Genomic DNA, 57,671 nt, shown 5'->3' with positions numbered 1-57,671 from the left:
TTTTGCCAATTCCCCGCCGGGGAGTATTAATAACTCGTAATAAACTGACTGTATCGGCTGGATTATTTATCGCTCTTAAATAAGCAACTACATCTTTAATTTCTTTGCGATCGTAAAACCTCATTCCTCCCACAACTGTGTAAGGAATTTGATATTTCACCAACAATTCTTCAAAGGGTCGAGATTGGGCATTCGTCCGATAAAGTATGGCAAAACTACCCCAGTTCAACTCTGGATTTTGATTTTCTAAAGTGCTAATTTGATTAATTACAAATGCCGCTTCTGCAAGTTCTTCATCGGCTTTGTGACAAGTAATCTGCTCACCCGTCCCCCGCGTTGCTTTCAGAACTTTATCAATCCGTTGGGTGTTATTTTCAATCAGTTCATTAGCCGCTTGCAGAATGTTTTCACAAGAACGATAGTTTTCTTCTAGCTTAACCATTGTCCGGGTGTCATCATCTACCAAACCATCGCCAAAGTCTTCTTGAAATCCTAACAAGATAGTGAAATCTGCCATCCGAAAGCTGTAAATTGATTGGTCTGCATCACCGACAACAAAAACTGAGCGATTTTCCCATTGCCATTCGCTCTTTTTGGTTTCGCCATTAGTAACTAATAAATTAATCAGTTGATACTGAGTGCGGTTAGTATCCTGATATTCATCTACGAGAATATGACGAAACTTGCGATGCCAGTAACCCAATACCTGCTCGTTTTGTTGAAATAATCTAGTCGGTACAAGAATAAGATCGTCAAAGTCAAGAGCGTTGTTTTGTGCTAACTTATCTTGATATAAATTGTAAACTTGGGCAATTACCCGTCCGCGATAATTTGGTTGGTCTTGCTCAAATTCTTGGGGCGATAACCCTTGGTTCTTAGCGTTACTAATAGCGTAGCGAACAGAGCGGGCGTCAAACTTCTTATCGTCTAAATTTAGCTCTTTATTAACCATTTCTTTAATCAGAGTCATCACATCTGATTCATCAAAAATAGAGAAATTACGATTCCAACGCCGTCCTTTTTCGTCTACATATTTTTCAATATCAAAACGGAGAATACGAGAAAATAGACTGTGGAAAGTGCCACACCATAAGTCTTTGATAGTTTCTTTGTAAACTTGCGATCGCAGTAGCGTTTGTTGGTATTCTGTCAACAAATCAAAACGTTGACCGTGTTGTTTCATCGCTAGCTGTTCAGCAAACAGCCGTTGAATCCGTTCTTTCATTTCCCGTGCGGCTTTGTTGGTGAAAGTAACCGCCAAAATATTCTCTGGATCGACACGGTGTTTCAGAATTAGATTTGCAATGCGATAAGTCAGCGCTCGTGTTTTACCGGAACCTGCGCCAGCAACAACTAGCAAAGGGCCGCAGTAATGTTCGACAGCTTGACGTTGGCTAGGGTTAAGGTGACTGAGAAAGTCGATGGTTGTTGTCATGGATGTGAAAAAGCGATTGCCTGGCGTCACATCAATAGAGAGTTGCTATTGCCCAGGTTACAATATCTTAACGAAACTTGGTTAATAAAGATTGTGTGGCACAGTAGTTTGCTTACCTGTCACCGATACTCTTCATTAGACGTTCTCCCTATACCCTTTCGCCCACCAGGTTGTACAAGTTTTCCGCCACTTTTGGTTATTACATTAACTTTTCTACATAGATAGGTTAGCGACCAATTATTCCTGCGCGTTCTGTCGTAAAATCAGCGACGGGGAATCAAAAATCATAAAAATACTGGGCAAGCTCTCACTTATTTCTGTTGTCAACAGTAGGGGCAATTCATGAATTGCCCCTACAGATTTGCTTGAAAAACGCTGTAATACCTAGCCAAGAGTATTGTCACCAATAGGACTATTCACTCCTTGAGTACCCAATTGACTTAGGGTAGCAATACACGATACATCATGATTCAACCGTTAAATTTTTAAAGATGAAAAATTTCTTTAATTTCAGGTTTAACCAATATAAGGAGGAGTGGATATGGATATCAGCTTAATTGTATCCAATATTTTGAATCCGCCAATCCTGTTTTTCTTTTTAGGCATGACTGCTGTTTTTGTCAAGTCTGATTTAGAAATTCCCGCACCAATGCCCAAACTCTTTTCGTTGTATCTGCTGTTTGCCATTGGTTTTAAAGGAGGGGTAGAACTAATCAAAAGCGGCATCACTCAGGAAGTGGTTCTAACACTCGCAGCAGCAATGATGATGGCTTGTGTTGTTCCAATTTACACCTTTTTTATCTTGAAGTGGAAATTGGATACTTACGATGCGGCTGCGATCGCAGCAACTTATGGTTCTATCAGTGCCGTTACTTTCATCACAGCTAGCGCTTTTTTAACTGAGCTTGGCATTGCTTTTGATGGTTACATGGTGGCAGCCCTTGCCCTGATGGAATCTCCAGCAATTATAGTTGGTCTAATTTTGGTGAATATATTCACCGCCGATGGAAAGCGAGAGTTTTCATGGCCGGAAGTTTTGCAAGAAGCATTTCTTAATAGTTCAGTTTTTCTATTAGTAGGTAGTCTATTAATAGGTGTCTTGACAGGTGAACGCGGTTGGCATGTCTTAGAACCCTTTACTCAAGGGTTGTTTTATGGTGTTCTCACCTTCTTTTTACTTGACATGGGACTAGTCGCTGCCAGAAGAATTAAAGACTTGCAAAAAACCGGAGTTTTCCTAATTTTATTTGCCATACTAATTCCAATACTCAATGCAGGCATTGGATTAGCGATCGCCAAATTGATCGGTATGCCTCGCGGAGATTCGCTTTTGTTCGCTGTATTGTGTGCCAGTGCTTCTTACATCGCTGTCCCTGCGGCTATGCGGATGACTGTTCCCGAAGCAAATCCCAGCCTGTATGTTTCAACCGCTTTAGCAGTAACATTCCCGTTCAATATTATTGTGGGAATTCCGTTATATCTATACGGAATTAACCTATTCTGGAGGTAATAATATGCACGTAGTTAAAAAGATAGAAATTATCGCCAACTCCTTTGAGCTTGCCAAAATTTTAGATAGTTTAGACAAGTCGGGTGTACATAACCATGCAGTAATCCGAAATGTTGCTGGTAAAGGATTACAAGGAACGACAGAAGATTTAGACATGACCATGCTTGATAATGTTTACATCCTCGCGTTTTGTATGCCAGAACAACTCAAGCGGGTTGTAGAAAATATCAAACCACTCCTTAATAAGTTTGGGGGTACTTGTTACGTTTCCGATGTGATGGAAATTCGCTCTGTCAGATGTGTAGCGTCGATGTAAGAGAGTTATAAATTCAATGAAGCATTTCATGGAACGTCGTGACTTTTTGAAGTTAGGAATGACCGGTGCGTTTGGTATGATGCTATCTGCCAGCGATTTACTCTGGCGGGTTGAACAGGCTCAAGCTGCCGATATACCCTCAACTTCCCCGCAATCCCTCAGTCCCGATGCAGCATTGCAAAAGCTGATAGAGGGAAATCAGCGATTTATTAATCATCAACCCCAATACCCCGATCAATCTGCACTAAGGTTGCAGGAAGTTGCTCAAGCTCAACATCCATTTGCAACTATTCTTAGTTGTGCGGATTCACGAGTCCCCGCAGAAATTGTTTTCGATCAAGGCATTGGAGACATTTTTGATGTTCGGATTGCCGGAAATATCGCTACACATGAAGCGATAGGTAGTATTGAATATGCGGTTGTCTTGTTAGGTTCTCCACTGCTGATGGTGATGGGGCATGAGCGTTGTGGGGCTGTAACCGCCGCCGTCCAAAACGAATCGTTACTCGGTGATATTAGTACTTTTGTGAAGGCAATTAAGCCAGCAGTGGAAAAGGTCAAGAGTCAGTCGGGTGATGCGGTTGAGAATGCTGTGGTGGCAAATGTGCAATATCAAATTGAACGGTTGGAGCGATCGCAGCTTTTAACTGAGCAAGTGCGATCGGGCAAATTAAAAATTGTCGGGGGTCGTTACGATTTGGATACAGGGAAGGTAACTATTATTACTTAGATCGGGAGATGAGGGAGCAGGGGGAAAATTCCTCTCCTCTGCACCCTTCCCCCGGACTGATTCAATCCTGTATAGTCATTGGCAAACGAATGGTAAAAGTAGAACCAACTCCCGGCTGACTTTTGACAATAATCTCACCACCCATCATCTGGCAAAAGTGGCGGCTAATTGCCAACCCCAGTCCCGTACCTCCATACTTTTTCGTAGTCGAGGTATCTCCTTGTGTAAAAGGTTTAAATAACTGCTGCTGTTGACCTTGAGACATACCTATGCCTGTGTCAGTAACAGTGAAAGTAATCATGCCCAAAGGAGCCTCCGATCGGAATTCATCCTTTTCTCTGTTGACTATCAGCGTCACTTTGCCGTTTGTAGTAAATTTACTGGCGTTGCTGAGTAAGTTTAACAAAACCTGCCGCATCCTAGTTTGATCGGCGTACATCATGCCAAGTTGCTCATCAAAATGCACTTCTAAAACATTGGCATTTTTTTCTATAGCTGGTTTGACTGTGAGAACAACGTTATGAATCAGCGTCGCAATCTCAAATGTCTCTGGATAAAGAGTCATTTTCCCCGCTTCAATTTTTGACAAGTCGAGGATTTCGTTAATCAAGTGCAGCAGATGTTTACCAGCAGCGTTAATTGTTTCTAAGTCTGTGATAAAGTCTGCCGATAAACCAAGATCCGTAGCGTCGTCTTCTAGAAGTTGACTTAAGCCAATGACAGCATTTAATGGTGTGCGTAATTCGTGGCTGACATTGGCCAAAAATACGCTTTTTGCTTTGCTAGCAGCTTCGGCTAATTCTTTAGCTTGTTGTAGTTCTTTTGTTCGCTCAGATACTCGCTCAATTAGACGATTTAGAGATTTGGCGAGTAAGCCAATTTCATCTTCAGTGGTGACAGGCGCTCGCAAATCGAAATTAGATTTTCTTGCAACTTGCTCCGCTACTTGGGTGACAGTGATAACTGGTTCAGCGATCGCTCGACTGGTACGCCAAGCTACAATGGCTGCGATCGCCACCGAAACCAGCATACTGATAATCACGATCAATCGCTCAACTATTTTTGCCTGCTCAACGGCTTTTTGCCTTTCTTGCTCTTGATCTTGGGCAGTTTGCAGGATGTTAGTCAAGCTTTGAGAAAGCTGCTCTAGCCGAATGGCTGTTTCACCACGCATTATTGCCAATAACTGCGATCGGGCAGAAGAAATCTGCCCAGGCTGCACTTTTTGGGAGTTAATTTTCTGTAAGACGACCTCGATTTGGTCAACGTAAGCTTTTAAATTTGTTTTGTAATCCTGCAATAACGTCTGTAAAGTCGAACTTGTTGCGGCTAGTCTTTTAGGTTTGCTGTCGATAAATCCGCCAATTTTTGACTCTAGTTGCTTGGCTTTTTCAACATTATTCAGAAAATCGGCTTTTTTGGTTTGTAGCTCTTGTGAATTTTCCAATACAGCAACTAGGTTAGAGCTATGTAATTGCGCCCCGACTACTGCATCTTTATAATGACTCAGTAGTTGCCCTTGTTCGTATGCTTGATTGAATTGCCTAACTTCCCTTCCCCGGTAGTAATTGGCGATCACTAACCCAGTCAGTGAGCCAAAAAAGCCAATTCCGATAGCTACAAAGTACCCATAGCCAATTTTTTGATGGATGCGCCAGGAACTGGCTTTGAGTTTCCCTCGTGAGGGAAATTCTATGGTTGGGAGTTCGTCTGTCGATGGCTCTTCGGCTGACACTTTTTTGCTTTCTGAACTGCTGTCGATAGGGGTTGGCTTTTGAGGAAGGTATTTCTCAAACCTCTTTGCCTTCCCACAAAAATCACCAAATCAGTTTAACTTGTGCAAACACTTTAATTGGTGACTAACATTTACATTACCTTCTTTTATAGCAATAGCAAATCATTACTTACTATATAATTTACATATCCTTATATAGTAGGGGTAAATTTGACAGCACTACTGCTAAGTACACTTACTGAGAGCGAAATAGAATTCACTTTTTTCAGCAAGCACAAATGATTCCTTCCACTAAAGACCTATCTGAGACTGTCTTCTCCTTATCACAACGCTTTCCTCAATATGCGGTTGATAACAATGAGTTATTGCCATCAGGTATGCCACTACTCTACCTTAACTGCTTCCTTATAAAATTAATACAATCAGGAAAAAAACAAAAGCTTTGACATTCGTTGAGCATGGGGCATTGGGCATAGGACATGGGTAAGAGGCAGAGGGCTAGGGGGACTCGGTGTCCCCACGGAGTGGGGATTGGGGGAGAGGGTGCAGAGGAGAGGAATTTTCCCCTCGCTCGCTGCTCCCTCATCTCCAAGGTAGAATTATCATAAAATAGCTTAAAAGTCTAGTCTATGTGAACACCAAAAAATTTTTATTACGTATTAATATCAACACGAATGCGTTAATTGACGAATGCGGTTTAAGATAGCTTTAATATCGGCTAAAATCGGGTTTTAGGCTTATATAAATGAAGGGTGGGCTGATTTTTGCCAGATTTGTACTTAAATTTAGTACGATTATGAGCGAATGACATGGAATGGGATAATCACAACCTGAGGATTCCAGTTGATTTAACAAAAGAACTCAGAAAGCTAATCAGAATATATCCTGCTGCCTTCTTAGTTCTATCCTCATCCTGAGTGTCTACCCTGTAGTTGATGCAGTAGATATTACGGGACAATTATAGTTATAGGACACTAAAACCCTTTTGTGCCCTTTACGCAATTGTACTAATGCACAAGTGCATTACCTAATCAACAGCCTTGTGGTTGTAATTATCCCGATTAGAAAAACTCAACTGTCAAATTTATAGGAGCGAAAATGCCAGAACAAGAATTTACCGAAACCGCATCCAAAGAGACTACAGTGGCAGAGATCAACAGCCAAACAGGAACCATCACCAAACTCCAGCCTTCCGCACAGTCTCAAGATGAATGGCAAAAATATGGTGAGCAAATTTCTACCTTTTTAGCAACATTGCCAGAATATCTGGGAGGCTTCTTTAATCAATATAAGCAACCCCTGATTACTGTTGGTTTAATTGTGGGATCAATTGTTGGGGTTAAAGTACTCTTGGCAATATTAGATGCTTTGAATGATATCCCCTTAGTAGCACCTACTTTTGAGTTAATCGGTATTGGTTACTCTGCTTGGTTTGTTTACCGCTATTTACTCAAAGCCTCAACCAGAAAAGAGTTGACTACTGAAATCACCACTCTTAAATCACAAGTGGTTGGTCAACAAATCCCAGAAGCTTAATAGTGATTATCGCTTCTCTATGAGACGCAATATGTAGCTTAAGTAAGCTCTAATTGCAAATCACTGAAGTCTGATCGTCGACTTCTGGCGATCAGACTTCTAGAGGTAGCTTCCTCTCACCTTCGGTTTAACGTAAGTTCGATGATCTTATCCCTGACTTGAACTTTTTAGGTTCTGCCTTGGAGTAGGCAAGAATTTTGGAGACACGCTACTCGATGCCTGCGGCAGCCTACGCCTACGTACTATGTTTTGAGATGAAATTCCCTCCAACTTGCCCCGTTTTACTAAAGCTTGATGAATCATCGCCGCCACTTCAGCCCTAGTAGCTACTTTGTTGGGAGCAAGAATTTGTGGATTTGGATAGTTAACTACTAGACCATTGGCTGTAGCAGCAGCTATTTTGCTAATAGCATAGGTTGGAATATTTTTAGCATCTTTATAGACAGTTAAAATCTGATTTTGGGAAGCGGGTGCTTTCAAATTCAATCCACTAACAAGGGCAACTAAAACTTGCACTCGCGTAATATTTTGTTGTGGTTTGAAGGTTTTTTTCGGGTAGCCTTTGAGAAATCCGGTACTGATGGCTTGGTCAATTGCTGAATTAGCCCAAAATTTTGCAGGTACATCTTGAAATGCGATCGCAGTCTTAGAGGGTTCTTGCTCAAAGGCTTTTTGCAGGATAGTAGCAAATTCAGCACGGTTTACAGGCTGATTTGGTCTAAAAGAATAATCAGGAAACCCCTTGAGAATACCACGGGAAGAAAGAACATCTATAAAACGCCGACCCCAAAAGTTATTGGGCACATCGTTAAATGCAATTGGTGGCGGAATAATAGATTTTTGTTTTGCCGGAGTTACTAAAGGCAAGGCTGATGATGTAATTATTGATGACTCCAGCCCTGCTGAAGAGGATACAGGTGTCTGTGGTTGTGGGGATTGAGTTGGGATTACCTGAGCGGATGGTAACACTGCGCCAGAAGAAGTTGGGAATGCAGGTGTCTTGGGTTCAACAACAGCTTCAGGTAGAGATGACGGCAAAACGTTGTTGGGGGCTGCATTTGGTTCTACCTTGGGAGTAGGGAAGGGCAATACTTGATTTGGTTGAACACTTCTAGACGGAGTAGGGGAAGGCGACAGCAACCCGTTTAAGTTCCAGCTAGAATCCCTGCGGGACAATGACCAAAAAAGAATCGCTCCGATAGTGGCGAAGGCAACCAGTATGGCTATAAATTCATCAAAGCCAAGGGCAGTTTTTTGGGATGACTCCGGTTCGGAAGGAGGTCTATTTGTCATCGTGATTACCCTGGTAGCAGTAAAATTTGTGTCTAAACAAATTAAGCCACAGATGACTCTTTTAAACCACCCCTTTTTAATTCGTAATGACGCTTCTACGTCGCTACCGCTACGCTAACGTAATTCGGAGCAAAATATTACAGTTATGGTTCAACGGCGAGCGATGTCTAACGACAAGCCGTCATTACAGTCATAAAACCCAAAATTAAAATATGCGTCACTTTTGACTTCCGCCTTGCGGTAGATATCTGAACCGAAATCGGATTTAGAGGGTGACAGAATGTAAAATGTTGACTTATCGTTTACCTAATATTATTTGTAAAAATCAGGGTGTATAGTGCCAGAAGAATTCAGTTGCCAAATCTCACCGCCATTTGTGTCTCTTGGTAGCGATCGCGATCTCGATTTAAATTCAACCCTCCAAGAACTACCAATGTACAACTTCCCAGTGGAAATCAATCACACTGCTATGGAAGTGGCTAGTTTTTTGGAAAAATACCCCCTGCTACCAGGAGTAATTTTGGTAGAACAGGGAAAGTTCGTTGGGATGATTTCGCGGCGGCGCCTGCTGGAATTTTTGATTCGCCCATTCGGACAAGAGTTATTTGTTCAGCAACCATTAGGTGTTCTCTACAGCTATGCGCGAATACCGATATTGCTGCTTGCTGATACAACATCGATTTTAACTGCGATGCAACTTAGCTTAAAGCGATCGCCAGAATTATTAGCAGAACCAATTGTAGTAGAAACAGAATCTGGTGCTTATAGATTGTTAGATGTCCAAGAATTGAGCATTATTTCTTGGCAAATTCGAGGAATTGACAATCTGGTACGATATGAACGCAGCCAAGCCCAAATGATTCAAAATGATAAAATGGCAAATTTGGGACGTTTGGTAGACGGTGTAGCGCACGAAATTTTAGATCCAGTGGGTTTTATTTGGGGTAATATAACTTACGTTTCAAGCTACAGTCAAGATTTGCTCAAGCTGATAGCGGCTTATGAAAAAGAGTTACCATCAGCTTCCCAGGCAATTAATGATATTAAAGAAGAGATTGAATTTGATTTTTTAGAACAAGATTTGTCGCGATCGCTTGCTAGTATCCGCACTGGAGCGGAAAGATTAAAAAAACTTGTCACCAGTTTACAAAACTTCTGTCATATCGATGAACTTTATCCCAAGCCAGTTGATTTACACGCTTGTATTGATAGTATTATTTTATTAATTAATAGCCGTCTTCAAGGAGAAATTGAAATTGTAAAATATTACGGGCAATTACCTCCAGTATATTGCTTTATGGGGCAGTTAAACCAGGTTTTGATGAATATTTTCAGCGAAGTTGTGGATACTTTACTCAATGAAGCAGTGCGACAGCAGTTAAATCGAGAAAATACAAAAACTCTTCAAAAACCCCGAATTGAGATTACTACAGAAGTAATTTCCCAAGAAGCAAGCAAGCTAAATGCACCAGATTCTCGCTGGATATTAATTCGTATTTCTGACAATGGCCCTGGAATGTCTCAAGAATTGCAACAGCAAATTGTGGAATCGTTTTCTCTTGAAACGAAGAATACTAAGAATACCAGTTTAGCAGTAAGTTATCGAATTATAACAGTGAGACATGGTGGAAAATTAAGTTTCCATTCACAGGCTGGTATAGGTACAAAATTTGAAATATTATTACCTTTAGTTTGATTAGACTCTTGCAATCAGCCCCAACTCTTGGAGACGCTGTGCGCGTTCGGGAAAGTCAAAAGTATTATGGAATAAGCTCTTAGGACTTACGCATTGACAGAAAAGCCTAAATGACAGCTATGCTTTTCAAGGCTTTTAGCTAGATTTTTCAATTACCTTTTTGCGATCGCAATTAACGAAGGATGGTTTGTAAAAGCCTGAAACAACGTATTTACGTTAATACACAAGATGATTTATTTGTACAGTGCGTAAGTCCTAGCTCTTTAGGAATTTTCAATGGTTGCTCTATTTACGCCGTGGCGTACTAGTTCTTTTGAAAATCGCAATATTTGACTGGTAAAATCTATCGGTGCAGTTAACTAACGTTTTGTTGTTTTACCATAAGTGCTATATTGGCTCTTGACCCGACCGAGTACAAACTATGTATAAGCCCACAGAACAGCAAAGTCGAGGTGTTGTACTTAGTACTACAGGACAGGCAGGGGGAGTGGGCAGATGAACAAAAATACTGGGCAAAGTAGTGTTTTTTCTCTGTTTAAAGGCATACCCTTACGTCCCATTTTGGTAGCGTTGTTTCTGCTGCAAATCTTGCTAGCTGTGGGATTAACTGGATATTTATCGATTTACAATGGGCAAAAGGCAGTCAATGAGGTAGCTAGCGAATTGCGTTATCAAGTCGCTAATCGAGTAGAGCAGAAGTTACAGACTTATTTCTCAACTTTGCGTCAAGGACTGCGCGGTAATCAAAATATCATAGACATCGGGTTGCTGAAGATGGAAAATTTGGCAACCTGGGAGTCATACTTAATAAAGCAGTTAGAGATTTTTCCTGATGCGTTGGCGCAGCCCGCCGCAGGCATCGCTTTAACGGCAAGCAATGAACAGCAAGAACACTTAGCGGTGGAAAAGCTCAACGATCGCCAATTTTTACTCAGAAAAGCCGACAAGTCAACTGGGTACGACCTATACACTTACAAAATTGACTCTCTTGGTCAACGTACCCAACTTCCAGAGGCGATCAAAAATTATGATGTGCGATCGCGTCCTGATTATCAAGCAGCAGTTACCGCCAAAAAATTCACCTTTAGTCAGATTTTTACACCCCTCACCGAACCAACACTTCTGATTAGTGCTTCTCTTCCTATATATAACTCCCAAGGTCAGTTACTCGGTGTCAACAGCGCTCTAACTCATATATCACAAATTGGGGATTTGTTGCAAAATATTAAAGTTGGCAAGTCTGGGCAAGTTTTTATTATCGAGCGATCGGGGCTATTAGTCGCAAGTTCCACAACCGAAAAACCATTCCGCTTGCAAAATGGTAAACCCATTAGGTTGGTAGCTTCCCAAAGTGGCAATTCTTTGACTCAAGCAAGCGCTAAATATTTAGCAACTAAATTTAGTAACTTTGACCAGATTCAAAGTTTACAGCAACTAGATTTTTCCTTTGACGGCAAACGACAATTTTTAGAAATTAGACCCTTAGAGGGTGAACTAAATGTCAATTGGTTAATAGTAGTGGCTGTTCCAGAAGCAGACTTTATGGGACAAATTGATCGCAACACTCAAACCACAATTTTTGTCTGTCTGGGAGCATTAGGATTAGCTACTTTACTGGGAATTATCACCGCCCGTTGGATAACTCAGCCAATTTTGTACTTCAGCACGGCGACAAAAGATTTAGCTGATTTCACTAATGGCAAAGACTCAATGGTGATAGTACACGGCATTAAAGAACTAGAGGTGCTGGGTGCATCTTTTAATGAGATGATGCAGGAGTTACGGAAAACATTTACTGCACAGATAACCAAAAATGAAGAGTTAGAATTGCAAGTTAAACAGCGAACTCAAGAATTACAGCAAGAGATTCAAGTACGAATTAACAGTGAGCAAAAACTAGAAAAGCATCATCAGGTGTTGGCAGAACTGGCAAATCATAAGGCGATTTCAGAAGGAAACCTGGAAACGGCATTCAAAGTTATTACCGAGAAAGCAGCAAATGCTTTAGAAATAGAAAGAGTTAGTGTGTGGTTATTGAATGGCGATGCCGAAGGCGGGCTACGCCAACGCACCAAACTACAATGTATTAGTCTCTATGAACGTAGCAATCAGAGACATTCGGCTGGTTTAGAACGCAACCTTGCAGATTATCCAATCTATTTTAAATCCCTGACATCTGCCAGGATTATTGCCGTCACCGACACTCGCACCGATCTACGAATACAAGAATTATGGGATGAACTGCTAGAAGCAAAGAATATTGTATCTCTAATTAATACCTCGATCTGGGTTGGGGGCAAAGTTGTCGGAACAGTATTGTATGAACAGATTGATATTCCCCGGACATGGGAACTGAGCGAGCAAAACTTTGTTAGCTCAATAGCAGAATTTGTCGCCCTAACTTTAGAAGTATGCAATCACAAACGGGCAGAATCCTCTCTACGTGAAGCTAAAGAAGCTGCCGAAATCGCAAATCGTGCCAAAATCACTTTTTTAGGAAACATTAGCCATCAAGTAAGGACTCCCTTAATCTCCATTCTTGGAATCACAGAAGCACTCCAAGAGCAAGTGTACGGGCCTGTGAATGAAGAACAGCGCCAGTTCCTAAATAACCTCGAATCCAATGGTAAGAATTTACTAGAATTGATTAATCAGATCCTTGAGCTTACCGACATCGAATCCAGCAAAATAGAACTGCAACTAGCTCCCACTTCGATCCAAGGATTATGTGATTCTAGTCTTAGTTTTGTTAAATATTTAGCGTTCCAGAAAAATATCCACCTGAGTGTACAAATACCTGAAGAACTCGAACCCATCCAAGTCGATGAAAGCCGTATCCGCCAAGTATTTATCAACCTGTTAACTAACGCTATCAAGTTTACTAAAGAAGGAGGCAAAGTTTGGATTGAAGTCCAGCCAAGTTCGACAAATGAATATATCTTTTTCAGTGTGGTAGATACAGGTATTGGTATGCTTTCCGATGACCTTTTCCAATTATTTCAACCTTTTGTACAAGTTGAAAATTCCTCTAACCGTGATGCTAAAGGTACTGGTTTAGGATTAGTAATGGTGCAAAGAATTGTCGAGTTGCATGGTGGTACTGTCCATGCTGAAAGTCAGTTAGGTAAAGGTAGTCGCTTTACAGTCAAACTTCCGTGGAAAAAAGCGGGGTAAGGTTTTGGGGATAGAATATTGCAAAGTTACAAAGGCGATCGCTTTTCTGGGGTTGTAGATGAGAAAGTGCGTTCGTCGAAGATGTTGCCGAAGGCATCGCTAATCCCAAAACCGAAGAGGTACAGAAGTAGCTTTTCCCACAGTAAGATAAAAAAACAGCTCAAAAACTAAATTACTATTTTAATACTAGAATTACTAGATTAAACCTTGAAACTATTGGTACATGGTATGTCGCTCAATCCCAATCTGGATGAAATCCAGTTGACCAAAGACGATTACGAACGCTACTCCCGACATCTGATTTTGCCGGAAGTAGGACTAGAAGGGCAAAAGCGCCTGAAAGCTGCCAGTGTCCAGTGTATCGGTACAGGTGGACTAGGTTCACCACTACTTTTATATCTGGCGGCGGCGGGTATTGGACGTATCGGGATTGTCGATTTTGATGTTGTCGATACTTCCAACTTACAACGCCAAGTCATCCACGGTACATCCTGGGTAGGTAAACCTAAGATTGAATCGGCAAAAAACCGCATTCACGAGATTAATCCCTATTGCCAGGTTGATTTATACGAAACTCGCCTAACTTCCGAAAACGCTCTAGAAATCCTTCAACCTTACGATATCGTCGTGGATGGTACTGATAACTTCCCCACTAGATATCTAGTTAATGACGCTTGCGTATTGCTGAATAAGCCCAACGTCTACGGTTCAATTTTACGCTTTGAAGGCCAAGCTACTGTATTTAACTACCAAGGTGGGCCAAATTATCGTGACCTTTTCCCAGAACCACCACCACCAGGAATGGTTCCCTCTTGTGCAGAAGGTGGCGTATTGGGAATTTTGCCAGGAATTATTGGTTTAATTCAAGCAACGGAAACTGTCAAAATCATTTTGGGACAAGGTAATACCCTAAGTGGACGATTGCTGCTATACAACGCCTTAGATATGAAATTCCGCGAGTTGAAGCTGCGTCCTAACCCAATTCGCCCAGTCATTGAAAAACTGATAGACTACGAACAATTCTGCGGAATTCCACAAGCTAAGGCAGAGGAGGCTAAACAGCAGATGGAAATGGAAGAAATGACCGTTAAGGATTTGAAGGAGTTGCTTGATAGTGGTGCAAAGGATTTTGTACTGCTAGATGTCCGCAACCCCAATGAGTACGACATTGCTAAAATTCCTGGTTCAGTGTTGGTGCCCTTACCAGACATTGAAAATGGCAATGGCGTTGCCAAGGTGAAGGAAATATTGAACGGTCACCGCTTAATTGCTCATTGTAAACTGGGCGGGCGATCGGCAAAAGCCCTCGGCATTCTCAAAGAAGCTGGGATTGTTGGGACAAATGTCAAAGGCGGAATTACCGCTTGGAGTCGAGAAATTGATCCTTCTGTTCCAGAGTATTAAAAACGCAAAGTAACGCAGAGGTTTAACGCAGAGGTACGCAAAGATTATTCTCTGCGTACCTCTAAGTTTAAAACCTGAATTTCTTAATTACAAATTACGAATTACGAATTAGTTACAGGTTTAATTTGACCCAGTAAACTGTGCAGTTTTTCGCCTTCAATGACTTCTGTTTCTAAGAGTTGAGTAGCGATCGCTTCTAGCAAGTCTCGATTCTGTCTGAGAATCTCTAGGGCTTGTTCGTGGGCTGTTTCTACGATTTCCTTGACTTCGATATCAATGGCTTTCGATGTGTCTTCACTTACCGCCCGCCGAGGATTAGCCCCACCATTACCCAAAAACATTGATTGTTGTCCTTGTTGGTAAGCCAGTGGCCCTAAGACTTTGCTCATACCATAAGTTGTCACCATCCGTTCTGCCAAATCAGTTGCTCGTTGCAAATCGTTGGAAGCACCGGTGGTAATACTGTTAAACACAACCTCTTCAGCGGAACGTCCACCTAACAAAGTCGCAATCTGACCCCGCAGTTCCTCTTCATTCATCAAAAAGCGGTCTTCAGTTGGTAATTGCAGAGTGTAACCCAAAGCTGCCATTCCACGGGGAATAATGGAAATCTTTTCTACGCGACCGTTTCCTGTTGTTAGCGCCCCGACCATTGCGTGACCGACTTCATGGTAAGCAACAATTTTTTTCTCAGTCTCATTCATCACCCGACTCTTTTTCTCTAAACCGGCGACTACCCGCTCAATTGCTTCGGCAAAATCTTCTTGAGCAACACTTTGACGCATATTACGGGCTGCTAATAATGCCGCTTCATTCACTAAGTTTGCCAAATCTGCACCAGCAAAACCAGGAGTACGAGTAGCGATCGCTTTTAAATCTACATCATCCCCTAATTTTACCTTTTGAGCGTGAATTTTGAGAATTGCTTCCCGACCAGATAAATCGGGACGGTCTACCAACACCTGGCGGTCAAACCGGCCTGGACGCAGCAATGCAGAGTCAAGGCTTTCGGGGCGGTTGGTAGCTGCTAGTACAATCACCGTTGCATCCCCTGCTGCAAACCCATCCATCTCAGTTAGTAACTGGTTGAGGGTCTGTTCTCGCTCATCGTTACCACCGTAGAAGCCGTTACTGCTACGAGATTTACCAATCGCATCCAATTCATCGATGAATATAATACAGGGAGCCTGTTTCTTTGCTTGCTCAAACAAATCCCGCACTCGAGAAGATCCTACACCGACAAACAATTCTACAAACTCCGAACCAGAGATACTGAAGAATGGAACTCCTGCTTCACCTGCTACGGCTTTCGCTAAAAGAGTCTTACCAGTACCTGGAGGCCCAACCAACAACACACCTTTGGGAATCCTAGCGCCAATTTGCGTAAATCGTGCCGGAGTCTTAAGGAAATCCACAATTTCCACTAACTCAGTTTTCGCTTCTTCTACCCCAGCCACGTCTGCAAAGGTGATTTTAGCTGATTCGCCTTCAACGTAAACCTTAGCTTTGCTCTTACCAATAGAAAGCGCACCTTGGGGGCCACCGCCACCACCACGGGCGAGAAAGAACTGCCAAATACCAATAAAAATCAGTGGTGGAATCACCCAACTTAAGAGGGTTGTAAACCAAGTATTCTTCGGTGGAGGTGTAGCAGCGAATTCAACTCCTTTTTGTTCTAGCAGTTTGGGTAACTCTAAATCAAAGATTGGTGTAGTTGCAAACACCTGGGGCGGCTCGGCATTTTCTGCTTTTAGTTGGTAAATAATCTGGTTTTGACCAACAGAAACGCGGCTGACTTCCCCTTCTTGTACTTGATGAATAAACAAGCTATAGGGAACACCAGTAGGGCCAGAGGCAAATAAACCAGGCAAAAATAAATTTAAGAGCAAAAATAGCCCTGATACTGCCAGTAATATATTAGCAATGATCCGAAAACGAGGTGACTTAGGCTGTTCTTTAATTGGCATCGATGTTACTAATCCTTAAAATGAAACCCGTTGAAAATGTGACTTTCACAGAAAGTCCGTTATTTACCATCCAAATAGTTGAAGCAGCAGTTTATACTGTTTCCAACCAATCAAAAATTTGGGCTAACTGATCCAGTGTTACCAGTCCATACTGCCAGAGGGTCATAGCCAGAAAGTTGGGGGTCTGCTCACAATGTCGCAAAGCAAGGGAAATTGCTCCACCAGGAATACCCAACTCTTCCTTTAAAAAATGCACCAATTGATCTGTAGCTTTCATAGGAATCTTAAATAAGCCTTATTTCTGAGAGAGCTTAACTTGTGTGATGTAATGTCCAGGCTTGTTCAGTTCGTTTTTATCGTTAATAATACTACCGCTTCTCATAATTTCTCTCCTCTAGCAATGGTTGCAGAATTTTTTATTTATGTAACTAAACTTAACAATTAAATTAATCTTTGGGAACTAACGAGCAAATACGGTTTACCGTACTCAAACAGTTAACATCACTTGAAATGAGAAAATTTGAGGAAAGCGGATTTAATTAAGTACAAAACCTCACCATTAACCTTTCTCCTGAGCAACTATCCATTAGTCACATCTTTCTTAACATGGGTGTAAGGCAGATTCAGAGGGAGTGACAGCAGTAAACAATGGCAACATGATTGACAAAATCAACATGAAGTGTAAGAGATAGACAAGGTTGAGAAGGAAGCGATAATTGTACCAATTCACTAAAAATTATGAAACAGATGTAAACCCTGAAAGGCAAGTATCTCTAAGTTTTTTATTGCGTTAGCGTAGCGGGGCGTTCGCTTTTAGCGTCTCTAAGAGTTGCGAAGTAATCGCAAAGGCTTAGTTTTTCGTCACGAGTGCATAAGTCCTGTACTTTTCTTGAAATCTCGGAAGCTGAAATGATAAAGACTATAGCGGATTTCTCCATCAATTTCCTGGAGTGTTAAAAACTCACGCCAATCTTCCAAAACTTCTTCGACATCGTATTCATCAGCATCAATTGTGTTAGTAATGCTTTCTGCTGATAAGGTTGATGAATCCTCAGTAAACCAAAAAGTTTTTCTTCAAAGAGCGATCGCTAAAATATTTATATGTTTTGATACTTATAGCTGAGAAACCTACGGTAGTTGCTACTGTAAGCTATTCCCCAGTCCTCATTATAGCGATGTGCAGTTCAGTGAGATACAAAAACTTTGCTGAAATGATTTGACAGCAAGGACTTTGGTGTTCTCATCCAATCGATAACCGCTATATTTACTTTCCAGGCGGACAAAGTTGCTGTATTCTTTGGGGAAGTTGCCGACACATCTGCTGGAATCCTTGAGGATTAATTTGCCACCAAGCAAATAATCCCAGACTTGTACCCCCCACAAGCAACGCTAACACTCCCCCCAGCATTACCAAACGTTTACCCCGCTTAGGTTTTGTAATTAAAGTTGGTGGTATTTCAGTGCTTAAAACTGGTTCCTCTGAAAGATCCAAATCTAGATCCAAATCTAAATCCAAATCTAGATCCAAATCTAGCAAAGCTTGCGAACTTTCTGTAAAAGAAATTGGTTCTTCTAGTTCCTTTAGTTCCTCTAGTTCTTCTAATTTTTCTTGTTCCTCTAGTTCCTCTGGTTCTTCTTGTATCGCTGCTTCTATAATTTCTTCTGGCAACACCGGAGTCACAGGTACTAAGTATTCTGGGGAGACACGGCAATAAGTGAGAACAAGCGACGTATTATCATGCCCATTTTTTTCGTTTGCTAAGTTAATCCAGTTGCAGACACCATCTTCAACTGTCATTTCACCTGTTAACACGGGTATTGCATAATCTTGCCAAGATTGTTCCACCAAGTTTTTATCACTTAAACCATCAGAACAAAGTAGCAATATGCCATCTTCTTCCACAATGAATCGCTGAACCTTGAAACGCAAAGATTCTGCATCTCTTGTCCCCAATGCTTGAGTTAAAGCGCTAGCATCTGCTCTCAAGAGTGCTTTTCGATACAAGGATTTAGCAAAACGCACTTCTCGCGTTGCCACATCATCATCTACTGTCATTAGCTGACAATAATTGCGAGTAATCCAATAGGCACGGCTATCGCCAACATTAGCCAAGTAAAGTTCATGGGTATTATTTGATTGCCAGCCAGTACTCGTCTGCACTCGTTGTGGAACTTGCAGCGCCATGACAATGGTTGTAGCCATGCGTTCTTTGCCTTGGCGTTTTTGTTCATTATTGCGGGCACTAATCAGATTATTTACCACCCGTAAGCTTGCTTCTAATTGTTCCTGCAATAACTCTGGTGGTACAAGTACAGTTTGTTCTCTAACCTCCTTGAGTAAAGCGCGAATTTGCAACTTTACAGACTGCACCGCCAACTTACTAGCAACCTCTCCGCCTTCATGTCCGCCAATGCCATCGCAAACAATCGACAAGTGAGGCAATAAAGGTTCATCTAAGTCACTTAAAGCATTTGGGTAGTAAGCGTCTTCATTTTGCGCCATAATTGGGCCAATATCTGTAGAGCCTGCCACCTTCAAAACTAATGGCAATTCTGCCGCAGATGCTAGTAGTAAATTATTGAGTTGAATATTAATAGTCTCTAACTCAATCTCAGTTTCACACATCTGCCGGACTATGTTCTGTAACCCTTTGGCTACTGATGCCTTTGCAGACGCTACCCAAAACTGCCAACACTCCCCCAGATTTCGTAAACTCAGTTTCTCATCTGCTGGTGTTTGGTAAAGTTCCAACAATCGCACACACCAACCTTGAACTCTCAAGTTGTCTACTACTAGTAAACTGCGGCTAAGTCCCAATTCAGATAAAGGTGTCCAAAGTTGGAGAATTTGCCAGAGCCAATAAACTTGTCGTACCGCCGTTGCTTGCTCCCATGCCTCAACAATAGTTGGATAGATATTTCCTCTCTCATCTATCGGCACATTTTCTAATAAGAGGATATCAGTTGTATTTCCTTCAAGGTTACTAGCAAACCCATAAGCCTGGGGGAGATGTAATCGCTCTTGATATAATCGTAGGTAAGGAATTACTTCTGTTGGCAATTCTTCAGGTACATCTGGCAGTTGTCCCGGTTGAGTATCCAGCCAAATCTGGGGACTAATTACCTCATACCTCTGTGCTACCCTCGTACCTGGTGAGATTTTGGCAGACAATGAGCCAGTAGCCCAAAGATAGCGGTGAACTAAAGGAGTTTGACAAGTGGCACAAACACTATCTCCAATAGGATTAATGGGGCTATTACAGCGTGGATTTATACAATAAATTATCAGTTGAGTAGAAATCATAAAGGTATAAATTTAACAAACGAATCAACTAATGAACTTCGATTAAGTTTAGCTGGCAAAGATTTGAAGGCTAGAATAGACTGGATTTGTGTACCGCTAGCTACATCTTGTTACTGAAATTAATCAAAATTATTGGTAAAAATACCAAGTTTGGTTTTCTGTAAATAACTTACGTCTGGCTGTATCTAATCGTAGAAATGCATTTACGTCAATGTAAAGTTTAGGATGGCGCTATGCCAAGTTTTACCTTAATCTGGCTTCTGGCAGGAGCAGTCCTGTGTTTAATGGAACTGTTCTTACCATCGGCGTTTGTCGCCTTCATGATGGGAATTAGCGCTTTTGTGGTGGCGCTGCTGTCTGGAGTGGGTTTGGGAAGTGTATGGTTGCAAGTTGTAATTTGGCTATTACTTTCCACATTACTAATCGTGCTTTTTCGTCGGTTTTTGCAACCGCGACAACGCAAATCAAAAATTCAAGATGCAGTCATAGCTGAAACTTTAACAGAAATTCCGCCTGGGAAAACAGGGCGGGTGCTGTATGAAGGAAATTCTTGGCAAGCACGATGTGACGATGACAAATTTACCGTACCACCCCATCAAAGAGTTTATGTGGTTAGGAGAGAAGGTACTACTTTGATTGTGATACCAGAAAATTTGTTGAATTCTTAGTTAATGGAGAGAGGGAGAGACGAGATTAATCGCGTCTGTACAAGAGTTTGGAGCTATCATATCTCCTTCATCCCCCACTCCCCAGTCTTTACTGTCTCTTTCATATTTAAAATTAGGAGATTTAAAATGGAACAGTTTTTTTTACTAATATTTTTAGCCCTTGGTGGTTCTGCCGTAGCGGGATCTGTAAAAGTCGTCAATCAAGGCAATCAAGCTTTGGTGGAAAGATTGGGTAGTTATAACAAAAAGCTGGAACCAGGACTAAACTTTGTCATACCTTTCCTAGATAGAGTTGTCTATCGAGAAACTATCCGAGAAAAAGTTTTAGATATTCCTCCCCAACAGTGCATCACCCGTGATAACGTTGGCATTGAGGTGGATGCAGTGTTTTACTGGCGCATTGTCGATATGGAAAAAGCCTGGTACAAGGTAGAAAATCTCCAGTCGGCAATGGTAAATATGGTGCTGACTCAAATTCGCGCCGAAATGGGCCAACTGGAGTTAGATCAAACCTTTACTGCTCGTTCCCACATCAGTGAACTTTTATTACAGGATTTGGATGTTGCTACCGATCCTTGGGGTGTAAAAGTGACACGGGTAGAACTGCGAGATATTATTCCGTCTCAGGCAGTGCGTGAATCGATGGAATTGCAAATGTCGGCAGAACGACGCAAACGGGCAGCAATTTTAACTTCTGAAGGTGAACGCGAAGCTGCTGTCAATAGTGCTAGAGGTAAAGCGGAGGCGCAAATATTGGATGCCGAAGCTCGTCAAAAATCGACAATTTTGCAAGCGGAAGCTGAACAAAAGGCGATCGTTTTGAAGGCTCAAGCTGAACGTCAGCAGCAGGTTTTGAAAGCCCAAGCGATCGCAGAATCAGCAGAAATTATTGCCCAAAAGCTCCAGACGAATCCCAATGCCAATAAAGCAGTTGAAGTTCTGTTTGCCTTGGGCTATTTGGATATGGGCGCGACAATTGGTAAAAGCGATAGCAGCAAGGTCTTATTTATAGATCCGCGCACTATTCCTGCTGCTTTCGAGGGTATGCGTTCCGTTATTTCAAATGGCCAGGTTGACTCTAACGAGTTGTTTTCTAAACAAATATCAGGATTAGAAAACAACCGTCCTGGTTAGGAGTGAGGAGTGGCATTGGTGTCAACTTCAGTTTAAAACCCTTTTCAAACTTCGTTTCCAGTCTCAGACTGGGAACAAGATAATCACAATTAGCTACTGAACCACTGAAATCGGTTTCTTGCCAATGACAGTCGCCCCAGATTTCTTTATAGAAATTCACATTATTAGCCTGCATAAGCAGGCTTTTTTCTGCTAGCCACGGGCTTGAGGTTGTGGAAAAATGAAGTGCAACATCACATAGAGTTGGTATGATTATTGACTAATTTCACTAAGTTGATTTACCTGGCATTGACTGCACAACCCAAAAAACTCTAGGGTGTGGTAAAAAACTTTAAACTTATGGCTGGATTCTAACTGGTTTTCTAGGTCATGAACGGGGCATTGATTAATGGGAATTGAGACACCGCATTGCAAGCAAGTAAGGTGGTGTTTGTCTTGCTGCGCTAAACTATAGAGGGCTTCACCATTAGCCAAATTCCGCACTTGTACCATGCCTTCAAGTTTTAAGGCTTCTAGGGAACGGTAAACTGTTGCTAAACCCATGCTCTGATTTGTGTTACGTAGTTCTACGTAAATATCTTGAGCGGAAATGCCTTTTTTGATGGTTTTCAGTAGGTTGAAAATACGCTCTTGACTGCGGGTGCGTATGGCTCTCATAGACAATTATTTAAATATGCCACTGTATTTGAAGCTATTAGATGCGCTAATTGATCAATTAACTTTAACGGCTTCGTAATCTTATTTTCACTCAGTTGGAACAGAAAGTTATAGTATAGCGATCGCAGCATTCAGCAAAAGCCCGTGCAAACCAAGTATCTAGCCAAAATTTTCGTGACGCTTCGTCCTTCAGTCTTAGACCCTGCTGGCGTAGCTGTACAATCCGGTCTTAAGCAAATGGGATACGAGAACGTTGACCAGGTGCGGATTGGTAAGTACATTGAACTCACCATCACTTCGTCTGATGAAAAAAAAGCTCGTCAAGACCTCGATCGCATTTGTGACCAAATGCTAGCAAATCCCGTGATTGAAAATTATCGCTTTGATTTGATTGAGGTCGAAACCCAAACGGGAGTATTTTAGGGATTAGGGATTGGGAATTGGGGATTGGATTATTAGTTCTTCTCCCTCATCTTTCTCATCCTCCCTTGCCTCCCCTGCCTCCCCTGCCTCCCCTGCCTCCCCTGCCCCACTCCCTTTGATTAATCATGAAATTCGGTGTTATTGTTTTTCCCGGTTCTAATTGCGATCGCGATGTTGCTTATGTAACCAGAGACTTGCTCTTACAGCCGACTCGCATGGTTTGGCATCAAGAAACAGATATTGCTGATTTGGATGTCGTTATTATCCCTGGTGGCTTTAGTTACGGGGATTATCTGCGTTGCGGTGCGATCGCGCGTTTTTCACCCGTGATGCAGCAGGTTATCGAACATGCCCAAAAGGGTAAGTTTGTAATCGGTATTTGCAATGGTTTTCAGGTATTAACTGAAGCTGGACTTTTGCCAGGGGTGTTGACTAGAAATCGGGATTTGCATTTTATCTGCGATCGCGTCTCCTTGAAAATTGAGCGGACTAATCTCCCTTGGACACAAGCTTATACGACTGGTGAAATTATCACTTTGCCCATTGCCCACGGGGAGGGACAATTCTACGCTGACGCAGCCACTCTGGCAGAAATTGAAGATAACGGACAAGTTGTGTTTCGTTATGAAGGAGAAAATCCCAATGGTTCACTGAACAATATTGCCGGAATTTGCGATCGCCAAGGCAATGTGTTGGGGATGATGCCGCACCCAGAAAGAGCATCTGACGCGATGCTGGGGAATAGCGATGGCTTAAGGCTATTTCAAGGATTGTTAGAGAAGGTAGCGGCATTAGCCTAGCACCGCAGGGCGGAAGTCAAAAGTCAAAAGTTTTGTATATCAAGGCTTTTGTAAGTTTTAAAATGCTAGTTTGATTTTTGCCGCGCTGTTAGTAGTCTGTCAATAAAGAATTGATGGATAGATTCCTTGTAGAGACGGCGATTTATCGCGTCTCTCCCGAACCGTCAAAATGAAAATGAATAATTAGCAACTTGGGCTATTTGGGCAAAATCTCAAATTGGCTCACCACCCCCAAGTACCAGAAACGCCTTTGAAAGGCCCAACAATATCACTGGTGACCCAACCGCCGTAGAAGTTACCTGTTGACTGTTCACTGATTTAACGTACCTCTTTAAGAGTATCAATTTGCTTGGTAAACAACTCAGTGAATAAACTCAGCACAGTCCGTTCTTCGCGTACTTTTATATTGGCACTAATTGACATACCTGATTGTAAACTGACGTTTTTACCCTTAATCACTAAGGATTGTTTATCTAAATGGAGCTTTGCTGGAAATCTATAAAACTGATGTGTTTGATCTGGCGGTAATGCGTCTGACCCTATCCCATCCACTTCCCCTTTGATATCGCCAAATTCGCTGTAAGGAAAAGAGTCAATTCTGACATCTACCTTCATACCTTTTCGGACAAAACCAATATCTTTGTTAGTGATGAAAACTTCAGCTAAATAGTTTTCATTTGGGACTATTTGCATCAGTTTTGTGGTTGGAGTTGCTACGAATCCAGGGTTTTTTGCTTGTAAATCGAAAACTGTTCCGGCTACAGGCGCACGCAGTTCTTGATATTTAACATTTAACTGTGCTTGAGAGATTTTACTATTGACATCTGCCAAACGTTGCTCATTATCTAAAATAACTTTCATGAATTGGCTATCGATTTCGGCAATGCGCTGTTTGTTATCAGCTATCTTATCCAAAATGTTTTTATCAGAAAGAGCCACCGTATTGCTTAACTCTTGTTGCCCTTTTTGTATATCAAACTGGAGACGTTTTTCTTCCTCGCCTAGTTGCGCTACTTCTGCTGTGCGATTTTGTACTTCTTGTTGTTGGTTGAGATATTGAAGCTGAGAAATACCACCTTGTTCTGCTAATATCTTAAGTTTAGCTAAAATCCCCTCTTGAATAGCTAAACTTGCTTTACTATCTTCTAGCTTATATTTATTTTGAGCTAGTTGTTTTTTGGTTTTTTCTACTTCTAACCGCGCTGCTGAAGAGCGAGAGTCTAATTCTTTTTTGGCAACTTGTAGAAGTTGTTGCTCATCAATACCTAGTGCAGAACCTACACCAGAATTTTTTAATTGAGTCCGTAATAATTCATTTTCTGCTACTAACGTTGCCCGACTTTTCAGGAGAAAAGCAGTTTCTTGTGGCAAATTACCGCGCAAATACAATAGTTCAGAACCAGTAGTGTTAGTTGCCGTCATCAATCGGCGATAAATCTGGTTTTCTTGAGTTAATGCAACGCGAATTTTCTTCAAAGAATCTAATTCAGCAACAGAAGCGATGGAATCGAAAGTCAGCAACAAATCTCCTGGCTTTACTGCTTGCCCATCTTTAACATTAACTGTTTTCACGACTCCACTAACAGGAGCCTGAACTTCTTTGACTGTTCCTTCTGGCTTTAATTGCCCTGTTGCTGGCACTACTTGCTCAATTTTGGCAAAGTAAGCCCAAGCAATCCCAAAACAGGCTAGGGCCATTAGGGTGATCATGATTGTACGCGACCAAATTGGAGATTGGCGCAAGACAATAGATTGCTCAAATTCCTGACTACTTGAGTTGATTAAAGACTGTTGAGCAGCTTTCTGTTGTTTTGTAAGTACTAATGAATCTTGCTTGACTCCATTTTTGTGATTGCCGTTTTTCTGATTGCCGTTGACATGATTCCCATTAAGTTGAGTCATAACGATTTTAGATTTTGGACTTGTCGTGAGCGTTGAGTCGAACGATTTTAGATTTTGGATTTTTTGTAGGGTGGGCACTCTTTACCAATGCGAAAACCTTGATTTTGATATTTTGTGATAGTACCTACCCTATAGTTATTGCTATATCTATAAGAATGTTAGTCAAACTGAAAATCCTTTAAAAAAGAGGCAAGAAGTGAGGGGGAGAAATCAATTCAAAATTTAAGAACCTTCTGCCTCCTCTTTCCCAATGCCCAATGCAATGACTAATTACAAGTTCACATCTTGTTGCTGATACAGGTAAAAATAATGACCTTTAGTAGCCATTAATTCGTGATGGCTACCTTGTTCTATAACCCTGCTATTATCCATCACAACAATCATGTCTGCATTACTTACAGTGTTCAGCCTATGGGTAATAAAAAATACTGTATCACCTTTGAATGCTTTGGCTAAATTGAGACATATTTGCCGTTCTGTGGGATAATCTAATGCGCTGGTTGCTTCATCTAAAACCAGTAATTTTGGTCGTTGTAAAACTGAGCGAGCGATCGCAATTCTTTGTCGTTGTCCCCCTGAAAGTGCAGAACCCCGTTCTCCCACCCGCGTGTTGTAACCGTTAGGTAAATTCATAACAAATTCGTGGGCACACGCAACCTGAGCCGCTTCGATAATTTCTTCGGTTGTCGCATCAGGATTAGTTAGGGCAATATTTTCCTGAACGCTGCCGTCAAACAACAACGTTTCTTGGGGAACTACGCCAATTTGTCGTCGCAGTGAATAGAGTTCAACTTTGGCAATATCATAACCATCAATCAAAATTCTGCCGGACTCAGTTTCGTAAAGTCTCAGCAGTAACTTCATCATCGTACTTTTGCCAGATCCACTTTGTCCGACAATGCCGACAAATTTTCCTGGCTCAAATTCGAGGTTGACATTAGAAAGTTGCAGAGGGCCACTTGTGCCAAAACGGAAGGAAACATTTTCATATTTCACTGCTCCCTTTATCGTGGGTAAGGGTATATTGTAGCGGTCTGTTTCTCCTTCTTGTGGCGTATCGACAATATCGCTTAAACGCTCTAGAGACAAGGCTGTTTCTTGGAAGCTTTGCCAGAGTTGAGCTAAACGCAATATTGGGCTGGTGACGTAACCCGAAATAATTCTAAAGGCAATTAATTCGCCTAAAGTTAATTCTCCTTTGAGTACTAAATAAGCTCCTACCCACAAAACGAGTAAGCTACTGAGTTTGTTGAGAAAGTTGCTGGTAGAGTTAGCAAGGGTGGAAGTTACAACCGTTTTAAAACCAGCAGCGACAAACCGAGCGTAACGCTCTTGCCAAGAAAAGCGCGATCGCAATTCGATGTTTTGCGCTTTTACGGTTTGAATTCCTGACATCACCTCAACTAAATAAGATTGAGTTTCGGCGTTGCGTTCGGCTTTAGCACGTAACTGTCTACTAATGGTTGGAGAAGCAACTAAGGTGATAATCACAAATACTGGAATTGTGCTTAAGCCTACTAAGGTGAGTTGCCAACTGTAAATCAGCATTACACCAATATAAACCAGCGAAAATAGAGCATCTAATCCGACTGTTAAGGCAGTACCCGTCAAGAATTGGCGGATATTTTCTAATTCGTTGATGCGAGTGGAAAGTTCACCCACCGGTCGGCGTTCAAAGTAGCGCAGTGGTAAACGTAATAAGTGGTCAATAATTTGCGACCCTAAACCCATATCGATCCGGTTAGTGGTATCGACAAATAAGTAGGTTCGTAAGGTAGTCAATACGGCTTCAAATAGCCCAACTACTAATAGTAAAACCCCCAAAATATGTAGTGTGCCAATACTATTTTGAGTGATAACTTTGTCGATAATTAACTGAACCACCAGAGGATTCGCCAACGCTGCCAACTGTACGAAGAAGGAAGCGACAAAAACCTCTATCAGGACTCGACGGTGGCGTGACAAATAGGGTAGAAACCACCGTAAACTAAAACGTTCTTGCGGTGTTTGATTAGTTGCACTGAGCAGTAATACCCTAACTTTGGGCGGAAAGTCGGTTGGATCAACATCTAATTGTTCAACCAATTGAGCGGGTTTGCAGCGCACAATTCCTTTGGATGGGACACCCACAACCACGGTATTTGCATCCACTTCATATAAAACGGCAAAATTATCACCATAACGAATCAGCGCCGGTGTCGGAATACGCGTCACTGAGGCGATTGGTAGCTCTAGCAACTGCGCTTTAAGTCCGATTAACTCTGCCAGGTAAGCAGTAACTTGAAACGATATGACACCCTGACGTTTGACTTGCTCAGTTAAGATGCGGCGAACCACTTCTCGACGAAACGGCATTTCTAGATGCTTCGCGATCATTTGGAAGCAGGCGAAGGCTGTATTTAATTCTCCCTTACCACTAAAAAACGGGTATTTTTGTTTTGACGAATTCTTTGAGGTTGGGGGGGCTGTTTGGGGAACTATTTCATCTGATGCGTAGGGGATATCTAATTCTTCTGCGCTATCTGATTTAGTGTTACTTACCGCAAGCACTATCTCATGACTATCTTCCAAGATCAAATCTGACGGATGTATGCCAACCAACCGGGCGGGGTTTTGACTTATGACTTGGATATTGTCTCTGGCATCATCCGATTCTAGGCGATCGCCAGGTGAGAAATTCGTTACTGTACCTCCGCCACTCAAAAACCAGACTCTTTCCCTATCGAGTTGGTTGAATGGAGTTGCCCCTGGAGGTAGGTAATGTATTTTCGCCTGTGGTAGGGCGTTTTCTGCCACTTCTTTAAAATTTAAAGTAGCGAGGGGTTGCCGTTTCCAATACGAGCTGAGAATATCGAAAACTTCCACTAAATAGCTGTGGTTCTTGCGAGCATTGGCAAAATCTGGGTATAAACCCAGAAAACTAAAATATGCCGATGCACTGACGGTTAAACATACTACTTCGGTAGAGGCGATCGCTGTTTCACAAGCGACATCGCGCAACAAACCAATTTCGCCGATAATTTCCCCTGGTTGCAGCAATTTTAGGGTAATTGGCAATTGCGTGTGGGTGTCATATCCCAACAGGCGCACTTGTCCCTCATAAATGATGGTGATGTGTTCTGGGAGACTTTCTTTACCGATAATTTTTTGACCTATCCGATAGCGCCAAGCTTGCACCTGTTCTGATAGGTTAGCGATCGCTGCATCTGGTAAGCAATCAAACCCTTCTATGGTGGTGACAAATTCGAGGAAACTGTTCTTAATATAAGTCATATAAAACAAGTAAAAGTGAGGAATTAAGCCGAAATTATTAGGGAGTATTTCTTATTAACAGTGCTAGTCTTTGCTTTTATGCTAGTCGTGGCAAGACTTATGTCGAATTCCGGTGTCTAAATATGTAAAAGTACAGATGGGAGGTTCGTCTAATTGCAGACCTGTACTTGTATCACACGGTAGCAATTGTTATGCGTTTTTCAAAATCAAGTAAAGTGTAAATACCTTGAGGACAAGCTTTCACTTAGTGAACGTTACATAATTTATACAACTTTTATATAAATATTTAGCATTGTAATTATGTAAAATGGATACTCATCATCAAACTAAGATGCAGAAACGCAGTTATTAAATTTAGCGTTGCCCATTTTAATATATGTAATCAACATGAAACTATCACAAATGCTTTACTAAGTAAATACCCTAATTAAGAATTATGTAATAACAAAAACTTTAAATTTTTAAATTATTTTTTACAAATTCTTCTAGGGATTGATAGTATCACTGATGGCAAAGATGCTAAACTTTCCTTGGTAAACAACGCCATACCAGATTTATGAAAGAATTCTCCATCACTTTTTAGCTAGTTTAATTTAATAAAAATTAACCAGAAAGTAAAGGTGAAGATTTTTTGTCACATTATAGGTATTAACTATTAAATTTAGGAACCAAAGACAATAACTGCCTTCGGTAAATTTACTGATTTAATTAATATCGAGTCTATCTAATCTTCATGCATAAAACAACCCTATCTCACAACCGGGATGGGGTTGTTTTACGATACTAAGTAATTACCTGCGTTTGATATTATGCAGGATTCACACTTAGTTTTACCTGTACAATTATATCGTTGTAATCTTTGTCACCACCATTTGCCAAATCCTCAAAGCCAAAGGTGTTGTTCCCTAACATCCGAATGTGATCTGTCTTGTCTGAGTTAGCACCCAAGAATGCGAAGTAAACATCCTTATTGGCATTGCTATTGAGAATCGCATCGGGAGTACCATCAACAATAATAAATGGTGCAAACAGAGAATCAGCCCCGAAAGTCCCAGTGGAATTTGCTGTCCCTTGGTTATTCACTGTCAAGTCAATGCCTGAAACACGCCCACGCACGGCGGCTTGGGCGTAACCAGCCTGTCCAACGAGAATATCTGCTTTGCCATCGCCATTAGTGTCAATGCCACCATTCTGATCGGCCACCTGATAAAAGCCCACAAAGTTGTTGTAAGAAGCTTCTCTGTTGACTGCAAAGTTAGCTGTTACCGATTGTGCCACACCCCGTAAATCAATCAGTTCCCCTTGATACTGATCTTGCAGACCTGTACCTAAAGTTACTTCTTGATCTGTTGGCTGAATCGTCACAACCAAATTCGGGAAGTTGAGAGAAAACCCTTCTTCTGTGTTGTTATTTGTAGGTGAGGAAAAAGTAACGCTTGAGAAAGAGCTTTTTCCAGATAGTATATCCTGAGTAGTAGTGTTAGATACCAGATAAAATCTGAGTTTGGTATCAGAGTCAAATTCTAGGATGTTTGTTAGGTCGGCAGGATTAAAACCATTCGGCAGATTAGCAAGGGTAGAGAAAATCACCTTGGAGCGCAAAAGAGCCGCTTGCGTATAGCCTTCTGCACCTGGGGCTATGCCGTTAATCCTACCTTGTTCATCGTCAACGGTAAATACACTCAGTTCATTCACCTCTTTGGAGGTGTTGGTTTTAGTCTTGACTGAGAGTCTTGCTTTATCAGTTTTAATGTTCAGCTTAGTCTTGACACCAAAGATATCGTCTGTAATTTTTGTTAGTAGAGGAGTGCCGTCAGCGATCGCAATTGTAAACACATCATCGGCTTTTTCTCCAGCAACATCCTGAGCGGTAACTTTGATGTTTACACTACCTATGTCCCGATTTTCGGGAGTACCACTGAAAGTCCTGGTAGCAGCATCGAACTTCAACCCATTCGGCAGAGGGGTATTGTCAGAAAGAGTTGCAGTATAGGTGAGGGTATCTCCGACATCTGGATCGTTGAAGGTGTCATCTGGTACAGTGAAGCTGAAGAAATTACCTTGGGTGGCTTGTTGGTCAGGGATTTCATTTGCCACCACTGGAGGATCATTGACATTATTAACCGTGATTTTAAACACATCACTGACTTGTTCTCCAGCAATATCCTGAGCGGTAACTTTGATGTTTACACTACCTACATCCCGATTCTCAGGAGTACCAGTGAAAGTCTGGGTAGCAGCATTGAACTTCAACCCATTCGGCAGAGGAGTATTGTTGGAAAGAGTTGCAGTGTAGGTGAGGATATCTCCAGCATCCACATCCGTGAAGGTGTTAGGTGGTACAGTGAAGGTGAAGAAAATACCTTGGGTGGCTTGTTGGTCTGCGATCGGCTTGGACAAGTCTGGTGCTGTCATAATCTTACTGATTAATACTTACTATTTATGAATATCTTCGCCAAAAGAAGAGGATGAAAAAATCAGGCTGAAGTAGTAGAGTTATTTTCTCTCACTACGACAACTCAAAATGCCCTCTTCAGTCCGTGCCGGATATCTTATCACTGTTACACTACCGCAGATCAACGCTACAACGGAAGCGACAATTGAACCACTTAAATATAAAACCTCACCCTGCCTCCCAATACGGTTCAGTTAAGGTGCATAGGTCTTAAAGATCCCCCTTAAAAAGGGGGAAATAGAGCCATTTTTAGCAAGCCTTTTTAAGGGGGGTTGGGGGGATCGAGTCTTATCCGAACCGTATTGCCCTGCCTCCGGCTTGCCTCTTTGTAAGTTCGGAGAGGGATTGAGGGTGAGGTTTTGTACTTTATTAAATCCGCGTTCCTAAGCCACGATGCTAGCAGAGAAAACGAAATCATTTACAGTGAGGCTAGTTGATGCAATTCCCTGCAATGAAACCAACTCTGTATTTCCGATTTTCACGATAGTATCAGCACCCTGTTGCAATAGCCTGAGATTACTGAGGCTAATACCGCCCAGCCCGATTTTATCAATGCCTTCCGCAAAATCAGTCACAATGTTTTTGCTAGCTGGCAGACTGGCGTTAGCAATCCAAAACTGGTCAGCACCAGCACCACCACTCAAGCGATTACCGCCTCCAAGACCTGCAAATAGCACATCATCACCATCACCACCAAACAGAGAATCATTTACATTGGAGAAGAGTTTGTCATCCCCAGAACCACCGTAGAGACGGTTATTGCTACCTTGACTCTTGAGGGTGTCATTACCTGAACCACCGAAGGACAGTTGACGAGTTCCTTCAACTACTGTCAACGTATCATTACCTGCTGCCCCAAACAAATTATTACTACCATTGGCTTCAACTACGGTAATTTCATCATTACCAGCACCACCATCAGCACTAGTGTTGTTAGCAGGACTATTTGCGCCAATCAAGACTTGATCGTTACCGTCCCCTGTAAACACCGAGGAGCTACTGCCGACCACCACCGTGTCATTACCTTTTCCAGTGAAAATTGTGTTACCTTTATTACCCTCTACAAAGTCTGCTCCATCACCTGTGAATAAGGTTTGATTTGGCTTGAGGGCGACATCATCACTACTGGTAGAATCAAATTGAAGGTCTAGTGTTGTCAATCCAACAGTGCGACCATCAAACCCTGCGGCTGTAAAGTACTGAGTATTACCTACACTTTGATAATCTAGAGTTGTTGCTTGACCATTAGTAGTTTCTTCCGAAGTCAAGACTTGTTTAGTGGAGAGAACTGCATTCGGGCCTCCCACTAATGCTTCTGTAATGGCACGACCTTTCAAATCGCCATTACTGGGAATATCTAACCCCAAAATACGAGCAAGTGTAGGCGTTACATCAGCATTACTAACGGGCGCATAGTCCACATAGCCTTGTTTAAAGTCAGGGCCAATAGCCTCCATGTTATTGAAAGTATCACCTCGACCAAAGCTGCCATGCATCCCCTGCCCTTGCTGCAAAGTTGTATCAGCAATTTCTACTTGAGCTTGAGGGTTGTTTGGGTTGCTTGGGTCAGTGCTAAAGGTTTTGAAGTTGATAACTAAAGAGGGAACTGGTGTTTTAGCATCACCTTTTAGCCCGATCGCACTCAGTGGTAAAGCACCTGGGATGTCTCCATAGGCATCATCTACAAAAATACCACTGATGTAGTCTTTTTGTGAAAGCAAATCCACGACCTGTTTAGCAAAGTTAGCATTGCCATTGGGCAGATAAATCAAGTCAGATCCACCATTGGCAGCTACAACTATCTTTGTACCTGGGTCAAGTTGGCCATTAATTACCTGACCTTTACCACCAATTACACCATTCCCAGAAATAGGACGTTGACCTTTTGTGGCATCAACAGTTGCATACTGGATCTGGTTGAGGTTTGGGGGAAGGGTTGTAGGGTTAGGATCGTATAAGGGTAGACCTAGATCGTGAGCCAAATCAATCGCCACAAAACCTGCTGGTAGAAATCCCGGATTTACGCCTTCATAAGTTTGGGTGGCAGCATAACTTGTAGTTTTTGTGCCTTGGCTATCAATAGCTTGTTTGCTAATGGTAGAAAAACCGTGATCGGAAGTAACAATGACATCAGTAGTCTTGTCCAAGCCTGTGCTTTTGAGATAGTCAAGAAGCTGCTTTAAATTATTATCAGCATTCTTAACCCCAGCTTTTGAAGTAGGCCCATTGATACCTGGTGTCAAAGTGTTTAAGCTATCACCCTGATTGTGTTGACTACCATCAGGATCTCTTGACCAGTAAACCAATGCGAATGGTTTACCGTCTTCCTGAAACTTGGGTAAAATTACTTTGGTAGTGGCATCTGCAAAATATTGTTGTTGAGCTACATTGGCATTCAGAGTGCCAGGAGTCGTATTATTACCGGCTGGCTGGACTCGTGGTGTGGGTTTTACATCCAGACCAGCCGCTTGTAAGCGGTTGACAATATCTGGATCGAGTGGAACACCAGAAGGTGAACCGGCGGCTGTAGGGGGAGGTGTTGCACCATTTGTAGTGTCATCAATAATAATTGTATCGGGAGTAGGAATAGTACCTGTAGTACCACCTTCTCGGTTAACTTGGGTAACATCTTGGATGGCAACTGGCCCTAGTTTACCAACTGCTGCTGTGTTGAAACCCTGCGATCGCGCATAAGCTAAGAGTGACTCTTCATCTAAAAAGTTGTTACCAGGAAACTTTTCGTCAATATCCCCCAGAACTGCATCATTTTCAATGAATGGCGTGACGCTACCATTGGCATTAGGACTAGGAAAACCAGTGTAAATAGTGTTGCTAAAGTCACCTGTATCACCAAGATAATGCCCTGTTGCGATCGCAGAAGCATTGGGCGTGGTAAATGTCGGAAACAGAGAATGACTATTGGCGAAAGTTACTCCCTGCTGACGGATGCTATATAAAGTTGGGGTATCAATGGGGTTTACAGAACCGTTACGCAATCCATCAGCAACAAAAATAATGACATTTCTACCGTTGCCGTTTGTATTAGCCATGTCAGTTAGTCCTTAAGTATTGTGAGCTACAATTGATTAATGGCAGCAATTCTATGTCTGTAGACTGAGCAATTAATTACACTCAACCGAAACGAAAAATTCTTTGCTAGAGAAACCTGGGTAGTACTTGGCGACAAAATGCTTGGTATCCACATAAATTAGTGGAGAAAATCAAATGAATATAACTCTGGTGACTTTTTCAAAACATAGTTGTTCAATGTTTAAGAAAGGTTATAAACAAGTTAAGATTTCGGACAAAAAGCAGAAGGCTCTTTACGAACAAAAAGATCCCCGACTTCTTCAAGAAGTCGGGGATCTGCTCCTTTCGGTGGAGAGCAAATCAAATATGATTGCTATATCACTTTCTTGCATTAGCAAAATCGCTACAGCTTAATTAATAAATGAATGTTGAATCTAAGCTGTAATCATGTTTGGGCTAAATGACACTAGCAGAAAAAACGAAATCATTTATTGTGAGGCTCGTTGATGCAATTCCTACCAATGAAGCCAACTCTGTATTTCCGATTTTCACGATAGTGTCAGCACCCTGTTGCAATAGCCTGAGATTACTGAAGTTAATACCGCCCAGCCCAATTTTATCAATGCCTTCCGCAAAATCAGTCACAATGTTCTTGCTAGTTGGCAGACTGGCGTTAGCAATCCAAAATTGGTCAGCACCAGCACCGCCACTAAGGCGATTACCGCCCTGTTGACCAGCAAATAGCACATCATCACCATCGCCACCAAATAAGGAATCATTGACATTAGAGAAGAGTTTGTCATCCCCAGAACCACCGTAGAGGCGGTTATTGCTACCTTGGCTCTTGAGGGTGTCGTTACCTGAGCCACCGAAGGACAGTTGACGAGTTCCTTCAACTACTGTCAAAGTATCATTACCTGCTGCCCCAAACAAATGATTACCACTATTGGCTTCAACTACGGTAACTTTGTCATTACCAGCACCACTATCAGCAGTAGTATTGCTAGCAGGGCCATTTGTGCCAATAAAGACTTGATCGTTACCGTCCCCCGTGGACACTGAGGAGTTACTACCAATCACCACCGTGTCATCACCGCTTCCAGTCACGATTGTGTTATCTTTATTACCCTCTACAAAATCTGCTCCGTCACCTGTAAATAAGGTTTGATTTGGTTGAACAGTAATATCATCGCTGGTAGTGGAGCCAAACTTAATTTGTTCAGATTGAGGTTGACCTAAACCAGGAGCAAGATTGAGGGGATTATCCAGCTTCAACAGAATAATTTCATTGTTGTCTATGACTGGATTTTTAGGATCATTTCCAGGACGACCTGTAGAGAAGGGGTAATTGTTGTCATTAGCTACCAAAATGGTGTTTTTGTCAACAACTAAAACATTTTCAATGGTTTGGAATGGGAAGTCGAAGGTGGTTTTACCGTCCCCATTCAGGTCGTTGGGGTCTTTGATATTTAACAAATCTACAACTTCTTCTTTAGCTACATAGCCATTAGAATCTGTCTTAGACAAGTCTATTTTGTAAATCCTTTTAAATTTAGCCGCAGCCCCTTGATTGTTATCCCGTTCAATAACTAGGTACTCATTATCATTAATTACTGCTAAATCACCGATGGAATTTGACGGATTATCCAATCTGTAGTAGCGTAATTGGTCGCTGTATTTGTGGCTAGCTAAATCAAATTCGTTAATTCGCAAAGCACCAGGAGTATCGCCTTGAACCGTACCCTCTAGCAGCATATAGAGTTTGGTTTTGCTGGCGTTGATTGCTCCACCTTCAAAACCTTTGGAACTAGCTAAATTAGCAAAAGCATCTCCTGAGAGAACGTCGGGGTTTTGTGGCGATCGCACTACATTATACTTAGGATCGTCTCTGAGTTGATCCCGTACTCCATCGGCGATATCTGGGAAATCTGAGAAGAGTGCATCTACCCCTAATTGATAGAACTGCTGAATTTCTAGTGCTAGCTTGCCCTTATAATCTGCTGCTAAGTATTGATCTTCCGCCCGGAAGGTGTAAGGATGAACCTGCAACCCGGCATTGTGAGCATCTTGAACTAAGGTAGAGGGAGGTAATGTTGTTTTATCAGCATCATTGACTACTCCATCGCCATTGACATCATCGGCTTTGCCATCGCCATTAGCATCAGTACCTTTAACGCTAACAATCATCCGCTTCCAAGGGCCAATGCCATCGGCATAAGTGGCAACTTCAGCCAAACCTTCTGGTGTTCGCAAGTCGCCATAAGTGCGAGTGTCACCATTGACTTTCAAATCATAAGGCTGACTCTCGATTATTTTGCCGTTGATGTCAATGTCACTGGCATCTAAAAGTTGGATAAGTGGAATATCCACCCCTGCCGCTGGCATAATGCGATCGTGCAGTTCTTTAAGGTTACTCACTTCAAAGGACTGGATGAAAATGCGACTGGGGTTAGTAAAGTTATTTGCCTTCAGCGTATCGATTAATAACTGACTGATGTTTCTGTTGATTTTGTTCGTGGTTCCTACATAAGTAGCTTCTTTGGCAAAATAAGTCGGGTGCTTAGTTTCAGGATAAATGCCAATCTTTTTACCTGTATCGGCTTCTACTTGCTTAACTAAATCGATGATTTCCGTGAAGGTAGGAATTTCAAATTGATCGTCAAAGGAGTGATCTCGGAAAGGTAGACGTTCTTCGGCGCGTAAAGTCTTGATTTCAGCTAAGGTGAAGTCTTCAGCAAACCAACCTGTAATTGTGTTTCCATCTAAACTTACCGTTTTTTTGCGATCGGCAAACTCTGGATGCTTGTAAACATCTGTGGTTGTGTTGTTGAAATTAACAGTACCATCAGCGTTCAAAACTGCTAAAGCTGGCTCATGGCGAGCAATTAGCACACCATCTTTTGTAACTACCAAATCAGGCTCAATAAAGTCAGCGCCTCGTGCAATTGCTTGCTTATAAGACTCTAAGGTATGCTCTGGACGATAGCCACTTGCACCTCTATGACCAATAACTTTAGGTGCTTCTCCATCTAAAGTTTTGAATCGGTCAGGTGTAGCGATGGGAGCTTCTAATAACTTACCACTGGCATCAAAATGCAGCAGGTAAGGGCCAAACTCGTCTCCCACCCAGATTGTCCCGTCTTTATCAAATACGAATGACTCTACATCAAAGTCTGCACCAGTTAATAATCTTCCAGTAGTTCCTTCATTTACAATTTGGAAAGGAACTTTTTTGTTAGGGTCAGACAGTTGGATGTAGTCTAAAACTTTAACGCTGCCGTCTCCATTTTCTGTCCCTTTAAAATTTGGATCTACACGATTGATTCGCAGTAGAAAATCTGCACTATTATCTTTGCTACCGTAACCATTATCTGATAAAAAGTACAAAGAGTCACTGTTAGCAAATTGGACACCGCTAAAGCCTTGTATTGGCTGTCCTGGGAAAGGCCCCGTTCTGCCATTAGCTGAAACGTCTGCACCAGAAGCTGGCCCATCACTAAAGGTATCAGCAGGTAAAGAAGCAAAGCCGACTAACTCAATTGCCATAATTTAAAATGTTGGTGGGGTATTTGGATTTAACTGCATTACAGGCTATTGAAGTTCTCTCATTAATTGTGGGAAAAATAAATCATGAACTCAGGCTAGAAAACGGTATTACTGGTAAATTTCAGAATTACAAAAAATATAATTTTGGGACTTGCACCCTAAATTAATCAATTATTCAATTACGTCCGCAATTGCAAACTGCGATCTGTTTAGTCAACTACTAATTTGTGTTAGTGAGTAATGAGTCTAGAATCTGAGATTTAGAGAATAGTTTTCCAGGAGAAGATTAAGATAAGATAAAATTACATAGAAGAAATGATTAAGTATTTACATGAAAAAGAATACTTATTAAAACTTATACTGATAAGATTTTGAGATGATAAAGTCAGCCCCTTCCCCACGGGACGCTGCGCGAACGGGGAAGTCAAAAATCAAAAGTCAACATATTTATATTTTAAATGTAACTTAATGTGTTGACAATTATCAAAAGATAAAATTTGACTTTTTGCAGCTTGATTCTGCTAGCGATCGCATCAATTTTATCGTCAGTGTTTATATCATTTGTGAAAATATTTACAGCTAATGAAATGCTTAGATACCCGCTTTCTTAAAGAAGACGGGTATCTCATTGTTCAGGAATAATTTAGGATTGGAATGACGCTAGCAAACAAACTAAGCGACAACGCTAGCAGAAAAAACGAAATCATTTGCAGTCAGACTCGTTGAAATAATTCCTAGCAATGAAACCAACTCGGTATTTCCGATTTTCACCAAAGTGCCACTACATTGTTGCGACAGTGTTAGCTCACTAAATTGAGTTACGCCAACACCGCCAAGCCCGATTTTGTCAATAGCGATCGCAAAATCAGCCACAATGTTCTTGCTAATTGGCAGACTACCATTGGCAATCCAGAATTGATCGGCACCATCACCACCACTGAGGCGATTACCGCCCTGTTGACCAGCAAATAGCACATCATCACCATCTCCACCAAACAGGGAGTCATTGACATTAGAGAAGAGTTTGTCATCTCCAGAACCGCCGTAAAGACGGTTATTGCTACCATTACTCGTGAGGGTGTCGTTACCTGAGCCACCGAATAATGATTGACGAGAACCTTCAATTACTGTGAGGGTATCATCACCATTGCCACCATCAGCACTGGTATTTTGAGCCGGGCCATTTTGACCAATAAATATGCGATCGTTACCGTCATTCCCGAAAACTGAAGAGTCACTTCCTGCAAGCACTGTGTCATCACCGCTTCCAGCCAAGATTGTGTTATTTTTAGTACCCTCTACAAAGTCTGCTCCGTCACCGGCACTAAAGAATTGTCCTGGCTCAAGATTGACAGTATCGCTGTTGCTAGAACCAAAACCATTGGGGAAAGTAGGTATTTGGGCAACAGGATTACGGGGATCGTAACTAGTGGTGTCAATATTTAGAGAATCGGAGAAGGCATTGGCGATATTTTCCCAAGGCACTAGCTTAAAGTTAGAGTTGACATTTTCGCCATCGATAGTCTTAGCAGGTTCATTGGAGCCGTCTTGGGTGACAAATAAACCAAATGGGAAGTTAGGCCCCAGTGGGACGTTAATCACATCAGCCCCATCTGACTCTTGCACGCTGTCAATTGACCCATTGTTACCAATGGCAAAGTTACCCACGTATTCGTTGTTACCTTCACGAGTGTAGGCAACAAAGGTGCTATCACCTTGGCTGGATGCTAGCAGGTAGCCTGTGCCGTTTTTGCCGTAGTAGATGGTCAACCCTTCTGCGTCGTCGGTGAGGTGAGAACCACCCTCAAAACGAACGCGATCGATCAGCTTACCTGTTGTGCCACCGTTTGGTTCTGCCTGGAATTTCCAGATGCCCACATCTTCTTGGGCTATGTAGAGAAAGCCGGTTTGTTGGTCAACCACCATACCCTCTGTTTGGGGAGAACGCCCTGCTGTGGTGGGCGAGGGGATGGTGAACTCCCGCACCAGTTCTGCGCCAATTTGGCCATTACCTTTATCAATCAATTTGAACTGAGCTATGTCTCCAGTTTGGCGGCGACTGGTAAAGACATAGTAATCATTAGTTACAGGGCTACGGTATAAGGTAACACCGTAAGAACTGCGAGTTGATGCGGAATAGGGAGGTTCAAAAGGTGATGCTTGGAAGATAGTACTAATATTGCTATCGGTGATATTTTCCAGATATTGACCGGGAGTGGTGGGGTTGGGGTTAATTTTAAAGATTGCTAGTTTGTCGTTGTTGCGATCGCTAGCTACGGCAATATCAACAGATTGATTGCCTAATTTGAAACCGTATTGCAAGTCAATATTGTTGTAGCGAATGCCACCCGGATTAACTGTTTGCAACAAATTACCAGATAAGTCATAAACCCGCAGTCCAGCATTTTTCACTGAGGTTAATACTAAGCTATCAGCAGAGTTTGTGGCATTAACATAGATGGCAGGATCATCAGCATCAGCATTCTGATCTACAGCAGGTAGCGCTGGATCTTCATCATCAAATAAATTGGGACGAGTTTCTACTGTGGGTGCAGCAGTAGGAACTAAGTCTGCATCCAAAGTGAGAATTTGGGTAAATTGACTTTGGCTGAAGTTATTATCACTTACCAGCACAATCGACTGGCTACCATCTGCTAGTTTTGGCCCAAAGGTAATACCCTCAATGTTATCTGTACCGTTAGGCAAGTTTAAGTCATTTAAATTCAACAGCAGACGTTTTTGAGCGGGTTTGATAGTAGCTAGTTGTTCAGCACTCAAATTATTGAGAGAATCGAAAAAACTAATGTCAGTTGCACCTTGCAAAGAAACTTCGTAGATTTTAATGGTATTGCCTACACCTTCGGCAAAGGAACGTTCTAACGCCAGTAAGGTTCCCCGGTTATCGATCGCTAGTAAATCTGTCAAACCATTGTTACTGGAACCTGTGCTAGGGTTCGGCGCTTGAGCGATAGCATCGGTGATGTAGAGGTATTCTTTTTCTGGTTGTCCACTAACCAGATTGTATTGCAGAATTCGAGAAGGGCTGCCACTGGTGAGTGAAGCCTTTAATCCATCTTGAGAGAGCGCGTTTTCAGTGTCCGTGAATAAGGTTTTCTGGTCGGGCGTGATAGTGAGGCTTTCAAATGCCAAATTATTGTAAACGCCTGATATCTGCGTATCACCTGCATCGATAATACCGTTGTTGTTGGTATCTTCAACTACTGGTAAGAATTTGGTGGGAATAAGTAAAGATCCTACTTCTTGCCCTGTTGTAAGGGAAAATTCCTTAATAAAGGGATTGGTAACACGACCAGCAGTAGGATTGACTTCGCCCTCTGAAGAGATGAAAACATTACCATTGTTAGTTAAAGCAATGCCTTCTGGGTCAAGGCTATTGAGTGCAAAGAAGTTACCATTGCTATCTTTCAGTGGTGTAACATTCGTAAAATTCACTCCAGAATCGCCAGCAGTGAAGGTATAAAAACGAGCAGGGGCAACTTGAGAGCGATCGTCTGAAATAGAGTAGTAGCGGTTGTTAACAGCATCGTAGGTGACACCAGATAATCCACCCACTGGAGTCTGTACCCCATTCACAGTTCCCGCCGCGCCAGTCGGAATAAAACCAGTAACGAAAGTAGATTGCCTCTGAAATCCTAGACGGGGAATGGTTTTACCTGGTTCAGTTGGCCCAGTTTGCACATCTTTAAATACTAAGCGATGGTCAGAACTGGGGAAAGGAAAAGTACCTACCAGGGGAAATGTTGGGTCGGTATTTAGTGGCCAAAATACTCCTGAGTTAACAATTGTCAAGTCAGTGGAGGGTAGCACGTAGTCAGTCCGCAGGTTTCCGGGAGTCGTATCAGCAAAGTCTGCGGTATCAAAACTAGGATTCCCTTTTTGGCTAGTGTTTGCACCACTTTGTAAGTCTGCTTGTTGGGAGCCACCCAGACTGGTAGGGATGACATTAGTATTGATATTGGGATTTTGCAACAGTTGGCGAATAGCGTTGTCAAAACTATCACCATCCAACGGATCTGCATTTTGATCGCCCACAATCACAAAGCTTGACCCAGCAGCAATACCGCCTGTTTTTCCCTCATCATCGTAGATGTAATTGCCTTTACCAGGAGTAATATAGTCTGCCCAAAAGCGGATTTCATCGTGGTTGCGCTTACCATTGCGGTCTTCCGGGCCATCAAAGGTTGGGGGTGTGGGGTGGCTGGCGAGGACATGAATTGTCTCGCCGTTTACCTTAATTGGTACATCCCAATGACTCTTGGAGGAGAGACGTAAAACTTTCAGTTCGTCCTGAGAATACCAATCATTTGGCTGTGATGTTGTAGGATCATCGGGAAGCAAAGCATTGGGCATATCCTTCCAGAGAAAGTTTTGGAAGGTGCGGACGTTGGCAATGTCGATGGGATATTTGGATAAAAGCAACATTCCATATTGACCAGGAAAATTACCGAATCCAAAGGCATCATCGCCATATCCCGGTTCGCCTGGGGTTGTAACTGCCGCACCGTTGTTATTCAAGTCAAAACCAGAGGCAATACCCGTGTTGGAAGGAGCAATGTAAAAATAAGGGTAATCAACAGGAGTTGCACCATTCTGGCTGACTGCAAGGTAATTTTGCTTGAATAACTGAACTGCTTGCTGGGAGTAGTCAAATTCATTGATCAGCAGTACATCCGGGTTGTTACGCTGGATAATTTCCGCAACAGCTTTTGCTTGAGCATTGTCAGGCGTAGACAGATCGGTTACTAGCTGACCTGTTGCGTTGCGATTCAAAGAAGCATTGAACTGAGAAAAGCGAACTGTGCTTGTAGTTATCATAAATTACTGAGATAGATTCCAGACATTGAACAAGAGGCAAGAGAGCAAGGAGGATAGAAAATCACCCTGCGCTTAGGCATTAGACATCTATGCATTAGGTAAAATTTTGACGCGATCGCTTTGAAGTTTCCTTAAAAGCGTAAACATGCAGTGGCTTGTCGTTAAACATCGCTTGAATCTGCATTAAACAAATACAAAGCCAGTATCGGTTGCCAAATTTGTCTTTAGCTTTAACCCATCCTCAACAACAGCAATTAACTCTATTCTGTTGTTGGTAAAAATGCCGACAGCAGACTTTTTACTAGACACGCCTGATATAGACGCTAGTGAGTAATTGCTAGCAACTCCCTTGAGTTCAATCTTGTCCTTGTTCTTAAAGCTGGCAATATCGGCATAGTCACCATTACCGGAACTGGCATAAAAAACTGTTCCAGAAGTGATATCCAGTTCAGTTAGACTTCTAGTGTTTCCATTGCTAGAACACCGATACAGTAATCGGGGAACAAAAGCTACCCAATCGTCGGGTCTACCCCCAGTATTGATACTTACAAATGCAATGTTGCCAGAATTAAATGCCATATCTAAGACTCCTTGATAAATTAATGATGATGCCCAAAAGGCTTAATTCACTTCGGAATATCTGTTGAGTATCGCTACTTTAGCCAAAGGCATTGGCCTTGGGATTTATCCAAAGTTGTCTTTTGTAACAGTTCAAAAGCGATCGCTATGCCCACCACAACCACGATAATTAGTGGGGCGATCGCATCCCATAATCACAAAAGGATGGATGCAAAAACTTAATTCATCCAAAAATTGACTACTATATAGTCAAAAAAATTACATATTTTAGTAGTATTAATCCATATTCAGCAACCTCAAACTATCTCGGTAACATTAAGAAACCGCTAGCAAAAGGTTAAAACAACAAATATTTGCTATGGTATCTCGCCTGCCTATAAAAAAGGCGGACAAGATGCCCGCCCCACAATAAGTAGTTGGATATTTTTATTTGAAAGTAATTTTGTATTAAAAAGTACTACTGTCTATCGAAAATTACCAGGATTTAAGCGAACAGAGTTAGGCTGTGACTGACGACGAATTGCTACTCCACTCCGCAAATTATTTCCAGTACCGCCATCTTTGCGATCGAGGAAAGGTTTTAGATTAATCCTACTTCTAGATGAACTAACCCGACTATTGCCACCGCCTAGAAGTGTGCGTCCTAAATTATATAATTCATTGCCTCCACTACTGCGATCGCCATAGGTGTTAACAGCTATAGTTTGTTGTCCACTGTCAGCAGTAGTCAAGTTCTGGAAAATACTATTGCGGATAACATAGGGGTCTTTCCCACGCGGTACTGTCAGCACAATTCTACAGGTTGGGTTAGCTTCTGTTGTGACGCAGACAATATTTTCGTTATTTTCTGTTGCTGTCTGGAGTTCTTGTAAGCCATCTGGACGATACTGTTCTAAGCGACTGGCAATTGCTGTACAACGTCTTTGTGCGTCCCAACCACCGCCCAAAGCCGCAGGTGCAGCCCAAGCAAAGTATTGCCCTGGTTGACTTTGTGGCTGATACATAACTGTATACTGACCATTGTAAGTCTGACAGGTAAACCGAGTTGTACCGTCAGCTGAGGGTGAAGTTGGTATACCTGTTGACGTGTCTATTGGTGTTGATGTGTCTGTTGGTACTGATGACCCACCTGATGGTACTGTTGGTACGACAACGCCATCGCCAGTAGAATTATATTGCGCCATTGCTACGGAATTGCCCAGACACAAAGATAAGCCAAGACTACCCAAAGATATCAATCGAAGCAGTTGTGATGGCATAAATTCATCCTCCAGCAGAAATAGGTAGGGAACTGATAATTTTAGTGACGAATAATTCTCTGTTTTGATTCACAAAAACGCTATTTTTTTTCCTCTCTTGCTTTTTTCTCTGCGAGTAGCTTTTTCACCCGTGCTTGAATTTCTAGATGACGCCCCACTCCTTCATAGGCGTAACGGTTGTAGCTATTACGGGTAATGAGGTTTTCTAAATAACTAACTCGCTCTTTACCGCCTGGGTACGAAGATAACCAACTAGGAAGAGCATTTTTTTGCTGTTTTTCTAGCGTCACCATTAAGTTACGTAAACTATCAGCAGCGTAGCCAGTGGCAACAATTAGGCGTGTGCCGAGATTATCTGCCTGACGTTCCATGTCGCGGCTGTAACTAAGTGCAAAGAGTTGACCGATAGTGCCGCCCAGAGCAGTTCTGTTGAAGATTTAGGTTCACCGAGTTGGGTTGTCATAAACACCCCTTTTTATTGATTTGTCTTTATTTTATCGGCGATCGCAGTTATTTTACAACGTCGCTGTCTTGGATGCGATGCCTACGGCGGTTAAAGCCAACGCACAGAATTAAAAAACAAAAAACCCCGGCGAAACTAACCGAGGTAAGAGAGAGAGGTACGAATGACGATGAGATATAGCGATACCGAAATCTAAAAAATCTTAGCTAACACTAAAACCAATCAAAACTATAGTTGTGACAATTAAAGTTGCAAAAAGAGCCTGTAAAACATATTTACGTTGTTCCCAAATTGCCGGGTACTGGGCGTAGTACATCTTGGGTTCAGCTGCGTAGTTATTGATAATGCCGTCTTCATTTACTGTGGTATACATAGTTTTTTTTCTTTTTTGTTTGTTTATGTAACTAAATTTAACAATATTGTTACAAAACGTCAAGAGGACTTGACAAAAAAAGTCTGATGGTTTTAATAAAATTTGCTTATCAGGCATCAGAGATTTAGGCGAAACTGCTCCAGCCGCCGAAAGCACCATACAAAGCAAAAGAGTAGAGACGCGTTAGCGTAACGATTTCGTGTCTCTACTAGTAATCGCATTTAGCGCTTGTAATATTGCAATCATTTTTGGATGAAGTAAAATCTACATCTAATTCTTCATCACCGCATCCAAAAGCACATTAGCATCAAAGCGGACTACATCTGTGCAAGGTAGCCCAGTTTCTGCTATTGTTTGAGCGATCACATCCTCTGCCGCAGACTGATCTAAATGGGCTGTGTTAAGAGCTATACCAACTACAGGAACACTTCCAAAAGCACCACCAGCACTAGCAACAGTTTCATAAAGCCGAATCACTTCTGGTAAAGGTGGAATTAGTACATGGGGATGATTACGTACATGAACTTGTCCCGCACGATGTGCTAACAGCAGTTGGGTTGGTTGCGAACCACGGATTAGGGGTAAGGTTGCCGTTGAACCAGGGTGTAGCAGTGAACCTTGTCCTTCAATGTGCAAAATGTCGTGGTTTTTGCCATAGCGCATAACTATCTGTTCCACAGCACCGGCGGCAAAGTCTACGCGCACGGCATCTAAAGCTACGCCGTCCCCTTCTAACATCACTCCAGTTTGACCGGTGGCGAGGAATTTAGAACGCCAACCTCGCTGTTTTGATGCCCAATGTAACTCTAGACTAGTTGACATTTTACCGATCGCCATGTCGGTTCCCACTGTCAACACCCGCCGACAGGAAAGGGTACGTGCCATTCCACTAGCAACACTTATATTAGGTGGCTCTTTGCGTACATCCCAAATTACTTGCCCTGGTTTTAACAGTGCATTTAACTCTGGTATGTTCGCCATTGGTGTATGTAAACCATTTACCAGCGACATTCCAGCTTCTAGAGCGCTTTTGATTTCCACCCAGTAATCATCTGGTACAGCACCACCTCCTGGAGCAATGCCAATTACCAAGACTTCTGGCTTGTATTCAAGGGCTGCGGCTACCGATGCTACTATTGGCACATCACGCTTGATATTTGTTAATTCTGATAGGGATTTGCCAGTACACTGGCGATCGATTACAGCTACGATTGGGGCTTCACTATAACGTAAAATTGCTAGCCCTGTTTTGCCGTGATGCCCAGTAATTCCTTCATGTAGCAAGATAGCTACTCGTTGATTAAGTGATAGACGCACTGTGTTGTACCCCCAAACCTGGTAAATCGTTTGGCAAAACTTTTCCTTCTTTTAGCAATGCACCCGTAAAGGGATCATCGATTAAATTCAGGTGACTGTCTAAATCTAGATAATCAGCTAGTGGCGCTAGTTGTAATGCTGCTGTATTAGCTAGCGAACTGTCAGAATAACAACCGAACATTACTTGCAACCGATATGCTCGCGCTGTATGTACCATTCGCATTGCTTCGGTTAGTCCCCCTGATTTCATCAGTTTGATATTAATACCATCCACGTAGTTTGCTAAATGAGGAATATCGGAGCTTGTGAAGCAACTTTCATCGACAAAGATGGGCAGGGGAGAGTGTTCTTTGAGTTTTGCTAAATATTTTTCCTGCCCCCGTGGCAATGGCTGTTCTACATATTTTATACCTAAATTAGCTAGCCAATTGCACATTGCGATCGCATCCTCCAAGCTCCAACCACCATTAGCATCAACGAAAAATTCTAGTAATGGTGCTTCTTCTCGCACTGCTAAGAGCATTTTTTTATCTGCATCTATGCCATCTGGACTACCTAGCTTCACCTTGAAAAGGCGGACATCAGTAAATTGTAACCAGTCTCGCGCTCTCGCCCTAGCTCCTTCAGGCGAATTAATCCCAATTGTGACAGAAGTCGGTACTATTGTGTTGCGATCGAGTCCCCAAATTTGCCATAAGGGTAATCCTACGCGCTTACCCAACCAATCGTGCATTGCCATATCTAACGCCGCTCTTGCAGCAGAAGGAACCTGGTTTTGTGTTAAAACTTGCTCAATTTCCTGTCGCTGTAAGGGGCTGAATGCTTGCAATAGCGGCACAATTTGCTGTAGGGCGTCTTTGATTGCATCAGTTGATTGTCGATGATTACCCACGCCAAATGGTGATGCCTCCCCCCAGCCTTCGATGCGATCTTGTGAAATTCTCACCCATACATTAGTTGTCTGTGCCGTTGTACCTCGACTAATAGTCAACGGAAACCTTTTGTTGACTGTAAATAAATTTATATTTATTTGCATATTTGTTATACATCTTATGTTATGAAAGCCAGTGTAAGTTCAAAGTTTAGATTCTTAGATGTATCTGTTATACTTTTTTACATTCATTGCTTAATGACTAAAGGTTTTATACATTACTTTTATTTATGAACGACTTAAAAAAATGGAAGATTTTAAACTCAAAAATGGTTTTAGATCATCCTTGGTGTCAGGTGAGGCAAGATGAAATAGAATTACCCAATGGTAAAATTATAGATGATTATTTTGTCAGCATTAAGCCTGACGTTGCGATGGTTTTACCTATTACTAGTAAGAAAGAGATAATTTTTGTCCGGCAATACAGACATGCCGTAGGTGAATTTTTCTTAGAACTACCAGCAGGGAGTTTTGACCCCACAAAAGAAAGTGCAGAAGTAGCGGCAATCAGAGAACTTACAGAAGAAACTGGTTATATTCCCCAAGAATTTAGAAAAATTGGAATTTTATACGATAAGCCGAGCAAAGATACGAATCAAATACATTTATTTTTAGCAGAGAATGTGAGCAAAGTTGGAGAGCAGCAACTGGATATTACAGAAGAGATTGAAGTTGTATCAATTCCTGTAGAATCAGTTTTAGATAAAATTATTCAAGGAGAGATTTCTGTTGCAGGAACTATAGCGGCTCTCTTCTTAGGTTTAAAGTTTATCAATTCTCAATAATCAATATAGCTTTTTTGGCTTTAACAATAATAATGCTTGAGACAGGTTTAAACTTTGCACCATTTGGCATTGATACGCGATTTCCCTGGCACAATTTTTATAAGTCCTTTGTTCCGCAACCTATAAAAAATATTTTTCATTACTGTACCTGATTCGATCCCAGTCACTTGTCGAGCAATACGATTATCTATTTCTTCATGATCTACAAGATAGTCTATAACTAGTTGCTCATACTTTCTTACACCTACTGTTCCTAATCCAGCAAAGTAGTAGTTATAGTTTGGATCACCTAGAATGATTACTCCTAGAGTTTTTGCAGATTTTCATAATGCTGATGCTGAAGGGCGTTTGCGTTTGAACTGTATTGGTACAATCGAAGACTTGGCGAATCAAAGTATTGAGCTACGAGATGGGCAGTTACTCACTATATATAGCGAGGATTTTGAAGTTGATGGAGTGGTGCAGTTCTCCGAAGAGGAGAAGTTGTGGGTTGCTGACATTGATTGGGAGCGAATCTGACAAGTTGAAGATTTTGTTGTGCAGGCACAAGTTTGAGTATGCACGCCACCTAACCTAATTTTTTAGTTTTTTATCTTGCCCATTGCTGCAAAATATAAGCATAAAAGGCCTCTTTATTTACCTTATCCATTGCATAGATTTTTCGACCACCAGAAACTACTTTAGTCCGCCCTTGACTAAGACCAGTGGTGATAATTTCTGTTTCCCATTCGCGCAATTGATAAAATTCTGGATGTCCCAGATAAGCTGTTGCTAAGACATCCCAGAAATAATAATCTTGGGGGATAACTAGTGCATAACATTGTCCGGCTAAATCAGAAATGGGATAGTGGCGTTGTCGTCCCATTTTGTATACTAACTCCGATGTGACTGGGACATTGTTAGTTAAATCCAAAGGACACATAATAATTTCAATTTGGGTTTGCCATACCCGTGCTGCTGAAATTGCGTCCCAATAAACATTCCATTCGGCAGAACCATCTTGTCCCGCTTCCAGACTTTTTTCCACATTACCACCAACATTTAATGCTCCCCCCATCCACACAATTTTGTGAATCTTGGCTTCAATATCGGGTGCTTTATCTAGAGCCACTGCAACCGTGGTCAACGGGCCAGTTACCATCAACGTTACGGGGTTTGATGCCTCCCGCAAGACCTGTATCATGAAATCTTGACCTGTTTCGGCAACCAAAGGCGTAGTGATGGTTTCGCTTTGATTGAGAATGGGGAGATGGTCAACGATAAACGAATCACGGCGATAGAGAGTAGGAAATGGATTGATACCGCGCACAGTACTTTCTGCTACTGGGATATGAGAAAATCCCATCAAATCTATAATTTTACGTGTGGCGCTAACAGCTGGTTGAATGTAGCAATCTGCTGGAGTGACGACAACACCAAGGAGTTCAATATGATCCATCGTCAACAGCAACATAGTTGCTAAATAATCATCTACGCCGCCATCGTGATCCATTAATACTAGTTGTTTTGTCATAAAAGGAGAATTAAGATGGATGAGTTTATGGAAGCTGCTATTCAAGAAGCAAAACAAGGCAGACAAGAAGGTGGAATTCCCATTGGTTCGGTTCTCGTCAAGGATGGGAAAATTCTCGGCAGAGGACATAATAAACGTGTGCAAGACGCAGATCCTGTCACCCATGCGGAAATTGATTGTCTCCGCAATGCTGGGAGAGTTGGCAGCTACAGAGGTACAACACTTTATTCAACTTTAATGCCGTGCTACCTCTGCGCTGGGGCAGTGGTGCAATTTGGGATTAAGAAAGTCATCGTCGGAGAATCCAGAACTTTTCCTGGTGCTAAAGAATTTATGGTATCTCACGGTGTGGAAGTAATTGATCTTAATCTTGATGATTGTGAACAAATGATGAGTGAGTTTATTGAAATTAACTCCGAACTTTGGAACGAAGATATCGGTAATTAGTTAGGAGACGCGATTAATCGCGTCTGTACAAAAGTTGCCGATGTCTCGGTGACTTTTGATAGGATAATTATGGTAGGAGCGATCGCTATCTAAAAAGTCACCAAGCTTTTAACTCAGGCAAAAAAGTTACCTTCACACGGACACTCATCACTCCTAACCTAGCAAAAGTGTGCTGTTATTATCAATCAGCCTCAGAGTTGCATTAGTAGCCATACCGGGGTTTGGCTGCGCTAATGCACCATAGGACTGAATGTAACGCCGCACTTCTAGGGGAAAGTGGGGGTAATCTAATATTGCATCACCATTGGCAATAGTTGCCCAAAACTCGCGCAAACTAGGAGCTAATTCTTTTGCCTGTGATAATGGTAAATTTAATGGAGAGTGAGTTAGTAGCTTGATCAGGAAGGGAAAAGAGCGATCGCCCATCCACTGCCGTGATGACTGTTGCAAGTCGGGGAAATCAGGCACTGACTCAACCCGATGAGATATAATTTGCAACGATTCTTTACCTTGGTTATCCCGATGAAACTCTAGCACCCGATAAGGGTGAGGATAGCTTACTAAAGAGCCAGTGGTAATATCATATACTCCATCTGAGTAAGCAATATCTTGAACGTGCAAATGCCCCGTAAATACTAGTTTGACTCCGTAGCGCCTTAGCAACTGCAATAGTTCTGTTGAATTGGACAACATATAGCGATTTGCTAGTGGATGGCTCGATTGATTGGGTAAATGCTCCACTACATTATGATGCACCATTACAATAACTAATTCATTAGCAGATGCCGCCAGCACCTCTTCTAACCACTGTAGCTGTTTGGCATCCAAACACCCCACTTGCTCACCTTGGTCATTAAAGGAGTTAGAATTTAGTCCAATCAGCTTAACTCCAGGCAATAACTGACGAATATAGTACATCTGTTGTGGATCTTCATAGCCATACTTCGTGTAATAGTAGGGAAAATCCGCAAAAGCAATTGATTGCTGATCAGCTAACAGCACAGGAACGTCATGATTGCCAGGAACAACATAGACGGGAAAAGGTAGCTTGGCTAAACATTGTTGCAACCAGGCGTGGTTTTCTGGTTCGCCGTGCTGGGTTAAATCTCCTGGCAATAGCAAGAAATCTAAATCGAGTTGTGTTAAATGTTCTAGTACACTTTTAAATGCCGAGATACTGACTTCTACTAGGTGAAATCGATTGGGATGATCCCAGATTGTGTGGGGAAGTGCCAGGTGTAAGTCACTGACTACCGCAAAGCGAAAATTGAGAGTCATTGATTTATGAAAATGTTAAAAGCAGAGGTTAAAACAAGCCTTTTTCCAAAAGTATAACGCTTGCTTTGTTTCGCTGCTCAGGAGTGCATTTACTTAACATTTGTATACATTGAGCAGAGATTACACGCTATGCTGACAATTAATTTTAAGGCTGAATATAACTATTAATCTGCAAAAATTATCAGAAATTTGATTGCTAAAACCCGGAAGTCAAACGCTCAGTTATTCCGGTTCTCGACTCGATATTTCTAAAAGGCGCTTCAACAAATTTTCTGTTTGTTGAGCAGTAGATAGCTTTTCTTGCCTATCGCTTGTTCAGCATAGCGAGCAATCTTGGATTAGTTATTAAGAATAAGAAAAAGTACTGCCACTGAGGTTGCCAATTCGGTTATCATAGTGTTTGGCGATGAATTTACCTACTAGATCATCAGACTTGATAACCTTATTTGAATTCTGTTGGGGTGTGTCAAAGTTACAAGCGATCGTGCTGTAGTCTACTGTGGTCGTGGCATGGCTAGAGTTATCGTTGTAAATGCCACCACCCTTGCCAGACTCTTCTTTACCAGAACTAAGTTCGATCCCGAAAGCTTTATTGTGCTTGATAGTGCTGTTGCCCACCGTTAGGATGCCCTCATTGTAGATGCCACCGCCAAGGTGTGCCTGATTGCCATTAATGGTGCTATTTATCAGCGTAAAAGTGCCTACAAAGCTGGAGGTCTGCATAATGCCGCCGCCGTATAACGCAGTGTTGCCACTAATGGTGCTGTTACTCACGGTTATAATATCGCTACTGCTGTTGATGCCGCCGCCGCCGTATGACCTGTTGCCACTAATGGTGCTATTACTCACGGTTATAGTCTCGCTACTGCTGTCGATGCCGCCACCAAATGACGCAGTGTTGCCACTAATAGTGCTGTTATTCACCGATACTAATACAGTACCATTGGTGTTGATGAGAGTACCACTGCTGTCGATGCCGCCGCCAAATAACGCAGTGTTGCCACTAATGGTGCTGTTGTTCACGGTTATAGTGTCGCTACTGCTGCTGCTGATGCCGCCGCCGTATGACGCAGTGTTGCCACTAATATTGCTGTTATTCACGGTTATAGTGCCGTCAACGTTGTTGATGCCGCCGCCATCCACTGCTGTGTTGCCAGTAACGGTGCTGTTGTTCAGTGTGAGGCTGCCGCCATAGTTGTTGATGCCGCCGCCATTGTCTGCTGTGTTGCCAGTGATGATGCTCTTGTTCAGTGTGAGGCTGCCTCCAATTTCAATGGAGATGGCACCGCCTCCTCTCAGCCTCTCGATTATATCATTTGAGAGGCCACCGACTCTTCCGGCTTCATTGTAGTTGTCATTGTAGCTATTGGTAATAGTCAGCCCATTGATTGCAGATGTTACACTATTGCCGATGTCAAACACACGGTCAGCAGTATCATCCTTAATAGTTAGTAAGCTGGGATTTGTACCTTGAATGGTCAGGTCATCTGTGATACTCAGACCACTACCAGTTAGACTGATAGTATGAGCCAGCCCATCAGTAAACAGTCCACCAAAATTGATCATGTCTTTTCCTGTTAGGGCATTGGCATCTAGAACTGCCTGCCGTAGCGAACCTAGACCACTGTTGTTAGTATTAGTGACGGTAAATGTAGACATTGCTCTTACTCCAATTTTTTCTTCTGTTGTATAAAATTGATATCCAGACTCATGTTGATATTATTACGAATATGTAAGCATTTTTTCTACTGCTCACCCGTAGTGAGAGGTCAAATTGAAAAACTGCGATCGGATTGCTAACCCCAGATTTCTCAAGACAATTTTCAAAACCTTATAAAATCTGGCATTGCATAAATGCGAGATGAACTTGCGGGTGAAACCATTGATAATTGGTTCCAAATTGGGCGAAATCATCCCATGATTCAGCAACGCCTAAAATCTAAATTCCACGTTTTCACACTGCATCAAAAAATAACTCATTAAAAATGCCCGAATGCTCCCATGTTTATCGTCTAGTGGTCTGTCAAATTCATTTTGACGATTAGGGAGACGCAATAAATCGCCGTCTCTACAGGAAATCTATCCGTCAATTATTTCTTGACAGACTACTAGTGCGGCGGAAATAAAGCACGCATTAAACAGCCAAAACCTTGCCCTTATAACTCACATTCCGCACTTCAATTAGCGTAAACTGACAGTTAGGGAACTCCAAAAAATAAATTATCCCAATTTCTGGACTCAACACTACTGTTTTTCCCCCTGGTCCCTGCCCCCTGCTCCCCTGCCCTAAATGCGATGGGATATTTTTTTAGTTGGAAGTCCCTTAATGGGTAATAATTCAATAGTGTTAGCGGCACGAAATACAATCGCTTTCTTTGTTGGATTCTCTGCTACTCCCGTTTTCGGTAAAATAACTTAGCAGATCAGCAAGGAACAGGTTCAGGATCATGGCTCAAGCTAGTATTGGGATTATTGGTGGTAGTGGTCTGTATAAAATGGACGCACTCAAAGATATAGAAGAGGTGCATATCCAAACCCCCTTTGGTTCACCATCTGATGCTTTGATTTTGGGGGCTTTGGATGGTACAAGGGTAGCTTTTTTGGCGCGTCATGGGCGCAATCACACGCTGTTACCCTCTGAGTTACCGTTTCGCGCTAATATCTATGCGATGAAGCAATTGGGTGTGAAGTATTTAATTTCAGCTAGTGCTGTGGGTTCCTTGAAGGAAGAGGCGAAACCACTGGATATGGTGGTGCCAGATCAGTTTATTGACAGAACGAAAAATCGAATTTCAACGTTTTTCGGTGAGGGAATTGTTGCTCACATTGCTTTTCGCGATCCAATTTGTAAGAACTTGGCTAGTGTGTTGGCAGATGCGATCGCATCTCTCAATTTACCAGAAGTTACTCTCCATCGCGGCGGTACTTATGTGTGCATGGAAGGGCCAGCTTTTTCTACCAAGGCGGAATCGAATCTTTACCGCAGTTGGGGTGCAACAATCATTGGGATGACAAATTTACCAGAGGCGAAGTTGGCAAGGGAAGCCGAAATTGCCTACTCAACTTTAGCGCTGGTGACAGATTATGATTGTTGGCATCCAGACCATGACAGTGTGACGGTGGAATTGGTAATTGGCAATTTGCTGCGGAATGCTGTGAATGCTCAAAAAGTGATTCAAGAAACTGTGCGGCGGTTAAGTAAAAATCCACCGCCGAGTGAGGCGCATTCGGCGTTACAGTATGCAATTTTGACTCAGTTGGATAAAGCACCAGCGACGACGAAGGAAAAATTAGGGTTATTGTTGCAGAAGTATTTGTAATATAAGAATTCAGAATCCAGAATTTATAAGACTTGGAAACCCCAATTTTATAATTTGAAAAAAATTAAGCAGCCTTACTACCCTTGATTTGCCAGCCATTCTGATTTCTAATTTTTGTACAGACGCGATTAATCGCGTCTCCTGAATTCTTACAAAATAACTAATGACAAATGACAGACAAGACCTCGCTGATATAATACCCATCTATGTTTGATAACGTCTGTCGCTTTATTAGCAGAGTCATTTTCAGCCGATTTCGCCACCTGGTTACTTGGCGAATCTATTGCACTTACCCAACTCAGTCCATCAGAATTATCCCTCGAACCGATTCGAGCAGATGCGTTAATTCTGTTACAGTCAGATGAAATTGTTCTGCATATCGAATTTCAAACCGAAGCAAAAACCGAAATTCCCTTTCGGATGACTGATTATCGATTAAGGGTGTATCGCAGATTTCCCCAAAAGCGGATGCATCAAGTTGTCATTTACCTGCAACCCACAACATCTGAATTAGTCCAACAGACAGCTTTTGTTTTAGAAAATACCCGTCATGAATTTGGAGTCATTCGTCTTTGGGAACAACCAAGTGAGATATTTTTAAATACTCCTGGTTTGTTACCGTTTGCAACCCTCAGTCAAACTGAGGATAAAACGCGAACATTACAACAGGTTGCTGAAGCTATTGAGCAAATAAACGATACCCGAACACAAAGTAATATTGCTGCGTCAACGGCAGTCAAATCTTAGGGTTAGTATTAAACAAGGAACTGATTAAAAGGTTATTACGGAGTGATGCTATGCGCGAGTCTGTAATTTATCAGGATATCCAGCAGGAAAAAGCTTTATCGATTGTTATCCGACTACTTCGCCGTAAAGTCGGAACTGTTCCACCTGCACAGCTATTGAAAATCCAAGCTTTAGACTCAACACAGTTGGATAATTTAGCAGAAGCTTTACTTGATTTTTCGAGTTTAACTGATTTAGAAGCTTGGTTAGCGCAAAATCAAGGTTAGTACAGCAGAATTGGGGAATTTTCCGAGTCAGAATAGTTACTTAAATTAGAGTAACAGCGATCGCTACTACGGGCGTAGCTGTGGCACTATTATCTGAAATCATACAGGCGATCGCTCATTACTAAAATCTCTTTGTGTCTCCCCGTCTTTACCTTGCTAAGGAACTCTTTGGCATCGCATTTCCTGAGGTAGTTCGATATTTGTTAAAATTATGTAACATTAGCATAAATTTTCAGTGAAATTACTGTAATAACTTTTAATTAATATGTCAGTTGCTGTACTATTCTGATGTCATGCTACGGTTAAAAAGTTAATTTATATGACATTTGCACAAAAGTTACCAGTGTCTATGCTTGGTGCAGCTTTAATTGCCTTGGGCACAGGGCAAATAGCGCAAGCAGTACTATTAGTTAAATCAGAGTCAGCTGTGGTAAATCTTGATGCCAAAGAAGTTTTATTTACTATAAATTTTAATAGAGCGCCGGACTTTTTCACAGTTGATGAATTTGATAGACAAGCCGACTCTTTCCAATACTATGTTGAAGCAGATGGGGAATTCCCTATATTTAGAGGCTCTCCATACTATAGTGAACTTGAGTCAATTATTCGCGGAGAAGAGATTCACGTTGCAGGTGATATTCGGATACGTGATGTCTTCTCAGTTGGCCCATCGGAACCAAATTCAGGAGGCTGGGGTAACATCCGTGGTTCAGTACCATACAGCCTTGATGGCACTGTGCTGAAATTTTCAGCACCTCTGCAATTTATTGGTGATTCAGACGGTTTGTTTAGCTATCGGTTAGAGTTGTACGAGTTTGGCGGCTGGAATGGCCTTACAAACGAAAATAAGTCTACTATTGCCAGTGTTCCCGAACCTAATTTTGCATTGGGTGCATTAACTTTTGGAGCATTAAGTTTAGGCTTACGGCGCAAGCGTAAACATAAATTAGCTCCTAGTCCTGTAAATCAATATGGTTCAGTTAAGGCTTAATTTCCTAACTCATTAAAAAAGGGAGAACTATACCAATACTCTTCAGTAGAGACTTTGCAATGCAACGTTTCCAAAATTAACGTAAGCTAGTTTTAACACCTCGCCATCCGTGCAAAATCGGCATAATAAACAATCCCCACGCCAAACCCGTAATTAACCCAAAAGGCGTAACCAGATAGTTATTAAAACTCCACAAATCGAAAATCTGTGCTGCTAATTCCAAAGGATAAGCCATCATTAGCACACTAGCTAAAGCCACACCACTCCAGCCATACTGACTTAACCAGTAAAAACCATTACCACCAGTTACCCCATACAACAGACGAGTAATCAGCAAGCCCGTTACAGTACCGTAGCACCGCATACACACAGCCATAATAAACGGTGGTGCTAAATCTAACCCCATATCTGGTTGCGGACATACATGATTACCCATGAAATAAATGATGTCCGCAATCCCAGGAAGCAAAGACACTCCAGACGCAGCCAAAAAGGGAGCGATAGGTGGGCCAAAAACCATCCCTACCAACAAGAAATCAGCAATCAAACTAACCCAATTAACCTGCAATTCAATGAAA

41 protein-coding genes and 3 pseudogenes (2 of these 44 cut by a window edge) are annotated in these 57,671 nt (G+C 42.0%); 19 read left to right on the top strand and 25 right to left on the bottom strand.

Annotated features, from left to right (window positions below; all coding sequences use genetic code 11):
• Positions 1-1,435, bottom strand: partial view of a DNA helicase PcrA gene (gene pcrA, locus V7K25_RS11085; RefSeq protein WP_335157793.1) — the 5' portion only. The gene continues 890 nt to the left of window position 1, outside the view; 1,435 of the gene's 2,325 nt are visible here — the first part of the coding sequence; it begins with the start codon at positions 1,433-1,435; its stop codon lies off the left edge, out of view.
• 541 nt (positions 1,436-1,976) lie between these two features.
• Here pcrA and V7K25_RS11080 point away from each other — a divergent pair.
• From V7K25_RS11080 to V7K25_RS11070, 3 genes are read left to right on the top strand one after another with little or no spacing between them, the layout of a single operon-like run.
• Positions 1,977-2,945, top strand: a complete 969-nt coding sequence (locus V7K25_RS11080) for a sodium-dependent bicarbonate transport family permease (protein WP_335157791.1) — start codon at positions 1,977-1,979, stop codon at positions 2,943-2,945.
• Positions 2,946-2,949: 4 nt separating this feature from the next.
• Positions 2,950-3,261: a P-II family nitrogen regulator gene (locus V7K25_RS11075; protein WP_335157790.1), complete on the top strand. Its 312-nt coding sequence runs from the start codon at positions 2,950-2,952 to the stop codon at positions 3,259-3,261.
• 28 nt (positions 3,262-3,289) lie between these two features.
• Positions 3,290-3,991, top strand: a complete 702-nt coding sequence (locus V7K25_RS11070) for a carbonic anhydrase (RefSeq protein ID WP_335157924.1) — start codon at positions 3,290-3,292, stop codon at positions 3,989-3,991.
• Positions 3,992-4,052: 61 nt separating this feature from the next.
• Here V7K25_RS11070 and V7K25_RS11065 read toward each other — a convergent pair whose 3' ends face one another.
• Positions 4,053-5,726: a sensor histidine kinase gene (locus tag V7K25_RS11065; protein WP_335157789.1), complete on the bottom strand. Its 1,674-nt coding sequence runs from the start codon at positions 5,724-5,726 to the stop codon at positions 4,053-4,055.
• A 1,098-nt stretch (positions 5,727-6,824) separates the two neighbouring features.
• On the opposite strand from V7K25_RS11065, the gene V7K25_RS11060 reads away from it, so the two are divergent.
• Positions 6,825-7,262, top strand: coding sequence for a CAAD domain-containing protein (locus V7K25_RS11060; protein ID WP_335157787.1), 438 nt, complete (start codon positions 6,825-6,827; stop codon positions 7,260-7,262).
• A 147-nt stretch (positions 7,263-7,409) separates the two neighbouring features.
• Here V7K25_RS11060 and V7K25_RS11055 read toward each other — a convergent pair whose 3' ends face one another.
• Positions 7,410-8,555 carry an S-layer homology domain-containing protein gene (locus tag V7K25_RS11055; protein WP_335157785.1) on the bottom strand — a complete coding sequence of 382 codons (1,146 nt, stop codon included), beginning with the start codon at positions 8,553-8,555 and terminating at the stop codon, positions 7,410-7,412.
• A gap of 337 nt (positions 8,556-8,892) precedes the next feature.
• On the opposite strand from V7K25_RS11055, the gene V7K25_RS11050 reads away from it, so the two are divergent.
• On the top strand, positions 8,893-10,251 hold the full coding sequence (locus V7K25_RS11050; protein ID WP_335157783.1) for a sensor histidine kinase: 1,359 nt from the start codon (positions 8,893-8,895) through the stop codon (positions 10,249-10,251).
• A gap of 495 nt (positions 10,252-10,746) precedes the next feature.
• On the top strand, positions 10,747-13,425 hold the full coding sequence (locus V7K25_RS11045; protein ID WP_335157781.1) for an ATP-binding protein: 2,679 nt from the start codon (positions 10,747-10,749) through the stop codon (positions 13,423-13,425).
• A gap of 26 nt (positions 13,426-13,451) precedes the next feature.
• Here V7K25_RS11045 and V7K25_RS11040 read toward each other — a convergent pair whose 3' ends face one another.
• Positions 13,452-13,589, bottom strand: coding sequence for a hypothetical protein (locus V7K25_RS11040; protein ID WP_335157778.1), 138 nt, complete (start codon positions 13,587-13,589; stop codon positions 13,452-13,454).
• 64 nt (positions 13,590-13,653) lie between these two features.
• On the opposite strand from V7K25_RS11040, the gene moeB reads away from it, so the two are divergent.
• Positions 13,654-14,829: a molybdopterin-synthase adenylyltransferase MoeB gene (gene moeB / locus V7K25_RS11035; protein WP_335157922.1), complete on the top strand. Its 1,176-nt coding sequence runs from the start codon at positions 13,654-13,656 to the stop codon at positions 14,827-14,829.
• A 101-nt stretch (positions 14,830-14,930) separates the two neighbouring features.
• On the opposite strand, the gene ftsH4 is transcribed toward moeB, so the two are convergent.
• The 3 genes from ftsH4 to V7K25_RS11020 form a co-directional block, all read right to left on the bottom strand.
• Positions 14,931-16,796 (bottom strand): ATP-dependent zinc metalloprotease FtsH4, encoded by a 1,866-nt coding sequence (ftsH4, locus tag V7K25_RS11030; RefSeq protein WP_335157775.1) that lies wholly within the window; start codon positions 16,794-16,796, stop codon positions 14,931-14,933.
• Positions 16,797-16,887: 91 nt separating this feature from the next.
• Positions 16,888-17,073: a DUF2949 domain-containing protein gene (locus V7K25_RS11025; RefSeq protein WP_229554896.1), complete on the bottom strand. Its 186-nt coding sequence runs from the start codon at positions 17,071-17,073 to the stop codon at positions 16,888-16,890.
• Between the two features lie 987 nt (positions 17,074-18,060).
• The gene (locus V7K25_RS11020) at positions 18,061-20,100 is read right to left on the bottom strand and encodes a protein phosphatase 2C domain-containing protein (RefSeq protein ID WP_335157772.1); all 2,040 of its coding nucleotides are present in this window, start codon (positions 20,098-20,100) and stop codon (positions 18,061-18,063) included.
• Positions 20,101-20,333: 233 nt separating this feature from the next.
• On the opposite strand from V7K25_RS11020, the gene V7K25_RS11015 reads away from it, so the two are divergent.
• Positions 20,334-20,768 (top strand): NfeD family protein, encoded by a 435-nt coding sequence (locus tag V7K25_RS11015; RefSeq protein ID WP_335157770.1) that lies wholly within the window; start codon positions 20,334-20,336, stop codon positions 20,766-20,768.
• Positions 20,769-20,894: 126 nt separating this feature from the next.
• Entirely contained in the window at positions 20,895-21,902 is a 1,008-nt protein-coding gene (locus tag V7K25_RS11010) for an SPFH domain-containing protein (protein WP_335157768.1), read from the top strand.
• 252 nt (positions 21,903-22,154) lie between these two features.
• Here V7K25_RS11010 and V7K25_RS11005 read toward each other — a convergent pair whose 3' ends face one another.
• The gene (locus V7K25_RS11005) at positions 22,155-22,559 is read right to left on the bottom strand and encodes a Fur family transcriptional regulator (RefSeq protein ID WP_335157766.1); all 405 of its coding nucleotides are present in this window, start codon (positions 22,557-22,559) and stop codon (positions 22,155-22,157) included.
• Between the two features lie 144 nt (positions 22,560-22,703).
• Here V7K25_RS11005 and purS point away from each other — a divergent pair, with 144 nt between their 5' ends.
• Complete coding sequence (gene purS, locus V7K25_RS11000) at positions 22,704-22,982, top strand: phosphoribosylformylglycinamidine synthase subunit PurS (RefSeq protein WP_100897184.1); 279 nt, start codon at positions 22,704-22,706, stop codon at positions 22,980-22,982.
• Between the two features lie 125 nt (positions 22,983-23,107).
• Positions 23,108-23,782, top strand: a complete 675-nt coding sequence (gene purQ, locus V7K25_RS10995) for a phosphoribosylformylglycinamidine synthase subunit PurQ (RefSeq protein ID WP_335157763.1) — start codon at positions 23,108-23,110, stop codon at positions 23,780-23,782.
• A 222-nt stretch (positions 23,783-24,004) separates the two neighbouring features.
• Here purQ and V7K25_RS31595 read toward each other — a convergent pair.
• The 5 genes and pseudogenes from V7K25_RS31595 to V7K25_RS10975 form a co-directional block, all read right to left on the bottom strand.
• Positions 24,005-24,082, bottom strand: a pseudogene (locus V7K25_RS31595) (DUF427 domain-containing protein); the annotation flags it as partial.
• Between the two features lie 18 nt (positions 24,083-24,100).
• Positions 24,101-25,684 (bottom strand): HlyD family efflux transporter periplasmic adaptor subunit, encoded by a 1,584-nt coding sequence (locus V7K25_RS10990; RefSeq protein WP_335157761.1) that lies wholly within the window; start codon positions 25,682-25,684, stop codon positions 24,101-24,103.
• Between the two features lie 270 nt (positions 25,685-25,954).
• Positions 25,955-28,957, bottom strand: a complete 3,003-nt coding sequence (locus tag V7K25_RS10985) for a peptidase domain-containing ABC transporter (protein ID WP_335157759.1) — start codon at positions 28,955-28,957, stop codon at positions 25,955-25,957.
• An 807-nt stretch (positions 28,958-29,764) separates the two neighbouring features.
• Positions 29,765-31,372 (bottom strand): putative Ig domain-containing protein, encoded by a 1,608-nt coding sequence (locus V7K25_RS10980; RefSeq protein ID WP_335157757.1) that lies wholly within the window; start codon positions 31,370-31,372, stop codon positions 29,765-29,767.
• A gap of 423 nt (positions 31,373-31,795) precedes the next feature.
• Positions 31,796-34,462: an alkaline phosphatase family protein gene (locus tag V7K25_RS10975; protein ID WP_335157755.1), complete on the bottom strand. Its 2,667-nt coding sequence runs from the start codon at positions 34,460-34,462 to the stop codon at positions 31,796-31,798.
• Positions 34,463-34,637: 175 nt separating this feature from the next.
• On the opposite strand from V7K25_RS10975, the gene V7K25_RS10970 reads away from it, so the two are divergent.
• Positions 34,638-34,856 carry a hypothetical protein gene (locus V7K25_RS10970; protein ID WP_335157753.1) on the top strand — a complete coding sequence of 73 codons (219 nt, stop codon included), beginning with the start codon at positions 34,638-34,640 and terminating at the stop codon, positions 34,854-34,856.
• A 42-nt stretch (positions 34,857-34,898) separates the two neighbouring features.
• Here V7K25_RS10970 and V7K25_RS10965 read toward each other — a convergent pair whose 3' ends face one another.
• The 8 genes and pseudogenes from V7K25_RS10965 to V7K25_RS10930 all read right to left on the bottom strand — a co-directional run bounded on the left by V7K25_RS10965 (position 34,899) and on the right by V7K25_RS10930 (position 47,851).
• Positions 34,899-37,991: an esterase-like activity of phytase family protein gene (locus tag V7K25_RS10965; RefSeq protein WP_335157920.1), complete on the bottom strand. Its 3,093-nt coding sequence runs from the start codon at positions 37,989-37,991 to the stop codon at positions 34,899-34,901.
• A 669-nt stretch (positions 37,992-38,660) separates the two neighbouring features.
• A complete protein-coding gene (locus V7K25_RS10960) occupies positions 38,661-42,824 on the bottom strand; it encodes a phytase (protein WP_335157751.1) in 4,164 nt (1,387 codons plus the stop codon).
• Positions 42,825-43,007: 183 nt separating this feature from the next.
• Positions 43,008-43,403, bottom strand: coding sequence for a hypothetical protein (locus tag V7K25_RS10955; protein WP_335157749.1), 396 nt, complete (start codon positions 43,401-43,403; stop codon positions 43,008-43,010).
• Between the two features lie 464 nt (positions 43,404-43,867).
• Positions 43,868-44,662, bottom strand: coding sequence for a COP23 domain-containing protein (locus V7K25_RS10950; RefSeq protein ID WP_335157747.1), 795 nt, complete (start codon positions 44,660-44,662; stop codon positions 43,868-43,870).
• Between the two features lie 80 nt (positions 44,663-44,742).
• Positions 44,743-45,081: pseudogene (locus V7K25_RS10945) on the bottom strand (M48 family metalloprotease); the annotation flags it as partial.
• Between the two features lie 246 nt (positions 45,082-45,327).
• A complete protein-coding gene (gene psb34, locus V7K25_RS10940) occupies positions 45,328-45,498 on the bottom strand; it encodes a photosystem II assembly protein Psb34 (RefSeq protein ID WP_335157745.1) in 171 nt (56 codons plus the stop codon).
• Positions 45,499-45,768: 270 nt separating this feature from the next.
• Positions 45,769-46,815, bottom strand: coding sequence for a DUF1611 domain-containing protein (locus V7K25_RS10935; protein WP_335157743.1), 1,047 nt, complete (start codon positions 46,813-46,815; stop codon positions 45,769-45,771).
• A complete protein-coding gene (locus V7K25_RS10930; RefSeq protein ID WP_335157741.1) occupies positions 46,799-47,851 on the bottom strand; it encodes a dipeptide epimerase in 1,053 nt (350 codons plus the stop codon). Before V7K25_RS10930 ends, V7K25_RS10935 begins: the two co-directional genes overlap by 17 nt.
• 125 nt (positions 47,852-47,976) lie before the next feature.
• On the opposite strand from V7K25_RS10930, the gene V7K25_RS10925 reads away from it, so the two are divergent.
• Complete coding sequence (locus V7K25_RS10925) at positions 47,977-48,531, top strand: NUDIX hydrolase (RefSeq protein ID WP_335157739.1); 555 nt, start codon at positions 47,977-47,979, stop codon at positions 48,529-48,531.
• A 294-nt stretch (positions 48,532-48,825) separates the two neighbouring features.
• Complete coding sequence (locus V7K25_RS10920) at positions 48,826-49,050, top strand: hypothetical protein (RefSeq protein ID WP_335157737.1); 225 nt, start codon at positions 48,826-48,828, stop codon at positions 49,048-49,050.
• 70 nt (positions 49,051-49,120) lie between these two features.
• On the opposite strand, the gene V7K25_RS10915 is transcribed toward V7K25_RS10920, so the two are convergent.
• A complete protein-coding gene (locus V7K25_RS10915; protein WP_335157735.1) occupies positions 49,121-50,044 on the bottom strand; it encodes a nucleoside hydrolase in 924 nt (307 codons plus the stop codon).
• Positions 50,045-50,059: 15 nt separating this feature from the next.
• Between V7K25_RS10915 and V7K25_RS10910 the strand changes: the two genes are divergently transcribed.
• On the top strand, positions 50,060-50,491 hold the full coding sequence (locus tag V7K25_RS10910) for a nucleoside deaminase (protein ID WP_335157733.1): 432 nt from the start codon (positions 50,060-50,062) through the stop codon (positions 50,489-50,491).
• A gap of 153 nt (positions 50,492-50,644) precedes the next feature.
• On the opposite strand, the gene V7K25_RS10905 is transcribed toward V7K25_RS10910, so the two are convergent.
• Positions 50,645-51,769 carry a metallophosphoesterase family protein gene (locus tag V7K25_RS10905; RefSeq protein ID WP_335157731.1) on the bottom strand — a complete coding sequence of 375 codons (1,125 nt, stop codon included), beginning with the start codon at positions 51,767-51,769 and terminating at the stop codon, positions 50,645-50,647.
• Positions 51,770-52,114: 345 nt separating this feature from the next.
• Positions 52,115-53,428: a hypothetical protein gene (locus V7K25_RS10900; RefSeq protein ID WP_335157729.1), complete on the bottom strand. Its 1,314-nt coding sequence runs from the start codon at positions 53,426-53,428 to the stop codon at positions 52,115-52,117.
• Positions 53,429-53,623: 195 nt separating this feature from the next.
• On the opposite strand from V7K25_RS10900, the gene V7K25_RS10895 reads away from it, so the two are divergent.
• The 4 genes and pseudogenes from V7K25_RS10895 (at position 53,624) to V7K25_RS10880 (ending at position 57,093) form a co-directional block, all read left to right on the top strand.
• A complete protein-coding gene (locus V7K25_RS10895; RefSeq protein ID WP_335157727.1) occupies positions 53,624-53,752 on the top strand; it encodes a hypothetical protein in 129 nt (42 codons plus the stop codon).
• Positions 53,753-54,216: 464 nt separating this feature from the next.
• Positions 54,217-55,089 carry an S-methyl-5'-thioadenosine phosphorylase gene (locus tag V7K25_RS10890; protein WP_335157725.1) on the top strand — a complete coding sequence of 291 codons (873 nt, stop codon included), beginning with the start codon at positions 54,217-54,219 and terminating at the stop codon, positions 55,087-55,089.
• A 206-nt stretch (positions 55,090-55,295) separates the two neighbouring features.
• Positions 55,296-56,102, top strand: a pseudogene (locus tag V7K25_RS10885) (Rpn family recombination-promoting nuclease/putative transposase).
• Positions 56,103-56,421: 319 nt separating this feature from the next.
• Positions 56,422-57,093 (top strand): hypothetical protein, encoded by a 672-nt coding sequence (locus tag V7K25_RS10880; protein ID WP_335157723.1) that lies wholly within the window; start codon positions 56,422-56,424, stop codon positions 57,091-57,093.
• 76 nt (positions 57,094-57,169) lie between these two features.
• Here V7K25_RS10880 and V7K25_RS10875 read toward each other — a convergent pair whose 3' ends face one another.
• Positions 57,170-57,671: the 3' portion of a DUF2085 domain-containing protein gene (locus V7K25_RS10875; RefSeq protein ID WP_335157721.1), read on the bottom strand. 14 nt of this gene lie beyond the right edge of the window; only the last 502 of its 516 coding nucleotides appear in the window; the start codon falls outside the window, past its right edge — the gene reads right to left on this strand; the stop codon is at positions 57,170-57,172.

Source organism: Nostoc sp., assembly GCF_036919495.1.
In the GTDB taxonomy this organism is placed as follows: Bacteria; Cyanobacteriota; Cyanobacteriia; order Cyanobacteriales; family Nostocaceae; genus Nostoc.
This window is presented reverse-complemented; position numbering and strand designations above follow the sequence as displayed.

Bases quoted from the DNA above. Each gene is read 5' to 3' on its own strand.
- V7K25_RS11080 (WP_335157791.1), top strand. From the start codon at position 1,977: ATGGATATCAGCTTAATTGTATCCAATATTTTGAATCCGCCAATCCTG.
- V7K25_RS11075 (WP_335157790.1), top strand. From the start codon at position 2,950: ATGCACGTAGTTAAAAAGATAGAAATTATCGCCAACTCCTTTGAGCTT.
- V7K25_RS11070 (WP_335157924.1), top strand. From the start codon at position 3,290: ATGGAACGTCGTGACTTTTTGAAGTTAGGAATGACCGGTGCGTTTGGT.
- V7K25_RS11060 (WP_335157787.1), top strand. From the start codon at position 6,825: ATGCCAGAACAAGAATTTACCGAAACCGCATCCAAAGAGACTACAGTG.
- V7K25_RS11055 (WP_335157785.1), bottom strand. From the start codon at position 8,555: ATGACAAATAGACCTCCTTCCGAACCGGAGTCATCCCAAAAAACTGCC.
- V7K25_RS11045 (WP_335157781.1), top strand. From the start codon at position 10,747: ATGAACAAAAATACTGGGCAAAGTAGTGTTTTTTCTCTGTTTAAAGGC.
- moeB (WP_335157922.1), top strand. From the start codon at position 13,654: ATGTCGCTCAATCCCAATCTGGATGAAATCCAGTTGACCAAAGACGAT.
- ftsH4 (WP_335157775.1), bottom strand. From the start codon at position 16,796: ATGCCAATTAAAGAACAGCCTAAGTCACCTCGTTTTCGGATCATTGCT.
- V7K25_RS11025 (WP_229554896.1), bottom strand. From the start codon at position 17,073: ATGAAAGCTACAGATCAATTGGTGCATTTTTTAAAGGAAGAGTTGGGT.
- V7K25_RS11020 (WP_335157772.1), bottom strand. From the start codon at position 20,100: ATGATTTCTACTCAACTGATAATTTATTGTATAAATCCACGCTGTAAT.
- V7K25_RS11015 (WP_335157770.1), top strand. From the start codon at position 20,334: ATGCCAAGTTTTACCTTAATCTGGCTTCTGGCAGGAGCAGTCCTGTGT.
- V7K25_RS11010 (WP_335157768.1), top strand. From the start codon at position 20,895: ATGGAACAGTTTTTTTTACTAATATTTTTAGCCCTTGGTGGTTCTGCC.
- V7K25_RS11005 (WP_335157766.1), bottom strand. From the start codon at position 22,559: ATGAGAGCCATACGCACCCGCAGTCAAGAGCGTATTTTCAACCTACTG.
- purQ (WP_335157763.1), top strand. From the start codon at position 23,108: ATGAAATTCGGTGTTATTGTTTTTCCCGGTTCTAATTGCGATCGCGAT.
- V7K25_RS10990 (WP_335157761.1), bottom strand. From the start codon at position 25,684: ATGACTCAACTTAATGGGAATCATGTCAACGGCAATCAGAAAAACGGC.
- V7K25_RS10985 (WP_335157759.1), bottom strand. From the start codon at position 28,957: ATGACTTATATTAAGAACAGTTTCCTCGAATTTGTCACCACCATAGAA.
- V7K25_RS10980 (WP_335157757.1), bottom strand. From the start codon at position 31,372: ATGACAGCACCAGACTTGTCCAAGCCGATCGCAGACCAACAAGCCACC.
- V7K25_RS10975 (WP_335157755.1), bottom strand. From the start codon at position 34,462: ATGGCTAATACAAACGGCAACGGTAGAAATGTCATTATTTTTGTTGCT.
- V7K25_RS10970 (WP_335157753.1), top strand. From the start codon at position 34,638: ATGAATATAACTCTGGTGACTTTTTCAAAACATAGTTGTTCAATGTTT.
- V7K25_RS10960 (WP_335157751.1), bottom strand. From the start codon at position 42,824: ATGATAACTACAAGCACAGTTCGCTTTTCTCAGTTCAATGCTTCTTTG.
- V7K25_RS10955 (WP_335157749.1), bottom strand. From the start codon at position 43,403: ATGGCATTTAATTCTGGCAACATTGCATTTGTAAGTATCAATACTGGG.
- V7K25_RS10950 (WP_335157747.1), bottom strand. From the start codon at position 44,662: ATGCCATCACAACTGCTTCGATTGATATCTTTGGGTAGTCTTGGCTTA.
- psb34 (WP_335157745.1), bottom strand. From the start codon at position 45,498: ATGTATACCACAGTAAATGAAGACGGCATTATCAATAACTACGCAGCT.
- V7K25_RS10930 (WP_335157741.1), bottom strand. From the start codon at position 47,851: ATGCAAATAAATATAAATTTATTTACAGTCAACAAAAGGTTTCCGTTG.
- V7K25_RS10925 (WP_335157739.1), top strand. From the start codon at position 47,977: ATGAACGACTTAAAAAAATGGAAGATTTTAAACTCAAAAATGGTTTTA.
- V7K25_RS10920 (WP_335157737.1), top strand. From the start codon at position 48,826: ATGATTACTCCTAGAGTTTTTGCAGATTTTCATAATGCTGATGCTGAA.
- V7K25_RS10915 (WP_335157735.1), bottom strand. From the start codon at position 50,044: ATGACAAAACAACTAGTATTAATGGATCACGATGGCGGCGTAGATGAT.
- V7K25_RS10910 (WP_335157733.1), top strand. From the start codon at position 50,060: ATGGATGAGTTTATGGAAGCTGCTATTCAAGAAGCAAAACAAGGCAGA.
- V7K25_RS10905 (WP_335157731.1), bottom strand. From the start codon at position 51,769: ATGACTCTCAATTTTCGCTTTGCGGTAGTCAGTGACTTACACCTGGCA.
- V7K25_RS10900 (WP_335157729.1), bottom strand. From the start codon at position 53,428: ATGTCTACATTTACCGTCACTAATACTAACAACAGTGGTCTAGGTTCG.
- V7K25_RS10895 (WP_335157727.1), top strand. From the start codon at position 53,624: ATGCGAGATGAACTTGCGGGTGAAACCATTGATAATTGGTTCCAAATT.
- V7K25_RS10890 (WP_335157725.1), top strand. From the start codon at position 54,217: ATGGCTCAAGCTAGTATTGGGATTATTGGTGGTAGTGGTCTGTATAAA.
- V7K25_RS10880 (WP_335157723.1), top strand. From the start codon at position 56,422: ATGACATTTGCACAAAAGTTACCAGTGTCTATGCTTGGTGCAGCTTTA.